Here is a 57,671-nt window from a genome sequence, read left to right as displayed (position 1 = left end):
GTGGGCGATAACCCGGCGCTGGCGGAACAGCTCGGCTTCCTGCAAAACGCGGTCGGCGGTATTCTCGATCCGTTCAGCAGCTTCCTGACGCTGCGCGGCATTCGTACCCTGGCGCTGCGCATGCAGCGCCACAGCGACAGCGCGCTGCGCATCGCTCAATGGCTAGAGAGCCAGCCGCAGGTGGAAAACGTCTACTATCCCGGCCTGCCGAGCCATCCGCAGCACGAGCTGGCGGCGCGCCAGATGACGCGCTTCGGCGGCATGATCTCGGTACGGTTGAAAGGCGACGACGCCTATGCGCGCCGGGTCATCAAGCGTTCGCGCCTGTTCACCCTGGCGGAAAGCCTGGGCGGCGTGGAAAGCCTGATCAGCCAGCCATTCAGCATGACGCACGCCTCCATTCCGCTGGAACAGCGCCTGCAAACCGGCATCACGCCACAGCTGGTACGCCTGTCGGTAGGGATTGAAGATGTGGAAGATCTGATCGCCGATCTGCAGCAAGCGCTGGCGGAATAACCGCTGCATCAGCGCACCTCTCAGCCCGGCCGCCACGCCGGGCTTTTTTATGCCTGATATTCAGAGGCCGATAACGTCCTGATAAAAGCGATGCGCTACATCGGGGTGGGAGCGGATGCGCCCTTTCAGGTAGTTGTAACCGACATCGCGCAGCAGCGGGTTGAGCGGATCGCTGGCCGGGCCGCGCGCCTGCGCCGCCAGCTGCGGCGGCAGTTGATACAGCGGCACCACCGCGTCCAGACGCGCGCCGAGGAAGAACGCGATCGATAATCTGTCACGCCCCGCCGGCGGCGTTTCCACCCGGTGCACCGTGGCGCGCAGATAACCGTTGGTCGCCAGTTCCAGCAGCTCGCCGATGTTCACCACGAAAGTGTCTTCACGCGGCTGTGCGTCTATCCATCGCCCCTCACTGACCTCCACCTGCAGCCCTTTTTGCGCATCCTGCAGCAAGAAGCTGAGAAAACCCGAGTCCTTGTGTGCGCCGACGCCCTGTGCGCTGCCGGTAGCGTCCCGCCCCGGGTAGCGAATCAGTTTGATGTGTTCGTTGGGCTTATCGCCGTACAAGCGATCGAAAGCCTGCTCCGGCAGCGACAGCGCCAGCGCGAAAGCGCGCAGCAGCCGCAACGACATGGCGGTCATCGCCTGCTGCCACTGCAGCAGCAGCGGTTTCAGCGCCGGTAGCGCCGCCGGCCACTGATTTGGCCCCTGCAGGCGCGCCCAACGCGGGGTGTCGTCAGCCAGCGTCAGCGCCGGACGTTCGGCGCCGATATCGAACTGCTCGCGCCAGTCCGGCTGGCCGCGCGTGAGCTCCGCCGCCGCCCGGTTATAACCGCGAAAATGCGGTGAGCGCACCATCTGCACCGCCAGCTTGTCGGCTTCCGGCAGGGCGAAAAATTGCCGCGCGGCGTGCTGCAACCGCGCATTCAACGCGCCGTCCACGCCGTGACCACGCAGATAGAAAAAACCGACGTCGCGCGCCGCCGCGCGCAAATCGTCAAGAAAGGCGCGCCGCTGGCGCGCATCGCCGTCAAGCTGCGAAAGATCCAGCAGCGGCAGCGTTTTCAGCGTCGTCAGGTGCGTCATCTTGCGGTTCCTCGTCTTCCCCGATCACGATCGGGCTGCCATACAGGCGAATAATCAACATGGTCACTCCCCCCAGCGGGTGGCTGCATTGGTCTTCTAGTTAGCACCGCGTTCGCCGGGGCGGCCAATATTGTTGCGTTCTAAGTTATGCAAACGTTCAACAAACTGTCGCAAAAGCGTCATCAATGTTTCTTATGCTCTGCGCAATTTCGCCGACGCCGCTGGCTGGCGACGTGCGCTATCCGCTATCCTGTAAACGACCTCATACCCTGCCTGCCGGAGAAATACTGATGGATTTAGCTTTATTCGACCTGGATGAAACCCTGATTGACGATGACAGCGCCAGCCTGTGGATCCGCTGGCTGGTCGGCCAGGGATTCGCGCCGGCGGAGCTTGAACTGCAGGAGCAGCAGCTGATGCAGCTCTATTATCAGGGCAAGCTGTCGATGGAGGACTATATGCAGGCTACGCTGGCGCCGTTGACCGGCCTGAGCGTGCAAACCGTGGCCGGCTGGGTGCAGCGTTACATCCGGCGCGACATCCTGCCGCGCGTCTACCCCGCCGCCCGTGAACGCCTGCAGTGGCACCGCGAGCGCGGCGACTGCATTCTGGTGATCTCCGCCACCGGCGAGCATCTGGTGGCGCCGATAGCCGAACAGCTCGGCGCCGACGATGCGCTGGCGATTGGCGTGGAAATCAGCGATGGCCGCTTTACCGGCAACACTTACGGCACCATGACCTATCAGCAGGGCAAGGTGATCCGCCTGCAGCACTGGCTGGCGCAGCATCCACATCTGAAATTCGAGCACAGCCACGGCTACAGCGACTCCCTCAACGACAAGGCGATGCTGCAATTCGTCGACAGCGCCACGGTGATCAACCCCGACAGCGAGTTGAACGCGCTGGCGGTGGAACGCGGCTGGGAAGTGTGCCGTTGGGAACGCTGAACGGCAGACAAAAAGTGCCCTGCGGTGTGACAAAAAGCGCGTTGTGGCGTAGGTATTAAGGGTCCTTAATCCGCTAACGGAGCTATCCAATGCTGACCATTTGGGGTCGTGAGAATTCGAACAACGTCAGGAAGGTGCTGTGGTGCGCCGCCGAACTGGAGCTGAGCTTCACCCACATCAACGCCGGCGGCGCGTTCGGCAAGGTAAACGAAGAGAGCTACCGCGCGCTGAACCCGAACGGCCTGGTGCCGCTGCTGCAGGACGATGACTTCGTACTGTGGGAATCCAACACCATCGTGCGCTACCTGGCGGCGAAATTCGGCGATGCGACGTTCTATCCGCAGGATCTGCAGGCGCGCGCCGCCGCCGAGAAATGGATGGACTGGACCACCGCAACCATCGTCCCGGCCTTCACCATCGTCTTTTGGGGCCTGGTGCGTACCGCGCCCGAGCTGCGCGACATGGCGAAAATCGATGCGGCGATCGCCACGCTGGAAAAACACTTCGACGTCATCGAACAGACGCTGGCGCGCCAGCCCTACCTCTCCGGCGAAGCGTTCGGCTTCGGCGATATTCCGCTCGGCAGCTTCGCCTACGCCTGGTTCGAAATGCCGATCGCCCGTCGCTCACGGCCGAACATGGAGCGCTGGTATCAGCAGCTGCGCGCTCGCCCAGCCTACCAGCGCGGCGTAATGAGCGCGCTCACCTAATCGATGCGGGGCGCTACGACGCCCCGACCTTCAGCAGCTTGCCATTCCGTTCGTCCGTCAGCAGATACAGGTAGCCATCCGGCCCGCTGCGCACCTCGCGGATGCGTTCGCCGCGATCGCCCAACAGCCGCTCTTCCGCCACCACCTGGTCGCCCTCCAGCGTCAGGCGAATCAGTTCCTTTTGCGCCAGCGCGCCGATGAACAGCGAGTGCCGCCAGGCGGGGAAGCGTTGGCCGTCATAAAACGCCATGCCGCTGAGGCCGGGCGAGACTCGCCAGTAGTGCAGCGGCTGTTCGGTGCCGGGCACCCGTTCCCCTTTGGCCTCCGGTATCGGTTGGCCGGAATAGTTGATGCCGTAGGTGGCCAGCGGCCAGCCGTAGTTTTTACCCGGCAGCGGGATATTGAGCTCATCGCCGCCGCGCGGGCCGTGCTCATGTTCCCAGATCGCGCCGCTCCACGGGTTCAACGCCAGCCCTTGCGGATTGCGGTGGCCGTAAGACCAAACCTCCGGCCGTTTGCCGGCCTGGCCGACCCAGGGGTTATCCGGCGGTACCGCGCCTTCGGCGGTCAGCCGCACCAGTTTGCCCTGCAGTTTGTCGGTCTCTTGCGCCGTCGGCCGCTGGTTGTTTTCACCCAGCGCGATGAACAGATAGCCCTGCCTGTCGAACGCCAGCTTGCCGCCAAAATGATTGCCGACCGACAGCTTGGGCTGCTGACGGAAGATCACCTTAAAGTTTTCCAGCCGCCGGCCATCGTCGCTTAGGCGGCCATAGCCGACCGCCGTACCGGCTTTGCCGCCCTCGCCCGGTTCGGCGAAGCTGAGATATACCCGGCGACTGGCGCTAAAGTCGGGGGCCGGCAACACCTCCAGCAGGCCGCCCTGCCCCTCGGCGTAGACCTGCGGCACGCCGGCGATCGGCGGCGACAGGCCCTTGCCCTGCTGCCACAGCCGCAGCCGGCCGGGCCGTTCGGTGATAAGCAGAGCTTGCTCCGCCGGCAAAAAGGCCAGCGACCACGGGTGTTCCAGGCCGTCCTGCAGTTGGCTGACCGTCGGCGCGGCGTGCAGCAGGCCGCTGCACAGCAGCAACCCGGCCAGCAGAGTCAATCGGGGCATGGCGTCCTCCTGAGGATAAAATGACCCGTTTAGTGTAGCTCACCCAGTCGGAATGGTCGTTTACATTACATTTCAACAGGTTGCCTTTTAGCCGTAGTGTGCTTAAGTTAACGCATCACCCAGGAGGAAAAATGGACATTACCGTTACCGACGCGATCGACGAACAAACCCTTGATGCGATCAGGCAAGGCCTGCGCGCTTACAACCTGCCGCATATCGATGCCCGTCACCGCAAGCCGCTCAGCGTCTATGCGCGCGACGAGTCCGGCACGGTGATCGGCGGGCTGACCGCCGAAACCTGGGGCAACTGGCTGAGCGTCGAGTGGCTGTGGGTGGCGGACTCCCAACGCGGCAGCGGCCTCGGCGGCCGATTGATGCGCGCTGCCGAACAAGAGGCGCAGGCGCGCGGCTGCCGCTACGCCCGTCTGGACACCTTCAGCTTCCAGGCACGACCGTTTTACGAAAAGCTCGGCTATCAACTGCAAATGACGTTGAAAGATTATCCGGTGGAACATGAGTGCTATTTTCTCACCAAAACCCTGACTGATTAATGGACGGACCGATGGACAGCAAAAGCATGGTGGTGAACTGCGTGGCGTACAAAGCCGGCCAACGTCTGGGCGAAGTGACCATCGACGATATCAGCGAGGTGGTCAAACAACCGGACACTTTCATCTGGCTGGGGCTCCGGCAGCCGGAGCCGGCGTTTATGCGCAAGGTGCAGGAAGAGTTCGGGCTGCATGACCTGGCGATCGAAGACGCGCTGTGCGCACACCAGCGGCCGAAGCTGGAGACCTATGGCGACTCGCTGTTCATCGTGGTGAAAACCGCGCAATGGGGCGAGAACGACGAAATCGAATACGGCGAGACGCACTTCTTCGTCGGCAAAAACTTTCTGGTGACGGTGCGCCACGGCGCTTCGCCCAGCTATGCGCCGATCCGCGCCAAGGCGGAAGAGAATCACAAGCAGATGTGCCGCGGGCCGGGCTTCGCGCTTTATTCGGTGCTGGACTTCGTGGTGGATAACTACCGCAGTGTGGTGGCGCGCTTCGAGAGCACCATCGAGAACATCGAAGCCAACATGTTCCAGTCGGAGTTCGATCAGGCGGCGATTGAGAACGTCTATACTCTGCGCCGCCACCTGCTGGCGCTGCGCAACGCCGCGCTGCCGATGGATGAAATCTGCAACCAGCTGATCCGTCTGCACGAAGAAGTGATCCCGAAAGAGCTGCGCGCCTACGTGCGCGACGTGCAGGATCATGCGCATCAGGTGGTCAGCAACATCGACGACATGCGCGAAATGCTGACCAACGCCATGCACGTCAATCTGGCGCTGGTGACGGTCAAACAGAACGAAGTGGTGAAACGGCTGGCGGGCTGGGGGGCGATTTTGGCTATCCCGACGGTGATCTTCAGCCTGTACGGGATGAACTTCGCCGACATGCCGGAACTGAAATTCCCGTGGGCCTATCACGCCACGCTGGGAGTGACCGCCGTCGGCTGCATTTTCCTGTATCAGAAGCTGAAGAAATCAGGCTGGCTGTAAGCGCCAAAACAGCGGCGGTTCCCGTCGGCCAAAAACCTCGGCGGGGCAGCCCGCCCCGCCGCTTCAATACAGTAGCGGCCGCCGATCGCAATGCACATGATTGTAGCGGCCGATGCGCTTGTCATCAGCCGTACTGATATCCATTTCCGCCAGCACCATGCCTTCGCCAGCCAGGCTCTGCGTCAACGGGTAACCGTCGGCGTCGACGATCGCCGAGCCGCCGATCCACTCGACGCCGCGTTCCGTTGCGCAGCGATCGCACACCGCGATGAACAGCCGATTGACGGCGGCGTTGGCCTGCGCCTTCACCATCTCCGCCGGCCGTTCGCCCTGTGGGCGCGGCGCCAGCGGCCAGTTGACCGGTGCGCACAGCAGCTGAGCACCGGCCAGCGCCGGCAGCCGCACCCACTCAGGGAATTCAAGATCGTAGCAGATCATCACCGCCAACCGGCCAAAGCGCGTCTCGACGACCGGCGGCGGCCGATCGCCGGGGGTAAAGATCGTGCTCTCCTCATGCCACAGGTGAACCTTGCGATAAATCGCCCTCACGCCTTGCGCATCGATCAACGCCGCGCTGTTGGCCACCCCGCCATCGGGCAGCCGCTCGCAGAAACCGGCGACGATCGCCACATCCCATTCGCACGCCAGGGCAACCCACAAGCTGACGCTTGGCCCGTCGTCGGCCTCGGCCAACGTCAGCGCCTCCGCCTTATCGCGAAACACATAACCGCTGTTCACCAACTCCGGCAGCACGATGACGTTGGCGCCGCGCTGCGTCGCATGACGGATCGCCTGAGCGGACAGCGCCCGATTATGCTCTGCTTCCCCTACCCGCAGCGCTAACTGGCAGCATGCGACGCTGATTTTACCCATGACTCACCTTCTCCTTACCCTCACCGTTATACCGACAGGGCGGCGATGCGCCCTGCTCTTCAGTAAATCAGTAAAGGCGCCGTGATAAAAGCCCGGATCGCGCCTCAGCGTTCAGTTTGAGCCTGCAGCTGCGGCGCAGGGCGGCTCAGCAGGCTGCCCAGCACGAAGGCGACGCCGCCGCCCAACAGGCCGCCGTAGATCGGGCTGTTGGCGTCGATGCCATGCCAGACCATCAGCCCCACCACACACAGGCTGCCGGTCAGCATGCTGGCGATGGCGCCGACGCTGGTGGCACGCGGCCAGAAGATCGCCCCCACCAGCGGGATCAGCATGCCGCCCACCAGCAGGTTATAAGCCAGCGTCAGCGCCGCCAGCACGTCGCGCACCACAAACGCCAGCCCCAGCATGACCGCACCCATGAAAAGCGTGGCAAAGCGCCCGGCGGCCAGCCCGCCGGACGGTTTGCGGCGAATGGCCGGCAGCACGTCTTCCAGCGCGATGGTGGAGGACGCCAGCAGGCAGGCGCTGGCGGTGGACATCAGCGCCGCCAGTGCCGCCGCGGCCACCAGCCCGCTGACGCCGACCGGCAACACCGCTTGCGCGATGGCGGCAAAGGCGCCATCGGTATTGCTGAGCGACGGCAGCACGATCTTGCCGGCCATGCCGATCAGCGCGCCGGTCACGCCGTACAGCACGCAGTAGACGCCCGCCCCCAGCCCGGCGAAGCGCGCCACGTTGGCGCTGCGGGCGGTGAACACCCGCTGCCAGATGTCCTGGCCGATCAGAATGCCGAAGAAGTAGATCAGGAAGAACACCAGAATGGTGTCCAGCCCAATCGACGACAGCTGATAGTAACCGGCGGGCAGTTGGCTGGCGAACGCTTCCCAGCCGCCGGCCTTGACGATGCTCATCGGCATCAGCACCAGCATCATGCCGACGGTCATGATGATGAACTGAATGATGTCGGTCAGCGTCAGCGACCACATACCGCCCAGCGTCGAATACAGCACCACCAGCCCGCCGCCGAGCAGAATCGACGCGGCGAACGACAGGCCGAACATCACCTGCATCACGCTGCCGATGGCGATGATCGAAGTCACCGCCACCATCAGGTCATATGCCAGCATGATCGCGCCGCTGGTGACGCGCGCCGCCGGATGATAGCGCCGCGACAGCACCTGGCTGACGGTATATAGCTTCAGCTTGAGCAGCGGCTTGGCCAGCACCAGGCTCAGCACCACGATGCCCAGCCCGAGCGCGCCGCACAGCCAGACGCCGGAGATGCCGTAGGTGTAGCCGAGTTTGACGCTGCCGATGGTCGACGCGCCGCCGAGCACCACCGCCGACAGCGTGCCCAGATACAGTCCTGGCCCCAGGTTGCGCCCGGCGACCAGATACGCCTCTTTGGAATTGGCGCGGCGAATGCCCATCCACCCCACCGCGCCTATCACCAGAAAGTAAAACACCACAACCAGCAGATCGAGATTCATGGGTACCTCCACACCGTTGTTATTGTTATCAGGGGGCCCGACGCAACCGCTCCGCCGGTAGGGTCAGTGCGCCGGCCTCAGCGGACCGGCAGCACGCACAGCATTTCAAACAGCAGGTTGGCCGCCAGCAGCGCGGTGTTGCCGGAGCGATCGTAAGGCGGCGACACCTCCACGACATCGCCGCCGATCAGGTTCAGCCCATGGCAGCCGCGCACGATCTCCAGCCCCTGCCAGACCGACAGCCCGCCGACCTCCGGCGTACCAGTGCCCGGTGCAAAGGCCGGATCCAGCCCGTCGATATCGAAGCTGAGGTAAACCGGCGCGTCGCCCATCTGTTCGCGGATCTCGGCCATCAGCGGCGTCAGCGACCGGTGCCAACAGGCTTCGGCCGGCACGACGCGGAAGCCCTGGCGACGCGACCAGTCGAAGTCGTCGGCCGCATAGCCGCTGCCGCGCAGACCGATCTGCACCACCTTTTCCGGCGCCAAGAGTCCTTCCTCAAACGCACGGCGGAAGGTGGTGCCGTGCGCCAGCCGCTCGCCGAACATCTCCTCGTTGGTGTCGGAATGCGCATCGACGTGGATCAGCCCCACCGGGCCATGCCGACGGGCAATGGCGCGCAGCACCGGCAGCGTCAGGGTGTGATCGCCGCCGAGCGTCAACGGCGTACAACCGTGCGCCAGGATCTCGTGATAAGCCGCCTCGATGCGCTGCACGCTGTCCGCCAGGCTGTAGGGGTTGATGGCGACATCCCCCAGATCGGCCACCTGCAGCCGTTCAAACGGGGCAGAGCCGGTGCCCATGTTGTAGGGGCGGATCATTACCGACTCCTGGCGGATCTGGCGCGGACCATAGCGGGTACCGCTGCGGTTGGAGGTGCCGATATCCAGCGGAATGCCGACAAAGGCGGCGTTCAGACCGCGCGCCTGTTCGGCGGCGGGCAGGCGCATCATGGTGGGGATACCGGCAAAGCGCGGCATGTCGTTGCCGCTTTGGGGTTGGTTCAGCATGGCGTTTCCTTGTCGTAGTCTGCGATAGATTGAAACATTTAAGCAACATTCGCAGACTACCCCGTTGGCCGCCTCGACTACCATTCCCGCTTTTGCATGTAAACATCGAAAAACGCGATGTAACTAACCTATTGAAGTATTGATTTTTATTTCAACTTCATGCCATAAGGAAGGCCATATCTTCAGCGCCGTACCCATTTTCGCAATGTTAAAAATGAGTTAACCGGCCGATGCTCTGCGGAGGGGCAGATGCTCACCAACCTAAGCGATATCGATCTGAAACTGCTGCGGGTGTTTGTTGCGGTGGCGGAATCCCAGGGCGTCAGCGCCGCGCAGGAAACGTTGATGATGAATCAGTCCACCATCAGCACTCACCTGGCTTCGTTGGAAACCCGGCTGGGTTTTCGCCTGTGCCAGCGCGGCCGCTCCGGCTTCCGGCTGACGCCTAAGGGTGAACGCATGCTGATCGCCTGCCGCTCGTTGTTCAACGCCGCCCGCGACTTCACCCGGGTCAGCCAGTCGCTGAACGGCCTGCTGACCGGCGATCTGCAGATTGGGCTGGTAGATAATCTGGTCTCGCTACCGCGCAATCCGTTCAGCCAGGCCATCAAACACTTTCAACGCCGGCATCAGGACGTGCAGCTGCAGTGCCGCATCTGTTCACCGAGCGAGATTGAACAGGGGCTGCTGCACCGGCAGCTCGATCTGGGCATCGGCTACTTCGGTCAGCAGTTGGAGGCGCTGCGCTATCAGCCGTGGCTGGAGGAGACGCAGGCGATCTATTGCAGCGCGGATCACCCGCTGTTCGCAGTGGAAACCCCCGAACGCGAGCAGATCGAAAACGCGCGCTGGGTTAAGCGTGGCTACCTGCTGGCGCAGCAGTTATGCCCGATCGCGCCGCCCCACCTGGCTGCGGTGGCTCATCATATGGAGAGCGTCGCCCATCTGGTGTTGAGCGGCACCTGTCTTGGCTATTTGCCCACCCACTACGCGGCGCGCTGGGTGGAACAGGGGCTGCTGCGGCAGCTGGGCGGCGCGGCGCTCTCATACCGCGCCGTACTCAGCCTGGTCAGCCGCCCCGTCGAGCCCGACGAGGCGCTGAACGCGCTGCTGGAGGATTTGGTGCGCGCTGGCGAAAAAAACCCCGCATTTGCGGGGCATGATGACGTTTAGCTGACCGGCATGCGCGCCGGGTCGGGATACTGGTACTCGAAGCCCAGCTCATTGCAGATGCGATTGCCGTCCACCAGCCGCTCATCCTGCTCCGCTTCATCGGCGAATTGCGGCGGCTCCAGGTGCAGCTGCTCGGCCAGCGCCGGATAGAACTCGCGTTTGGCCGGATGACGCGGTGCGCACAGGTTGTACACATGGCCGCCCTTCGGCAGCTTCAGCAGCAGTTGGATGGCGGCGATCACGTCGTCCTGATGCACCAGATTCACCCCCTGCGAACCGCCCTTCACGTCGAGTTTGCCCGCCAGGAAGCGGCCGGGGTGACGATCGGCGCCCACCAGCCCCGCCAGCCGCAGAATGTCCACCGAGGTGTTCGGCAACTCATGCAGCCAACGTTCCAATTCGGCCAAGACCCGGCCCGACGGCGAGACCGGCCGCAGCGGCGACTCTTCGCGCAGCGTGCCGGCCGTTTCGCCGTATACCGAGGTGGAACTGGTGAAGATTACCCGCGGCACGCCGAAGGCCATCGCGCTGTCCACCAGCATGCGCACCGCATTGAAATAGTTCTCGCTGCCTTCGACGGTGCGGCGCGCGGGCAGCGTCACCACCAGCGCATCCACGCGCAACAGCGATTCCAGATCGTCCGCATCGCAGACCAACTCCGGCGTCAGCTCCAACTGATAGCATTCGATACCGCTCATACGCGCGGCCTCGACGCCGTCCGGCGTGGTTTTGCTGCCGACCACATCGTACCCGCGGCCCATCAGCGACAACGCCAGCGGCATGCCCAACCAACCCAGGCCAATAATGGCTACCTTTTTCATCCTCTTCCTCTCCTGAAGAATGCAGCGCTCTACTTCTAAGGCTACGCCACTGCGCGCGGCGATACAATCTGCCCGGCTTAAGGTTAGGTAAAGCCGTCTATGGCTAATAACCCAACCTGTTTCAATAAATTAAATTTATGACGACAAAAAAGAGTTGCACGGCGGACAGCGGATAGTTTAGCTTAATTGGCATACGGTTTTTTACCGACTTTTGCTGAGAGAAAACACCATGACACGCGTTCAGTTCAACCACCATCATCACCATCACCCTGACTAGTCTTTCAGGCGATGAGTGCTGGAAGACGGTTTGTTAATCTTCCAGTGGCGCGCAGAACGCAAGAGAGAGCCCTCGGAAGATTTCTTCCGAGGGTTTTTTTTTGGCTCCGGACAGACAGAAAAGAATAGTTTTTACAATAAATTCATAAAATTACAGATTAAACAGAGGTTACCATGCTGGACAAGACACGTTTACGGATCGCAATGCAGAAGTCGGGCCGCCTGAGCGATGAATCCCAGGAGCTGCTGGCGCGCTGCGGCATCAAGATCAACCTGCAGCAGCAGCGTCTGATCGCCTTCGCCGAGAACATGCCGATCGACATCCTGCGCGTGCGCGACGACGACATTCCAGGCCTGGTGATGGACGGCGTGGTCGATCTGGGCATCATCGGCGAGAACGTGCTGGAAGAAGAGCTGCTCAGCCGCCGCGCCCAGGGTGAAGACCCGCGTTACTTCACCCTGCGCCGCCTCGATTTCGGCGGCTGCCGCCTGTCGCTGGCCACCCCGCTCGACGCCGAATACGCCGGCCCGCAAAGCCTGCAGGACGCCCGCATCGCCACCTCTTACCCGCACCTGCTGAAGCAATACCTCGACAAACAGGGCGTGCGCTTCAAATCCTGTCTGTTGAACGGCTCGGTAGAGGTGGCGCCGCGCGCCGGTCTGGCCGACGCCATCTGCGATCTGGTCTCTACCGGCGCCACGCTGGAAGCCAACGGCCTGCGCGAAGTGGAGGTGATCTACCGCTCCAAAGCTTGTCTTATCCAGCGCGACGGCGAAATGCCGGAAGCCAAACAGCAGCTGATCGACCGCCTGATGACCCGTATTCAGGGCGTGATCCAGGCGCGCGAATCCAAATACATCATGCTGCACGCGCCGAGCGAGAAGCTGGACGAGATCGTCGCGCTGCTGCCGGGTGCCGAACGCCCGACCATTCTGCCGCTGGCCGGTGCGCAGAACCGCGTGGCGATGCACATGGTCAGCAGCGAAACCCTGTTCTGGGAAACCATGGAAAAACTGAAAGCGCTCGGCGCCAGCTCGATTCTGGTGCTGCCGATTGAAAAGATGATGGAGTAACGCCATGTCGACCTTCAACACGCCGATCGATTGGGCAACGTGCAGTGCCGAACGCCAGGCCGAGCTGCTGATGCGCCCGGCCATCGCCGCTTCCGACAGCATCACCCGCACGGTGAGTGAGATCCTCGACAACGTGAAGGCCAACGGCGATCGGGCGCTGCGCGACTACAGCGCCCGTTTCGACAAGGCGCAGGTCGCCGCGCTGCGCGTCAGCGACGAGCAGATCGCCGCCGCCTGCGCCCGACTGGGCGATGACATCAAACAGGCGATGGCAGTGGCCGTCGCCAACGTGGAAACCTTCCACAACGCGCAACGGTTGCCGCCGGTAGACGTCGAAACGCAGCCTGGCGTGCGCTGCCAACAGGTGACCCGCCCCATCGACTCGGTCGGCCTGTATATTCCCGGCGGATCGGCGCCGCTGTTCTCCACCGTGCTGATGCTGGCGACGCCGGCGCGCATCGCCGGTTGCCGCCGGGTGGTGCTGTGTTCGCCGCCGCCGATCGCCGATGAGATCCTGTATGCGGCACAGCTGTGCGGCGTGCAGGAAGTGTTTCAGGTCGGGGGCGCGCAGGCGATCGCCGCCCTGGCGTTCGGCACCGAAAGCGTGCCGCGCGTGGCGAAGATCTTCGGACCGGGCAACGCCTTCGTGACCGAAGCCAAGCGGCAGATCAGCCAACGCCTCGACGGCGCGGCCATCGATATGCCGGCCGGCCCTTCGGAAGTGCTGGTGATCGCCGACGCCGGCGCCACCCCGGCGTTCGTCGCTTCGGATCTGCTGTCGCAGGCCGAACACGGCCCGGATTCTCAGGTGATCCTGCTGACGCCGGACGCGGCGATGGCGCAGGCGGTGGCCGAAGCGGTGGAAAGCCAGTTGGCCGAGCTGCCGCGCGCCGACACCGCCCGCCAGGCGCTGGCAAGCAGCCGCCTGATCGTGGCACGCGATCTGGCAGAGTGCGTGACAATCAGCAATCGCTACGGCCCGGAGCACCTGATCATTCAGACCCGCAATGCACGCGAGTTGGTGGACGGCATCACCAGCGCCGGTTCGGTGTTCCTCGGCGACTGGTCGCCGGAGTCCGCCGGCGATTACGCCTCCGGCACCAACCACGTGCTGCCGACCTACGGCTACACCGCCACCTGCTCCAGCCTGGGGCTGGCCGACTTCCAAAAACGCATGACGGTGCAGGAGCTGACGCCGCAGGGTTTCAGCAACCTGGCCGCCACCATCGAGACGCTGGCTGCCGCCGAGCAGCTGATCGCCCACAAAAACGCCGTGACCCTGCGCGTCGCCGCCCTGAAGGAGCAAGCATGAGCATCGAAAAACTGGCGCGCGCCAACGTTCGCGAGCTGACCCCTTATCAATCGGCGCGCCGCCTCGGCGGTAAGGGCGATGTGTGGCTCAACGCCAACGAATACCCGATCGCGCCGGAATTCCAGCTGACCTCGCAAACCTTCAACCGCTATCCGGAGTGCCAGCCGGCGCAGGTGATCGAACGTTATGCCGCCTACGCCGGGGTGAAGAAAGAACAGGTGCTGGTCAGCCGCGGCGCCGACGAGGGCATTGAGCTGCTGATCCGCGCCTTCTGCGAGCCGGGTAAAGACGCCATTCTGTTCTGCCCACCGACCTACGGCATGTACGCCGTCAGCGCCGAAACCTTTGGCGTGGAGCGCCGTACCGTGGCCGCCAAAGAGGACTGGCAGCTGGATCTGCCGGCCATCGCAGACAGCCTGGACAACGTGAAGTTGATCTACGTCTGCAGCCCGAACAACCCGACCGGCAACCTGATCGACCCGGACTCTCTGCGCAGCCTGCTGGAGCTGGCCAAAGGCAAGGCGATCGTCGCGGTGGACGAAGCCTATATCGAGTTTTGTCCGCAGGCTTCAGTGGCCGGCTGGCTGAGCGACTATCCGCACCTGGCGATCCTGCGCACGCTGTCGAAAGCCTTTGCGCTGGCCGGCCTGCGCTGCGGCTTTACGCTCGCCAACGAAGATCTGATCGCCCTGCTGCTGAAGGTGATCGCGCCTTACCCGCTTTCGACGCCGGTGGCGGATATCGCCGCACAGGCGCTGAGCGAAGAGGGCATCCGCACCATGCGCCAGCGCGTCACCGACATCGCAGCCACCCGCAGCTGGCTGCAGCAACAGCTGGAAAAATGCGCCTGCGTCGAGCAGGTTTTCGCCAGCGACAGCAATTACCTGCTGGCCCGCTTCACCGCCTCAAGTAATGTGTTTAAAAGCTTGTGGGATCAGGGCATTATCTTACGAGACCAAAACAAACAGCCCGGGTTGTCCGGCTGCCTGCGCATCACCATAGGCACCCGCGACGAATGTCAACGCGTGGTGGACGCCTTGTCCGCCCTGCCCGGCGCCAACCAGACTCGCCAGGAGCCAATGTGAGCCAAAAAATCCTCTTTATCGATCGTGACGGCACGCTGATCGCCGAGCCACCGGAAGATTTCCAGGTTGACCGCCTGGACAAACTGGCGCTCGAGCCGGACGTGATCCCTTCTCTGCTGGCGCTACAGCAGGCGGGGTATCAGCTGGTGATGATCACCAATCAGGATGGGCTCGGCACCGCCAGTTTCCCGCAGGAAACCTTCGATCCGCCGCACAACCTGATGATGCAGATCCTCAGCTCGCAGGGCATTCAGTTCGCCGATGTGCTGATCTGCCCGCACCTGCCGGCGGACAACTGCGACTGCCGCAAGCCGAAAACCGCGCTGGTGAAGGGATATCTCGAACCCGGCGTGTTGGATGCCGCCCACAGCTACGTGATCGGCGATCGGCCGACCGACGTGCAGCTGGCGGAAAACATGGGCATTCAGGGGCTGCGCTACCAGCGCGGCGTGCTGGGCTGGAAAGAGATCGTGCGCCAGCTGACCCTGCGCGACCGTCACGCGCGGGTTAACCGCGTAACCAAAGAGACGCAAATCGACGTCAACGTCTGGCTGGATCGCGAAGGCGGCAGCAAGATCAAAACCGGCGTCGGCTTCTTCGACCACATGCTGGATCAGATCGCCACCCACGGCGGCTTTCGCATGGAGATCGACGTCAAAGGCGACCTGTATATCGACGATCACCACACGGTAGAGGACACCGGTCTGGCGCTGGGTGAAGCGCTGAACAAGGCGCTGGGCGACAAGCGCGGCATCGCCCGCTTCGGCTTCGTGCTGCCGATGGACGAATGCCTGGCGCGCTGCGCGCTGGATATCTCCGGCCGCCCGCACCTGGAGTACAAGGCCGAGTTCAACTATCAGCGCGTCGGCGATCTCAGCACTGAAATGGTCGAGCACTTCTTCCGTTCGCTCTCCTATACCATGGGCTGTACTTTGCACCTGAAGACCAAGGGCAAAAACGACCACCACCGGGTCGAGAGCCTGTTCAAAGTGTTTGGCCGCACGCTGCGCCAAGCGATCCGCGTCGAAGGCAATACCCTGCCGAGCTCGAAAGGAGTGCTGTGATGAACGTGGTGATTTTGGATACCGGCTGCGCCAACCTGGCCTCCGTCACCTACGCGGTGCGGCGCCTGGGTTATCAGCCGGAGGTGAGCCGCGATCCGGAGATCGTGCTGCGCGCCGACAAGCTGTTCCTGCCGGGCGTCGGCACCGCGCAGGCGGCGATGGATCAGCTGCGCGAGCGCGATCTGATCGAGTTGATCAAGGCCTGCACGCAGCCGGTGCTGGGCATTTGTCTCGGCATGCAGCTGCTGGCGACCAGCAGCGAGGAGAACGGCGGCGTAACCACGCTCGGCCTCATCGATACGCCGGTGAAGCAGATGACCGACTTCGGCCTGCCGCTGCCGCACATGGGCTGGAACCAGGTGTCTGCGCAGGCGGGCCACCATCTGTTCCGCGGCATCGATGACGGTGCCTACTTCTATTTCGTTCACAGCTATGCGATGCCGATATGCTCCAGCACCATCGCTCAGGCGAACTACGGCGAGCCCTTCACCGCCGCCGTGCAAAAAGACAACTTCTTCGGCGTGCAGTTTCATCCAGAACGTTCTGGAGCGGCCGGTGCGCAACTGTTGAAAAACTTTCTGGAGATGTAGGCAGCATGATTATTCCGGCTTTGGATTTGATCGACGGCAACGTGGTGCGTTTGCACCAGGGCGATTACGGCCAACAGCGCGACTACGGCAACGATCCGCTGCTGCGCCTGCAGGACTATCAACAACAGGGCGCGCAGGTGCTGCACCTGGTCGATCTGACCGGTGCCAAGGATCCGGCCGCGCGCCAGATCCCGCTGCTGCGCAAACTGCTGGCGGGGGTTGACGTGCCGGTGCAGGTCGGCGGCGGCATCCGCAACGAGCAGGACGTCAGCGCTCTGCTGGAGGCCGGCGCCACGCGCGTGGTGATCGGCTCCACCGCGGTGAAACAGCCGCAGTTGGTGCAAAGCTGGTTCGAGCGCTATGGCGCCGACGCACTGGTGCTGGCGCTGGACGTGCGCATCGATGCGCAGGGCGTAAAACGCGTGGCCATCAGCGGCTGGCAGGAAGATTCCGACGCCACGCTGGAACAGGTGGTGGAGCAGTTCCTGCCCTACGGCCTGAAGCACGTGCTGTGCACCGACATTTCGCGCGATGGCACGCTGGCCGGCTCCAACGTGGCGCTGTATCAGGAGATTAGCCGCCGCTATCCGCAGGTGGCCTTTCAGGCTTCGGGCGGCATCGGCAATCTGGACGACATCGCCCAGCTGCGCGGCAGCGGCGTTGCCGGCGTGATCGTGGGGCGCGCCCTGCTGGAAGGTAAATTTAGCGTTGAGGAGGCGATCGCATGCTGGCAAAACGGATAATCCCGTGCCTGGATGTTAAAGACGGGCAAGTGGTGAAAGGCGTGCAGTTCCGCAACCACGAAATCATCGGCGACATCGTGCCGCTGGCGCAGCGCTATGCGCAAGAAGGTGCGGACGAGCTGGTATTTTACGATATCACCGCCTCGAGCGACGGCCGGGTGGTGGACAAAAGCTGGGTATCGCGCGTGGCGGAGGTGATTGATATTCCGTTCTGCGTCGCCGGCGGCATTAAAAGCGCCGAGGATGCCAGCCAGATCCTGTCTTTCGGCGCCGACAAGATTTCCATCAACTCCCCGGCACTGGCCGACCCCGACCTGATTAGCCGCCTGGCGGATCGCTTCGGCGTACAGTGCATCGTGGTGGGCATCGATACCTGGTTTGACAGTGAAACCAGCAAGTATCACGTCAACCAATATACCGGCGATGAGAGCCGCACCCGCATCACCCAGTGGGAAACCCTCGACTGGGTGCAGGAAGTGCAGCGCCGCGGCGCCGGCGAGATCGTGCTGAACATGATGAACCAGGACGGCGTGCGCAACGGTTACGATCTGCAGCAACTGCGCCTGGTGCGCGAAGTCTGCAAGGTGCCGCTGATCGCCTCCGGCGGCGCGGGCACCATGGAACACTTCCTGGAGGCGTTCCGCGATGCGGACGTCGACGGCGCACTGGCGGCGTCGGTGTTCCACAAACAAATCATCAATATCGGCGAACTGAAAAGGTTCCTGGTTGAACAAGGCGTGGAGATTCGCGTGTGCTGACAGAACAACAGAGAAACCAGCTGGACTGGGAAAAAACCGACGGCCTGATGCCCGCCATCGTGCAACACGCCGTTTCCGGCGAAGTGCTGATGCTGGGCTACATGACGCCGGAAGCGCTGGCGACCACCGAGCAGAGCGGCAACGTCACCTTCTTCTCACGCACCAAGCAGCGCCTGTGGACCAAGGGTGAAAGCTCCGGCCACTTCCTCAAGGTGGTCAGCATCACGCCGGACTGCGATAACGACACGCTGCTGGTATTGGCCAACCCGATCGGCCCGACCTGCCACCTGGGCAACAGCAGCTGCTTCCACCCGGCCACCAGCGACTGGACGTTCCTCTATCAGCTGGAACAGCTACTGGCGGAGCGCAAGCACGCCAGCCCGGACAGCTCGTACACCGCCAGCCTGTACGCCAGCGGCACCAAGCGCATCGCGCAGAAGGTCGGGGAGGAAGGCGTGGAAACCGCGCTGGCCGCCACGGTCAACGATCGCGAAGAGCTGACCAACGAAGCCTCGGACCTGATCTATCACCTGCTGGTGCTGCTGCAGGACCAGGATCTGGATCTGAGCGCGGTGATCGGCCGGCTGCGCGAGCGGCATCAGAAAAAAGCGTGACGCTAAATTACGCGCAATAAAAAAGCCGCCGGGCGTTAACCTCGGCGGCTTTTTTTATCGCTCAACGAGCGGGCTTATTCCATCCATTCGGTGTGGAATACGCCTTCCTTGTCGATACGTTTGTAGGTATGCGCACCGAAGTAGTCGCGCTGCGCCTGGATCAGGTTCGCCGGCAGCACTGCGGAGCGGTAGCTGTCGTAGTAGGCGATCGCGGCGGAGAAGGTCGGCGTAGGGATACCGTTCTGTACGGCGTAGGCCACCACGTCACGCAGCGCCTGCTGGTACTCGTCGGCGATTTGCTTGAAGTATGGTGCCAGCAACAGGTTGGCGATATCGGCGTCCGCCGCATAGGCGTCGGTGATCTTCTGCAGGAACTGGGCGCGAATGATGCAGCCGGCGCGGAAGATCTTGGCGATTTCGCCGTAGTGCAGATCCCAGTTGTTTTCTTTAGACGCGGCTTTCAGCTGAGAGAAGCCCTGCGCGTAGGACACGATCTTGCCCAGATACAGCGCGCGACGCACTTTCTCGATGAACTCGGCCTTGTCGCCGGTGAACGGCGCCACTTTCGGGCCGGTCAGCACTTTAGAGGCAGCAACGCGCTGGTCTTTCAGCGAGGACAGGTAGCGTGCGAACACCGACTCGGTGATCAGCGACAGCGGTTCGCCCAGATCCAGCGAGCTCTGGCTGGTCCACTTGCCGGTGCCTTTGTTGGCAGCTTCGTCCAGGATCACATCGACCAGGTATTTACCCTCTTCGTCTTTCTTGGTGAAGATGTCTTTGGTGATGTCGATCAGGTAGCTGTTCAGCTCGCCCTTGTTCCACTCGGCGAAGGTTTCGGCCAGCTGTTCGTTGCTCAGATTCAGCGCCTGCTTCAGCAGAGAATAGGCTTCAGCAATCAGCTGCATGTCGCCGTATTCGATGCCGTTGTGCACCATCTTCACATAGTGGCCGGCACCGTCTGCGCCGATGTAGGTTACGCAAGGCTCGCCTTCCGCGACCGCCGCGATTTTCTCCAGGATTGGCGCCACCAGCTCGTACGCTTCTTTCTGGCCGCCAGGCATGATGGAAGGCCCTTTCAGCGCGCCCTCTTCACCGCCGGAAACACCGGTGCCGATGAAGTTGAAGCCCTGGTCGGACAGTTCGCGGTTACGACGGATGGTGTCCTGATAGTAGGTGTTGCCGCCGTCGATCAGGATATCGCCCTTGTCCAGGTGCGGAGTCAGCGAGGCAATGGTTTTATCCGTTGCTTCGCCCGCTTTCACCATCAGCAGGATGCGGCGCGGTTTTTCCAGCGATTCAACAAACTCTTCAACGGTGTAATACGGCGCCAGATTCTTGCCCGGGTTCTCAGCGATCACTTCGTCAGTTTTGTCGCCAGAACGGTTGAAAATGGAAACGGTGTAACCACGGCTCTCGATGTTCAGCGCGAGGTTGCGGCCCATTACCGCCATGCCGACAACGCCGATTTGTTGCTTGGACATTTAGGAACTCCTGTCTGAGGATGACCCTGCCGGCAACGTCGGCCAGCAGGTTTTGTGATGTGGCACACATGTTAACTCAGGATTGAGCCGGGTGGGTAGTGATTGGTGCGATAGGTCACATCACAGCACAAATTCATAGCACGCGAGTTCACATTTTGTTACACACACTGACAAAAAGGGAAGTCAATGAGGGGAAAAACTTTAAACTTGAAGTGAGATGAACTAAAATCCAGCAACCCATTTTTTGTGTAAAAAAAGAAAATGAAGCCTCTCTATTCTCATCAAAAAAACTGTTTTGATGTTATTCGTATTTTTGCAGCATTCCTTGTCCTTTATTCGCATCATTTTGCTTTGAGTGGCAAAGCCGAGCCCTCTTTTCTGGGCTTTGAAAGCTTTGGCGGATTAGCCGTTGTCATATTCTTTGGCGTTTCCGGGTATCTGATCGCTCAGTCAGGGATGAGAAGCGGGAGCTTTGTCTCGTTTATGGAAAAGAGAATAAAGCGAATATTCCCAGCACTTGTCGTATGCAGCCTCGTTTTATACGTCGCCTTAGGCTTAGCATTACAACCTGAAAGTGTCTTCACTAAAAGATCGTTGATTGCAGCGATTAACCTGGTCGCCTTGCGCGGTGCTGACCCAATCACTATGGCCCAGCATTACATTTATCCTAACGCGATAAATGGCAGTCTCTGGACGCTGCCATTAGAGTTCGCTTGTTATCTTATTCTTGCCGTCGCTTTTTGCTTCGCAAAAAATATCAAGCCAATACTCGTCGTCCTGCTCTCCATGGTGGCGCTAACTATTTATTTCCTGTCAAATCCAACGACACTTGGTTTTTATTCAATTTCGCTGCAACTATTTACACCACGTGCCGTCGCCTTCTTCTGCGGTGCATTAATGGCATTAACAGAAAGCAGTTGGAATAATAGAAACGCCAAGAAATCCCTCTTCATTTCAGGTATCGTTTTACTTTATGTACTGAAAGGGAGTTATGAGTTGCGGGTTTTAGGCTACCTCATTATCCCTACATTGGTCATTATCATTGGTGTCTCGCTGACGGACAAACTTATCTATGGTCGGTTTGACTACTCTTATGGCGTATATATTTATGCGTTCCCCGTGCAGCAAATCGTTATAAACCATACATCGTTAGGTTTTTACAGCAGCATGTTGTTCAGCGCTTTAATGACCCTGCTCCTCGGCGCTTTATCCTGGCACCTAGTGGAAAGACGCTTCCTGCGCAAGAAAGCGATACCGTCGGCCACATCTGCTATTAATACGGATGAACTGGCCATTAAGTAGTGCCAGTCGCGCCGTTGAAGCGTCCTCTCGCTCTCTTTGCTATAAAAAAACCGGCGCTATAGCGCCGGTTTTTTATGCAAGAGACTTACTCTCTGTCTCGTTAGCCGATGATCTCATGGATCGCTCTGCGCGACAGAATTCGCTTCACATAACGCTGCAAACGGTAAGGCACTAATTTTACGCCCCAGGCCAACGCCGGGTGCTTGCTTAGCCGCCACAGAATGGCCAGTAATTTCTCCTTACGGCCTTGCGGTGCGGCTGGTGTTACGGCAACAACTTCTACATAAGCAGAGGCGTAAACAGATGCCAGCAGGGCTTTATAATCGATACGCCCCAACTCGCTTTCCCGCAACCAATCAGTCTGCAGATAACCGTCCCGATAGAAGTCCCCTACGCGTTCTGCGTGAGAAAGATCCAGCACTGCCGACGCATCAGCAGCCGCAAAGAAAGCTTGCGGATCGGTACGCAAAGAACGCCAGAGCTCGCACATTTTCTTGGCGGAAGTATCCCATGCTATCACCCGGCTATCACGACGGCCGACAACACGCTCGCCGAAAGCGCCAATGTTCGGAACGACAACGGGAATACCATATTCGAGCGCGATACTGAGCGTATAGCTATAAGTTTCAGGCCATTGAGCCGGGTACCAAATGACGTCCGGCTTGATCTCATCCAGTTTCTGCTGCAGATCGCGGCTTGAATAAGCGCCATGGCCTTTGACGGCATCGCACAAGGGACGGAAAGCGTAGCCTAATAGATGAAACTCGATATCTTCGTGTTTCAAGTCATTAGCGACTTCATCCAGCATCAATGCGCCTTTTTCACGGCTGATCGCACCCAACACAAGCACCTTCAGCTTCTGCCCCGCCTGGTAGGTGGACTTAACTTCAGGATAAGGAACGGCAACTTCGTAATCCGGATGCCAGGCAATCACACTCTTTTGTGCGCAACTCGGAAAATCGCGCATAAAGCGGACTTGCGTATCGGCAGAAGGGAAAATAACTCGCTCGGCGTTTTCGATCCATGGCAGCAGTTTAGCCCGCCATTGTTCCGCTGACATCCCCCCCGGAATCGGGTAGTGTTCACTGCAAAGTTTATCGCGGATAGCGATAACATCACCGGCAAAGATGCCGTTTTTATCGGTCAACGTCGGGTTCGCGTTCACGAAATAATAGTCGTGAATCGTAATGTCATAGGTGCATGACAAGCTATTTTTCAACTCGCCAATTTTATCGGCAACGCCGATCATATGATGGAAATGAATGTGCCCAACGCCAATAAAGCGCAGCAAGTTAACCAGCGTGTCATAACCATGAGCGACATCAATAATGAACTTCTCGCGGTACACTGCCTCGTTCGTATTTAACGACAACGCAACGCTGCGCCCTTCCTCTTCCGGAGTTAACAGCAGGAAATGCGCCTTATCTTTATAAAACTTGACCAACTCATGTAAATGTTGGGTAACTCCCCCGCCCATCTTATGAGAGACCAGCAAGACTTTGCTGACGTCTTTCTTGGCCAAAATACGCAGCAGCATCTGTTGACGCGCTTTTTTTGCCGGATCGTGTGCAATGAAGTCCATCACATCTTTCGTGTAGTTCGGATGGAGTTCGTTCAACAGCTCCAGCGCTCGCATTTTGCGCGGGTTCTGTTCACCGGCAAAGCTAACGCCGCCTTTGTGGTAGACAAAGACGTTGAGCTGATGGAAGTTAGGCCATCCGGCTTTTGCCGCACGCTGACACCAGTCGTTTTCCTCGCCGTAACCACGGCCAAAGGTTTCGACGTCGAAATACCCCACTTCATTCAAACAATCCCGACGGATATACATGCAGAAGCCTACACCGGTCGGCACTTCCACCAGGTTGTTTTCTCTACCATAAGTCGAGAACTGATCGTCCAGTTGCTGTACGTTCATTCCCATAAAGAGTTCATTGTCTTCACAGAAATTAGGGAAGCTGCAAATGGTCGCATTGTTTGAGAATGGAGTAATACTACCGACTCGGCTACGTGAATAAGCCGCTTCGCGAATACGCTCCAGCCAATCATTAGCGACTTCAACATCGCTGTTGAGTAACAAGACATCCCGCTTTGGATTGAGCTTCATGCCACGGTTCACCGTTGCTACAAAACCCAGGTTTTGCTCGTTTTCAAGTAGTTTGAAACGCGCCGTCTCGGCCCGATCCCGTAGCCACTGAGTCAGTTCAGGCTCCGGGGAAGCATCGTTGATAACCACCAGCTGAGCCCAGTGCGGCAAAGTCGCCAGGGCGGACTCAATACATTCCTGAGTCTCTTCCAACCCACCATAAACAGGGACTACGACGTCGACGATGATCTCTTCGGATTGCTCACTGACCGTAGCCTCCAACTCACCGACTTTTTCTTCCAGAACGCCGATCTCAGCCTGTTTGGCTGCCAATGCCGAGTTCAAATCTTCAATTGTATTCATTAAGGTACAAACAGTCCTTTCAACACTTCCATCTTCGATAATGGAAGAGGCCTTTTTTTCCATTTCCGCATCACGCATGCCATCACCACGGGTAATATAATAATTGACGTGTTTCGTTATTATTTCCGCTTCATCAGGAGAGGAAAGCCGGAAACGAATATAGTTGATATCAAACAATAATTCAAAAGGCACCAAATAGGAGAACAGGTAGAAGGCAAGGCGCTTTACCTTCTCTGTCTGATTGGCGACATTACAGAACGCGTATGAACAATCACCCAACACGGTCACGGGGACGTCCAACAACATCGCCTCCAGACCCACACTTGAGTTAATCGTCAGAATATGTTTGCAACGATGGATAAAGCCGATGCTGTTTGCCGAATGGTCGATAACATCGTGTCCTGCCTGCAAGGTGAAGCGACTGCCAGGGTGGCTACGAACCAGGCGTCTCCCAGGGAAAGTGAACTCGGCATAGTCCAGCAATGACTGATTATTGAAAGAGTTGCTGAACGCGATGATATTGGAATCATTTTCAACCTGCAGCGCAATACCGACATCAAACTTGTCTTCCGCTCGGTCTTCATCATCTTGAAGCACACTTGGCATCGCCGGGGGCGAATCTGCAAAAAACTCGCGGAGTTGCGCCACTTGAGCGTTCATATTGAAACGGTAATCGCTACTCAAGTAGCGTCTTTCCGCCTCCGTATTGCCGTTTACCCCGCTAAAGTCAAAATAAGCGGTCGACAAATACTCTGGCGAACGCAATGGCCCTAACTCAAGGTTGACGACTTTAATATTTCTTCTTTTCGCTGCCGCATTTAAGGAGGGGCAATTACACCATGTCAATACGCACTCGATGTGGCTTTCCTGGCTTAGCGCAGCAAACAGGACCGCCTCAAGCTCAGGAATCACTTCAGTGATGAACTTCTTAAAGAGCGCATCGGGGTTGTTAAAGCATTTTTCCATGTAGTGACTGAAAAAAGACTCATCAATCACACTGACCTTATGTTTATCACTCAGCAGGTTCAGGTCTGGCAATTGGAAGCCCAGACGCTTTTGCGAGTCGTCCTCAAGCTCCCAACGATTCTCACTTTCCCATTGCTCAAGAGAACACAGGTAATCGTTGCCCATCATGAAATAAACGGGCTCTTTCATCGAGCTCAAAACGCGATAGAAAAACCACAAATAGGGCGCTTTGACGCCTCTAAAGGGGTAAGCCGGCAAGAAAACGCTGATCATTATGACACCCCGTCGGCAACGATTTGGATTGGAGCATGGATCACTCCGCCGAGCTCTCGTGAGGACCAGTACTTAATTTTCCCGATCGGCCTACGCTGATCGAGCTCTTCCCTCTCGCCATTATTAAAACAAGCCAGACCGCAGTGGATCAGATAATCGCCGGCGTTGATTGGCAACTTGACTTTGTATTTCAACGTTTGTACACCCGGTTGCAGTGTCAGAGGGTGCCCGGCGCCGATATTGTTATCCCCCCAAATGTCCCCCCCCTGAGCACGAGAAATCGAGATCCCCAAAACAACATCACTGATCGTCTCTGAAGCCGCCAGAGTAAAGTTAAAGTACAACTCTTCACCTGATTTGACTAAAGGCTTGTCAGCCAGCGGCGTGCCATCGCCTTTGATGACCGAGAACGACTCGATAATCGCCCGTGCGCTACCAAAGCGTTTTTCATCCACTTCTGTATTGACCGACGCTTGTTGCAGTGCGCGGAGATCTTCAATTCCATACCTGGCGGAAGAATCAACAGAGGAAGAGACAACTGGCTCCTGTTTTTTTTCGGAAAGCAGCATGCCCTTTTCATAGGCCAACACCGCAGCCAGAACGTCCGTCGTATCGCCGATCAATTGGCCATCGCTCATAACCAGACAGCGATCGGCATATTCCAGAATGCTGCCTGTTGAATGAGTCACCATAATAATGGTAGTGCCCTGCTTTTTCAGCGCCTCCATCCTTTTAAAGCATTTATACTGGAAGCCGATGTCCCCTACCGCCAGCGCTTCATCGACGATCAAAATCTCCGGATCAATACAGGCTTGCACTGCAAACGCTAACCGCACATACATCCCGCTGGAGTAGGTTTTTACCGGCTGATCGATAAACTCGCCAATATCCGCGAAATCGAGAATGCTTTGAAACTTGCAGTCGATCTCAGCCTTGCTTAATCCCAAGACGCTACCGTTAAGGTAGACATTGTCTCGCCCGGTAAACTCAGGATTAAACCCCGCCCCCAGCTCCAGCAAGGCAGCGATTCGACCGTTGACGCTAATGTCACCGGTCGTCGGTGTCAGCGTACCGCATATCATCTGAAGCAGCGTGGACTTGCCCGCCCCATTTCTGCCGATAATGCCGACGGTCTCGCCGCGGTTTATCGTGAAGGACACATCTCTGAGGGCCCAAAACTCACGGAAATACGTACGGCTCTCTTTCCTCGCTACGCGCTGCAGTTTAGGGGCGAAGAACTGCTTCAGACGGTCGCGCGGACGAGAGTAGATTTGGTAGCACTTGCTTAAATTGCTAACCTGAATCGCAACATCGTTAGAGGACATCTGCAAACCCCTTTCTGGTTTTCTGGAAGAAGGCATAACCCAGCCAAGCTACTAACATCGCGGCCAGCGTGTAAACTGCCAGCCCGTTCCAGTTAGGCATCTGACCCCAGATCAAAATATTACGCGCCTGCTCGATAATGAATGTTAGAGGATTGAGCATAATCCAAATCCGATACTTCTCCGGCAACGCAGTGATTGGGAAGAAGACCGGGGACAAAAACATCATTACGGTGGTAATGATCACCGTAGTTTGGCCGACATCGCGGATAAAGACCCCAAGGGAGGCCAGGATCCATCCCAAACCGAGGCAAAAAATAACCAACGGCAAGAAAACCAGCGGGGTAAATACCAACGTCCAGTGCAAATAGCCGTTGAACAGGAAAAAGGCACAGAGCAAAACCAGCAGGCTGATCAAGGTGTGGAACAGGGCAGCGCACAGGCTGATCACCGGCAGGGTTTCCAAAGGAAACACCACTTTCTTCACGTAGTTGGTATTTCCTAAAATGATCTGCGGCGCACGGTTCACCACTTCAGCAAAAAAGCCATGCACAATCATGCCGACAAAGAGGATCACGGCAAACTGAGTGCGGCTTTCGTCCCCGCCGACGGACCAGCGAGCTTTAAAGACGACTGAAAAGACGAAAGTATAGACAACGAGCATAAACAAAGGGTTTAAAAATGACCAGGCTAGCCCCATCGCAGAACCTTTGTAGCGACCAATCACTTCGCGTTTGGTCATCTGCAGAATCAGCTGCTTGTAACCCCATATGTTACGCACCAAGGAGAGTGGCGATATTGGTTGATTTTTATGCGGATTGTTCATTCCCCTACCCCCGGTGTGATCACGACAGCATGCGTCACCGCCATAAACTCATTAAAAATATTCATAATCAATACCTTAATACTTTTGACATACCGTCTTTACACTTCTTCTCGCGGCGTATGCTACCGCTTGCGACCGTTTTCTTTCATAGGAATGCTCTTTAAGCATTGCTGGTTATACTGCCGGCGCTGACGATCAAAAAACCATCCCCACTTGCAAAAGTAGGCGACAGCAGAGCGCACATGATGACCCAGCAACACCAGATTTTTATAGGACCCTTTGCCAAAGACATGCGTGATCAGCGCCCCCGAAAAGTAGATGATATCGCTGTGCGATAAAGCCCTGCGACAGAGATCGACATCTTCCATGTACATGAAAAAGCGTTCGTCAAACCCTTCCAGCTTTTTCAACAACGGGGACGCAATCAACATGAAGCACCCCGACACGGTCGGCACGGCAAACGTTGAATCATAATCCGCAGCCTGCAGCTCATAAGCCGCATCCATCTTAGCGCCTAAACGGGGAATAAAGCGGCGCAACAGCAAATTCGCCGGCGTCGGCAGCAATCGGCAACTGTATTGAAAACGGCCGTCGCTATAATGTATCCGTGGAGAGACAAACTGATGTTTCCCTTCGCTGGCGAACTGATACAAACTCGCCAATGCCCCCATCTCAAAACTGATATCCGGGTTACAGATCAAAAAATACTCACAGGAGTCCAGGTAGCGGCTCATTGCCAGGTTATGTCCGTGGCCAAATCCGCCATTTCCCTCAGCAGAGATGTAGCTGATACGGTCATTATCCAAAGCATCGGCCCAATCGGCACCGCCGTTATTGACCAAAACAATCTTATCAACGCAGCGCTCGGCCAAAAGAGACGTCAAAGTGCACGCCACCTGCTCATAGCTGTGGTTGAATAAAACGATAGATGCAACGATCTGAAATTGAGATTTTTCTTGGTCTACAGCCATGCTGTATCTAGTTCCTAAACCCGTAATTTACCGCAGTCACAAAGTCATGCCATTAGGGTGGTTGAAAGACTGAACGTCAGGCCCATAAGCGATGATAACGTTTCATCACCATGCAAAAACGTCAAAGGGGATAGCATTATCCCCTTTAATCTTATCCATTTGAAGGATCATCACTGAGATAATATCTTCTGGAGCACACTTTTAAGTTGCTGTTCCCATGGGCTAGGCTTCAGATCCAGCGCACAAATCTTGCTGGTGCTCAGAATCGAATAAGCAGGCCTGGATGCAGGCGTTGGATATTCATGGGTTGCGATAGGTTTGACACTCACCTTATGCGGATAACATGCTGATCTCTCCGCCTCCCGGAAGATAGCGCAAGCAAAATCGAACCATGAAACCGCATTATCGCCGCAGTAATGATAGATACCGTAAGGTAATCGAGGATGGGACAGCATAGCGATAGCCGTCGCTGCAATGTCTCCCGCATAGGTAGGGCAACCGAACTGGTCGCTCACCACACCCAATTCCCCTCTCTGTGCACCGACTCGCAGCATGGTTTTCACGAAGTTGTTGCCGTACTCGCTGAAAACCCAGGCCGTTCTGATCACGACGGTTTTGGGGTTTGCCAGCAAAGCCGCACGCTCACCTTCGAGTTTCGTTTGCCCGTAAACGCTCTTGGGTGAACATGGCGTCTCTTCACAATACGGTTTCGATGAAGTACCGTCAAAGACGTAATCGGTCGAGATATGTATGAAAGGAATGTCTAACTTTGCCGCTGCCGCAGCCAGGAATCCTGGGCCGAGCGCATTGATCGCCCTAGCCTTTTCAGGCTCCGATTCCGCTTTATCCACCGCAGTATAAGCTGCAGCATTGATAATGGCATCCGGCGCTAGCTGTTCAACCGCTGCCGAAACGGCGGCGGAGTCCGCGATATCCAATTGCTGGCTGTCCATCGCCATCAGGGTCCAATTGGCAGGGAAACGATCGATAATACAGCGTCCCAACTGCCCCGCAGCACCAGTCAAAAGTACACGCATTAAAAAAGCTCTCTAAACAGTTTTCCCTGCAGATCCTTTGGCGACAACAGCGGCTCGCTGATTGGCCATTCGACACCTACTTCCGGATCGTTCCACAGCAGGCAACCTTCATTACTTGGATCATAGTAATCAGTGCATTTATATTCAAAATCAGCCGAGTCCGAAACTACGACAAAACCATGGGCGAGACCAGGCGGTACCCAAAGCTGGTTTTTGTTCTCTTCAGACAAGTAGACGCCAACCCATTTTTTGAACGTCGGAGAATCAGAACGAATATCGACGACCACATCGTAGACCTCGCCGCGAACTACCCTCACCAACTTACCTTGCGGTTTTGCCGTTTGAAAATGCAATCCCCGCAAGACGCCACGTGCTGAACGGGAGTGGTTATCCTGTACGAATTCCGCATCAATGCCGAGCAACTCCTGGTATCGACTTTTTTGGAACGTTTCCAAGAAAAAACCACGCTGGTCGCCAAACACTTTGGGTTCGATCAGCTTTACACCTTCAACCTGCGTCTCTATCACTTTCATTAGAAATTTACTCACAAAAAACGTTACCAGAGACCTCGAATTATGCTTATAAACACGCGTCGCCACCGAGTTTACACTTCACGTTTGAGGTCTTTTTGAACGAACCTTAAACAAACTCGCGTGCATATGACAGAAATAATATAGGGTCCGCGAAGGTCTGAGAGACTAGCACAATTTGCCAAAACATCCGACACCGTAACGTAAAAAAATACGCTGAATCTGTGTGGATCTTGTTCAAAGATTAAATTTAACTCAATGGTTTTAAAATGAAATATAGGAAATTTAGCAGGAAGTCTTGCCGTGTTTTCTAAGTGGCTGGTTACAATTTATCAAGTATTACTTACTGATTGCCCAATGGACGTTTAGACCGCCGCCCTTTATCCTTTCTGACAAAGGGCGGGGCTCAATTGCAGGATCAGTGCTGGAAACCCTTAGGATTCTTCTTCTGCCAGTTCCAGGTGTCGCGCATCATGTCATCGATACTGCGGCGAACCTTCCACCCCAATTCCTGATAGGCCAGATCGGCGTTCGCCCAAAACGCAGGCAGATCGCCTTCACGGCGCGGCAAGATTTGATAGGGGATCGTTACGCCTGACGCTTTCTCAAACGCCTGAACCATCGCCAGTACCGAGTGCCCTACGCCAGCCCCCAGGTTATAGGCCTTGAAACCGTTGATCTTCGCCAGATGATCCATCGCTTTAAGATGCCCTTCAGCCAGATCCATGACATGAATGTAGTCACGCTCACCCGTGCCGTCTTTCGTCGGGTAATCGCCACCGAAAATCCCCAGTTTATCCAGCTTACCGATCGCCACCTGTGAGATGTAAGGCAGCAGGTTATTGGGAATGCCGTTCGGATCTTCGCCTATCAGACCGGACTCATGCGCCCCTACCGGATTGAAATAACGCAACGCGATAATCGAAAACTCCGATTCAGCCTTGGCGAAATCCTGCAGGATCTGCTCCACCATCAGCTTAGACGTGCCATAAGGACTGGTCGTGCCGCCGATCGGCGTGGTCTCTACATAAGGCACCGGCGAATTGGCGCCATACACGGTGGCGGAGGAACTGAAGATAAAATCATGTACGCCGGCACGGCGCATGGCATCCAACAGCACCAGCGTGCCGGTGACGTTATTTTGATAATACTCGAGCGGTTTGCGCGTTGACTCTCCGACAGCCTTGAGGCCGGCGAAGTGGATCACGGCAGTGATCTCATGCGCACCAAAGATGCGATGCAGGCATTCGGCATCCTGAACATCTCCCTGATAGAACACCGCTGCTTTCCCCGCTAGTTTCTCCACCCGCTGCAATGACTCCGCAGATGCGTTGGACAAATTATCCAACACCACAACGTCTTCGCCACGTTCCAACAGAGATAAAACGGTGTGGGATCCGATGTAACCGGCACCACCGGTAACTAGAATTGTCATATCAACCCCTTATACTTCGGTAACACCCTTGGTTAGACAGAAACACCCCCATTGATAATGGATGCATCATACAACCTTCTGAGCGCACCATGAAGAGAGAGCGGCAAAAGCCGCCCTCATCCTAGACTCTTCAATATGCTAAGCGTTAAATCTTTGCAGCAAGCAGCGAAAGAATTTCGTCGGTTTTCTCTTTCATCAGCGCAATATCGGCACGCGACTCGACATTAAGACGCACCACCGGCTCCGTATTGGAGGAACGCAGATTGAAACGCCAGTCTGCGAATGCCATGCTGATGCCATCGGTGTAGTCCACCTCGCCAGCCTGCGACAAATAGTGTTGTTTGACGCTTTCAATGGACACTACCGGCTGGGCCAATTTGATATTGATCTCACCGGAGGACGGGTAAGCAGCAATGCGGTCCTGTACCAACTGCCCCAGAGTTTGTCCCTTCACGCTGACCAACTCAGCGACCAGCAACCACGGAATCATGCCGCTGTCACAATAAGCAAAATCACGGAAATAGTGGTGAGCGCTCATCTCTCCGCCATAAATGGCGTCTTCCGCACGCATGCGTTCCTTAATGAAAGCATGGCCGGTTTTTGACATCACAGGCACGCCCCCGGCCTCGGTGACCACATCGATGGTGTTCCAGCTCAGACGCGGATCGTGGATGATCTTCGCCCCTGGCTGCTTCTGTAGGAAGGCTTCCGCCAGCAGGCCGACGATGTAATAGCCCTCGATGAAATCGCCTTTTTCATCGAACAGGAAGCAGCGATCGAAATCACCGTCGAACGCAATGCCCATATCAGCGCCATGCTCACGCACCGCATCCGCGGTATCCGCGCGACATTCAGGCAGCAACGGATTGGGAATGCCGTTAGGGAAAGTGCCGTCCGGCTGGTGATGCACCTTGATGAACTCCAGCGGGATGCCCTGCGCCTTCAGTGTTGCTTCAATGGCATCGATCACATGCCCCGCCGCCCCGTTGCCCGAGTTGATCACCAACTTTAACGGTTTGAAGTTTTTTACATCGACATAGGAGAGAATATGTTCAACGTAAGCCCCCAGCACATCCTGGCGGGCATAGCTGCCGCGCGTTGCTGCCGGCGCATCAAATTGGTTGTTCTCCGCCAGTTCTTGAATAGCCCGTAATCCGGTATCGCCGCTAATCGGGCGAGAGCCCTCACGCACCAGTTTCATGCCATTGTAATCGATCGGGTTATGGCTGGCGGTCACCTCCACGCCACCATCCGCTTTCAAATAAGTCGTAGCGAAATAGATTTCTTCGGTACCGGTTAAGCCGATGTCGATCACGTCGGTGCCCGCATCCTGCAAGCCTCTCGCCAACGCCAGCTTCAAACTTTCGCTGGTTAACCGCACGTCGCTGCCCAATACGATGGTTTTAGGCTGCAAAAACTCACCGTAGGCGCGCCCAATACGGTACGCGATGTCCTCGTTCAGCTCTTCGCCCAATTTCCCCCGGATGTCGTACGCCTTAAAACACGTCAACTTTTGCATTGCCAAACCCTTTTTTAAACTCTGCCATAGCGATCTTGTAAGCGTTCAATATCATCTTCTTCCAAATAGCGGCCCGATCTGACCTCAATCATTTCCAAATCGATTTTTCCGGGGTTTTCCAACGTATGGACACTGCCCGCAGGAATAAAAGTGGACTGATTTTCCGATAAGAAGAACTCTTTATCATCAACGTTAACTTTTGCTGTCCCGCTCACGACCACCCAATGTTCAGCACGGTGGAGATGACGTTGTACTGACAAACCTTCACCTGGTCGAACAATGATCTTTTTCACTTGGAAATGCGGGCCGCTGTCGATGTCGCAAATTTTTCCCCAGGGGCGATAAGAAGCTGAATGCTGGCGGAAATGATGAAGATTACGCTTTTTAAGCTCATCAACGACTTTCTTAACATCCTGCACTTTGTCTTTGTGAGCGATCAGCAGAGCATCACTGGTGTTGACCACAACAAGGTTTTCCAACCCGATGGTCGCCACCAGCGCGGACTCAGAGGAAATGTAGTTATCATTGGAATCGATCGAGATAATTTCACCCACGTTGACATTACCCAAATGATCCTTCTTTGACACCTCCCACAACGAGGACCAGGAGCCGACGTCGCTCCAGCCCGCATCGATAGGAATCACCACCGCATCATGCGTCTTTTCCATCACCGCATAGTCGATGGAGTCACTCGGACAATGTTTGAAGATGTCTTGCTCAACCCGGATAAAATTCATGTCGCGCTGACTGTTGATCACAGACTGCTGCGTTGTGCTGAAAATTTCGGGGCTGAACTGCCGCAGTTCCTGCAGAAACTTGGCTGTCTTGAACATAAACATGCCGCTGTTCCAGCTGTAATCACCGCTGGCGAGATATTCGATTGCTTTCTCCAAACGAGGCTTTTCAACGAACGAATCAACTTTGAAACACGCATCGGAAAGGTGTTCGCCACGCTTAATGTAGCCGTAGCCTGTTTCAGGATGCTCAGGAATAATGCCAAACGTGACCAGTTGATTGTTGTCTGCAAACGAGATAGCTGTCTGGATAGCCGCGTGAAAATTATCTACTTTGGTGATCAGATGGTCTGCTGCCAACACCAGAAGCATACTGCCTTCGTCTTCCTCAGCAGCAAGATGAGCGGCTAACGCCACTGCCGGTGCGGTATTACGCCCTACGGGCTCTAAAATAATATTGGTCGCTAATTGTCCAATTTCACGTAATTGCTCGGCAACTAAAAAACGATGTTCCTCGTTGCAGATGACCAAAGGGGCGGCAACTTCAATACCTGCCAGGCCCGATAAACGCTGTAACGTCTGTTGCAGCAGGCTTACGCCACTGTCATCAATAGACAAAAACTGTTTAGGAAACGATTCTCGCGACATCGGCCATAGACGACTCCCAGTACCGCCGGCCATAACCACAGGAATTAGTTTGGACATTATCTACCCTTTACTCAGCCATCGTTCTTATAAGGACAACACCACACATCAGCAGCATCATTCTAAAGTTCGTGCGTTAATTAACCAGTTATTGCATTTTACGCAAAGTATGCATCCCCCTAACTTACCGTTCCTTAAAAGAAATTTATGTATAGAAATAAATCAGGCAAATATAAATACTAGAGGAAGCACCGGTCGATAACATAACGTATTAACGCAAAAAAGAGCAGCACAGTGCTGCTCTTTCAGATTAATGCTCATAGTGAATATGTTGTTAGCGACTGCGGGCGAAATACTGCGCCACACGCAGCACATCCTTCTCGTCCAGCGTACCGGAGTCGCTCAGCAGGGTAATCCAGGACTTGATGTAGGTGTACTTGGCAGAAGCCAGATCGCGCTGGGCGCTATAGAGCTGCTGTTCGGCGTTGAGCACATCGACGTTGACGCGCTGCCCCGCCAATACGCTCTGCCGGGTCGCCGTCACCTGGGTGGTCGCCGACTTCACCGCCAGCTCGTAGGCCGCCAGCTTGGCGCGGCTACTGATGCACAGGTTGAACTGCTTGCGCAGATCGTTCAGCGTCGAACCCACTTGCGTGTCCATTTCGGCCATCGCCTGGCCGTAGCGTGCCGCCGCCTGCCGCGTTGAGGCCGCCACGCCGCCGCCGGAGTAAATCGGCAGACTCACCTGTACCCCGATGCTGTCGGTGCGGTATTTCTGGTTAACCGTGTTGTCGCTGCTGGAATCGTTCTCCGAATGCGACGCATAGAGTTGCACATTCGGCATAAAGCCAGCGCGGTTTCTCTCTACTTCGTATTTCGCCGCATCGACGCCGTGGCGCGAGGCGGCCAATAGTGGGTTATTCTCCAGAGCTATCTTTTGCCACTCATCGAACTTCGACGGGATCAGCGGCGCCACCTGGAATTTGCCCGGCCGCAAGACCTGCAGCTCATCCAGTTGATTCAGCGGTACCCCGATGATGACTTCCAACTCACGCTGCGCGGCATCCAACGCGTCGCGCGCTTCGATCACCTGCGCTTCAGCCAGGCTGTAGCGCGCCTGCGTTTCGGAAACGTCGGTCAACGTCCCCTCACCCGCGCTCATCAGCCGATCGTTCAACGCCAGCTGCTCTTTATAGGCCGCTTTTTGCGCCTCGGCCAAGGCAATCTGATCTTTGGAATAGGCCACTTCGACATAGGCATTGACCACCCTCACTGCCAGATCGAGCAGTTTGCCGCGATAGCGTTCGTCCGACATCAGCGTCTGCGCCACGCCGCCTTTATAGCGCGCATAGGCTTCGTAATCGAACAGCGGCTGCGTCAACGTCACCGAGCTGGAATAGCTGCGGTACTGCTGACGCCGCGTCGCTTCCGTAATGTTGCCAAAGAAGTCGCTCTGCGGGTACTTCTGCGTTTGCCAGTTGCGCGGCGAATTCTGGTAGTTCAGCGATACCTTCGGCAGCAACCCGGCCCTGCCGATATTTTCGTTTTCATCTCCCGCTTCTTTCTCTTTTATAGCCGCCCGGAAGGTCGGGTCCTTTTCTAATGCCAGCGAATATGCGTCTAAAATCCCTATCGAATAAACCGGCGCAGACATCGCAAACAATAGGGTGCCGATAACCAGACCGGCAGCCTGTCGTTTTGATTGAATCAAAATTATTCCTCGGTTAATGAAGTATGAGCGCGATCCAAAATAGGTTTAAACAGATAGCTCAGCAGCGAGCGCGACCCCGTTTTCACGAACACCTCCACCGGCATCCCCGGCTTGATGTCCTCACCGCTGAGCATTTTCATGCCCTCCGGCGAGACCGTGACCTGCATCTGGTAGTAAGGTTCACCATTGGTTTTGTCGACCAGACGGTCGGCGGAAACCAAGGTGACCGTTCCCGGAATTTTCGGGGTTTTATTTTGGTTGAAGGCGGTAAACATCAGATCCACCGGCAACCCGTTGTACACCTTGTCGATCAGGTCGACTTTCAGGCGAGAATCCACCACCAATGTCGCCTGACTGGGTACCACGTCCATCAGGTGGTCCCCCGCTCCCACGACGCCCCCCTGAGTGAAGATATTCAATCCGACCACGGTGCCGTCCACCGGTGAGGTGATGGCGGTGTTGCCCAGATCGAAATCGGCCATTTGCAGCTTGTTACGGAACTCGCTGGCGTCCATTTGGGTTTGCGCCAGCTGCGTTCTGACCTCGCGCTGATAGTCGGCGAAACGCTGATCGATACGCTGTTGAGATTCCTGCAGCTGCTTTTGCAATTGGCCAATTCGTCCGACGGTTTCATCGATGCTGCTGTTCACCTCGGCGAACTGGCGCTGAATTTCCAGATAGCGGTTACGCGGCAGGTAACCGTCCGCCGCCAGTTGTTTCATGCTGTTCATCTGCTCACGCAGGCTGGAGAGTTGGATCTGCTTGTTGGCGCGCGAATCCTGCAGGCCTTTCAACTGGAAACGGATCCCGTCCATCGACTGCTTGTAACCGTCAATTTCACTCTGCAGCCCCTGGCGGCGGGAGGCGAACAGCTGCGTCTGCAGCGCGATGATCTCCGCGACGCGTGGCTGATCCTTGATCTTGGTGAAGATGGGGGAGAAAGTGACCGTGCTCAGACCATCCCGTTCAGCGAGCAAACGCCCTTCGGTCGCCAGCGTGGTGTAGTACTGATCGCGCAGGGAATCGACCTGCGCCTGCGCCTGAACCTGGCTCAACTGCACCAGGACTTCGCCGGCTTTCACCTTATCGCCATCTTTCACCACGATATTTTTGATGATGCCACTGGCCGGTGCCTGCACCGTTTTACGGTTGCCGGAAACGGTTACCGATCCCGGCGAAGCGACCCCTTTATCCAGAGGCGCAAACGCCGCCCAGGCTAAGAAGCCGAACACGCCCACTCCCAGCGCCAACCACCCGAGGCGGGTATAACGACGCTCATCCAGCGGGATCTGTTCTGAGTACGAGTCATTCGGCTCGCCAATATGCGTAGACATACCAACTCCTTTGACTGTCGGCGACGCAACGGCGCCGCCAGACAAGTTCACGGCTTAATTAATTTGAGTTTTAGGAATATCGCCTTCATCCGGCTCGGAGTTCACCGCGCGCACCGCCTGCGGAGGCACCTGCGCTTTTTGCGCATTTGCCAACGCCTGCAGTACTTGCTGCGTAGGGCCAAACGCATTGACGTTCCCGTTAACCAACAGCAACAGCTTATTGGTCATCGCCAGCAGATTGGTACGGTGAGTAATCAGAATCACCGTCTTATTCCGCTGTTTAAGGAACGTAATGGCCTGGTTCAACGCCCGCTCGCCGGCATCGTCCAGATTGGAGTTGGGTTCATCCAGCACGATAAGAGAAGGATCGCCATACAGCGCGCGCGCCAAACCGATACGCTGTTTCTGACCACCGGAAAGCCCGGCACCACCGCTGCCGATCACCGAATCATAGCCATTAGGGAAGCGCAGAATCAGCTCATGCACCCCGGCCAACTTGGCGGCCTCGATCACTTTCTCCGAGTCCAGTTCGTTGAAGCGGGCGATGTTCTCTGCGATGCTGCCGGCGAACAGTTCAATATCCTGCGGCAGATAACCGATGAAAGGCCCCAGTTCGTCCTTGTTCCACTGATAGATATCGGCGTTGTCGAGCCGCACAATGCCTTCGCTGACTGGCCAGATACCGACCAACAGGCGCGCCAGCGTTGACTTGCCTGAGGCGCTTGGCCCAATAATCCCCAGCACGTCTCCCGGCTGAATGGCAAAGCTGACGTTATGCAACACCGCGCTTCCCTTCGAACCGGGCGGCGTCGCAGTCACCCCTTCAACAGAGATCACCCCTTCCGGACGCGGCAACGACATGCCGGTACCGCGCGGAGGATGCTGATCCAGCAAGCGTACCAGGCGCTGGTATGCCAGCTTGGCGGAACTCCAACTTTTCCAAACGTTGATCACCTGCTCGATCGGCGCCAGCGTGCGTCCCATCAAAATGGAACCGGCGATCATCATGCCCGGCGTAATGTGCCCATCGATCGCCAGCCAGCCCCCAAGCCCCAAAACCAACGACTGGAGCGACAGACGCACAAACTTGGTGATCGACGTCACCCGCGACGCCCGCTCGCTGGCGATGCGTTGGCTGTTCAGGAAGCGCTGATGCAGACCGAACCAGCGTCCTTTCAGATTAGGCAACATGCCCAGCGCTTCGATCACTTCGGCATTGCGCAGGTTGGTGCTGGCCAGACTGCTGGACATAATAGAAAGGCGGCTGGCATCCGCCAACGGCTTCTTCGACACCACTTCGTTGATCACCGCCAGGGCGATCAACAGCAAGGAACCCACCAGGGCGAACAACCCCAGCCAAGGGTTAAACAGGAAAATCACCAGCAGATAGATCGGGAACCAGGGCGCATCGAAGAAGGCAAATAGCGCGCTTCCGGTCAAAAACTGGCGCACGTTGGTCAGATCGCTCAACATCTGGCCGGCATCGGAAGAGCCGTTCTTTAGATTCGCCTCGTAAGCCGCCGTATAGATGCGCGTATTGAGGCGCATATCCAGCTGGCTGCCGATGCGGATCACCACCATGCTGCGCACGTATTCAAGCAAGGACATCATGCCAAACATACCCAGCATGATCAGCGTCAGCATTAACAGCGTGATTTCATTACGCGAAGGGAGCACCCGGTCATAAACCTGGAGCATGTAAATGGAAGGAACCAGCATTAACAGGTTAATAAACGCCGTGAAAATACCAACGGTCCAGAAGACTTTACTGCGCGTCCGTATAACATCCGCAATTTCGTTGCGCGGGATAAATTGATTCACGTTCTGCCCTTACATCATGTGCACTGTCAGTCCAATCCGCATTGACCCCTCCCCTAAAGAAATTCCTAAAAAAGAATTTACCCCGGAAAGACTCACCCCAAAAAAATGCCCGAGACTGCAGATACTTTCGTTAACTATAGGTTGAGAAAGTGAAAATCGGCAAGGTTGGCCATAAAAAAAAAGACGGTCACAAAGATGAAATAAACCATGACAAAACAATGAGATACAGGAGAGCAAAAATAAGAGAGGAAGATAACGAAATGGAATAACTTAGAGAGGATGATGCCGCTCACAAAATTAAACATGCGGGGGGTTACGCCCCCGCATTATTTAATTCCCAATAGTCCCATGGGGAATTATTGGTTATTGCAACTTTACCCTTAGGCGTAGTGCAGAGTATCCACCAATTGCTGGTGGTTCTGGCCAGTCAGGTAAATAACCGTGTCGTTGGCATCCAGCGTGTGGTTATTGTTGTTATCAATAATCACATAGGAGTCAGCATTGTTACCGGTACCGCTGAACACCACCGAAGCCACGCCCACCTTCGCCGTCAGCGAGTTTGGATTGCTCAGGCCCAGGATGCCGCCCAACAGGCCGACAACGCCGGTGGTCAGACCGCCAACCAACGAGCCCAACAGTGCATCCAACGTATCTGAAGCGCGAGTACCGTAATCCGCCACCGCAGTACCGGTATTGGACAGGGTCAGCCCGGAAGCAGCATCAACGATCTTGTCCTTCGCGGTGCTGAAGTCGGTGATGGTGACCCCCGCCTGCGTGTTACTGGATTTCAGATCGTAGATATTCGCCCCGGCACCGCCGGTCAACGTGGTGTTGCCCAGTACGTTGAAGCTGTCGGCTGTCGACGTCCCTTCAACCGTCAGTTGATAACCGTTCAGGCCCAAGGTGTTCAACAACGGGGTCAGCAACGCGGTGGTAACCGCGCTCAATGGCAAGGCGTTCAACAGCTGCACGATGATACCGTCACCAGTACCCGCATGGCTTGAATCCAGGTTCAAACCGCCGGTATTGGTCGAAGCGTTAACATCACGCACGTTACTGAAACCGCTGCCCAGCGTCAGATTCAACGCATGATCGCCGGTCACATTAACAGTCTGAACCTGCGCATTGGTGCCGGCCAGAGACAGAATGTTGTTGAACGAACCCGTACCGCCGGAAGCCACGTTCACCGTTGTCAGCGCAGTGCCCAACAGGGCGCTGCTGCTGCTGTTCAGGCTGATGGCGCCGGCATTCACGTTGGCCGAACTCACCGCATCGAAGTTGATGTTGAAGTGATCCGTGGCGTTCTGCACGAAGGTGAAGTTCAGCGTACTGGCGGAGGTCGCGTCCCCTTTCACTTCCAGCTGCGCGGCGTTGCCGCCGGCGGCGTTGATGACGTTGACGTTAGCCAGCCCGGAAATCACGAAGCCTTGCGCCCCCAGGTTGGTCGCTGCCGCGTTTTGGGTAACCGTACCGCCGGTAGTGCCTTCCACCGTGGACGTGCCGTTGGTCAGGCCGAAGTCGAAGGTGTTGGTTGGCGTAGTGACGGTAGTGGTAGTCGGCGAACCAATCAGCGGTGTCGTAATCAGCGTACCGACAGACTTACCGATGTAGCCGGTCAGATCAATCTGCTCGAAGTTCGAGAAGTTGTTGGCGTTGCTGGTCACCGTACTGGTGCGCACGCCCAGGGCGTTCTGGTTGGTTACTACGGTCTTGGTGATGAAGTTGGCAGAGATAGAATCGGTGCCGGTACCGCCGTCTGCCTTGACGGTATTGGCAACGGTGTTCGCCCCGCCGGCAACCCCATTACCCGCCCAGTGCAAGCTGTCGTTGCCGGCGCCGAGGTTAAACTGTGCGGTACCGGTCGCGATGTTAGCCGTCGAAGTCACGACCACGTTATCTGCACCCGAACTGGCGTTCAGAATGACGTTGCCGTTGTTGACGGTGACAGCAACCCCAGGGTTGACGCCGTTGTCAGACAGGTTGACCGTTGCAGCGCTGGTGCCGTTAATGGTCAGGTTAGCCAGATGATCGGCGAACTTCAGGTTGACCAGGCTGGCGGCGTTGGCGTTCAATACCGCATTAGCAAGTACAGCTGTTTCTGCATTGCTCAGGGTATGACTAGCCCCCGTATTTACAGTACCAGTAGCATTCCCGCCCCCAGATGTGACAGAAAGCGTGGCCGCTGTTTTGTAGAGTAAGCTGCTACCAATATCATATTCGAAAGCATGCTGCTGAGTAACAGTCGCATTATCGGTTGCTACAGATGTGCGGAGATCATTAATAATTGCACTGACGATTAAAGATTTGTTTGCCAGTCCGCTGTATTGAGCCAACTGAGCTGCGGTCGCAGCCGTGCCATGAACAGCTGTATATACATGTTGAACAAAGTCGTTACCGGTGAGCTGGGCTCCCTTACGCTGAAACTCGGAAGAGGCTAAAAGCGTACTGATTAAACTATTAAAGGTTTGGCCCGCTGCAAGGCTTTTCGAATAAGGATCAACACCAGATGCATCAATATTTCTACCTGGAACAGCTAAGTAAATCGAAGAAACTTGTTCCTGATAAGACAATCCAGCAAGTTGCCCAGGGTTATATACTGTCAGCGCACCATTAAAGTGGGCCTGAGCAGCCGCGTCGGAAGAAGCAACGGTCCCTTTCAATGAAGCAATCACCTCCAGGGCAACCTGAGCTCTTGTTGTACCTGAAGATAACTCACTCAAATACTGATTTAATTCAGTCTGAGTCGGCGAGCGCTGATAACCATTAGTGAAAAGGCGTGCAACAAAGTCACTATTGCTGATTCCGGACAGATACGTTCTTGAACTTATTATTGCAGCAGCTACATCAGAAACAGTTTGAGCGCCAGAAGCAATAGCCGCACCATATGTATTTAAAGCATCGGTGGTTGTTCCCATGCCAAAAACGTAGAAAAGCCCTTGAACATCAGCAGCCCCAGGAGCCGCGGCAGCATTTACAGAAGGATAAAGAATAGTATTAATGGTATTCGTAAAAGAATCTTGCGCGGCAAGTTGAGTAGCATCAAAACCACTGTAGTTCAAAACATTATTAATAACAGAAGACAAGATAACAGGGAGAGAACCTAGCGAAAGGAGGCTTGATAATTCAGCGGCAGAAGGCGCCTGCCCATAAACAGTAGTATAGATAGCCTGAACAACGTCTGACGTTGATTTACCTTGATATAAGGCTACTCCTTGTGAAGAAGAAAGCAGATTCTGAACATATGCGCTGCTAGAAAGAGTACCACTCTCAAACTGCGCCCCAACTTGATCAAAAGCAGAAATAGTCGCTTTAGTTCCCAATACGGCATAAAGAATAGCTGCGGCTTGTTGCTGATAAGCTAACCCCGACATAGAATCCCCCTGCGAGATATAGGTAAAACTGTTAAGAAGCCATAAAATAAACAAAAAGAGGTGCCACAAAAGATGAAATGGCAACCAAAGTCAGTACAGTTCATAGTTTTAGCATTGTCAATGCGAGCAAAAAGAAATTAAAATACCTATAACATACAACAAGTTAAGCGCAGCCCGAGAAAATAAAAATCAAAATAATTTCTATTGAAAAAGTTTAATTAGCAACAGTATCAAGGAGGAAAAAGCAAAAAAACAATTTGATTCAAAGAGATAGACGGGTAGTGTTTTTAAAAAACATGAGGAAAACGCGGGGATATTGAGGCGTATAGGATTTTTCACCTAAATACAACTTTTTCGAGGAGATGAAGATATGATACCGGATATAACAGAGTGACTAAAGCAGGAATGAAAAGTGGTGTTTATAATAAACTTTTATGTAAAAATACAAACACCACGGTATCCCTTACAAAAAACCGAAAGATTACAATTAGTTAAGAATTTTCATCTTCCTGGTTTTGTACCAATTTGACACAAGCTTCCATTCAAAAATAAGAATTGAAACACAGTAAAGCAGCATACCTAAAACCACTTTGAGAATTAGTCCGGCTATACCTTCCATGGAAAAAGCGTCAATATAATCAGATATAATCAGCAAAAGTATTGCCATCACCGCAGCAGCCAACAGAGGACGAATGATCACGGAAAGAAAAGAAATAAAGCCTCCTCCAATTTCCTTTACCGCCAAATACATATTCGGCACAAACATAAAAACGTTTGCGATAAGATAAAGTTTTATGAGGAAAGCAATACTAAATAGACCACCTACAACGAATGCCCCGACCTGCAGAATAGAGTTATACAAGGAAATCTTTAGAAGGAGATCCGTCCTCGCTCGAGACATGAAGACCGATCCCGTAGTACTTACCATAGACTGCATTATAGCGACCGGAGCCAACCAAATTAACATATCAGCTACCATGGTCCATTGTGCCCCAAAAACAACGAGCACAAAGTCATGGCTTACTACTGCCATCCCCAGCATCAATGGCGGAATAACAATAGCTATCGTTTTAATTACTTTAAAATAAGTTGCAACGGCCTCAGTATTATTTCCCTGTAGCCGGCTTAATACAGGATAAAGAGAACGCGTTAATACAAACGTTATATTCTGTATTGGAAATAGCATTATCCTATATGCAAGAGAATACTGACCTAACACAGCTGAACTGAAGGAACGACCGATAATTATTTGATCTGAGTTTCGTGAAAAATAATTAATAAAATTAAAACCCACCAAATTAGAACTAAATCTGAAAATTGACCGAACATCATCAAATTTGAATCTAAGCTTAGGCAACCATCCAGAATAGAACCAAAAGCCTAACGCACTTATTATCGCATACAAGATAGTTTGAATAACTAAGCTGTAAACTCCAGCTCCATATATCACAAAGAAAACAGCCATAACAAGGGCTAATATCGAGGCAGTAATTTCAACCACTGCTGTCTTATTAAATTTTGATTCTCTCTCAAGTAAAGCAAGATGTACTGCTGTCATGCTATTAATAGGGAATGCAATTGCCACTATTTTCACTGTATTTGCCAGTTCCGGCTCTTTGAAGAAATTGGCTATAACACCAGAGAGTGAAAAAGCCACAATAAATAAAAAAACGCCTAGGAATAAGTTGAGGAAAAAGACACTACATTTAAGGCTATCGGTAAGCTCATCTCTTTGTATTATAGCCGCCGATGAACCCATATCCCGTAGAACATTTACGAAGTTGACAACAATCAGCGTCATCGACATCACGCCGATCTCGCCAGGGGTCAAAAACCTAGAGAAGATAACCATGCCTAAAAGCTGGCAAACGACTTTTATCAATTGAGAAATGGTAACCCATTTGACGTTATTAAATAACCCCATAAGGCCCTCTTGGATTACGAAAAAACCTATCAATGATGACAGGAATGAACTATAAAGATGATGAATTAATCAATCTTTCCTTTCATGGAAAAATAAGTATCAATCTTACGCATAACCTGATCATTGTTAGAGAGAGAAACGCCAAAATAACCAAAAATCAAGTTCTTAACCTTCACCATAAGTTTAGATAACCCTTTGGTTTTAAAAATGATATTATTTGTTTGGCTCAATGCATCACTAGAGTGCTGAATTTCCATGACATGTGCGAGGGCTTTAGGACAAGTAACAACCTTACTTCCCGAGAGTTCAAGTAATTTGCTAATCCAAAGATCATCAGTTCGTGGAGCGATATTAATAAATTCGCGATTATTTATGAAAGATTCATGTACATGTTCCTTTTTAAGAACACACCCTCCAACACCGGTAATAATAAAATCATTGGACAGCTCTCTTTCGGAAAGAGAGACTGCATATCGATTATAACTCTGGTATCGCCCAAAAAAATTCTTATTTTTAATTCTGACTCTGGCCGCAACAACAGCCTCACCGTTAAATTTGTTAAAAGCAGAAACTAATGTCTCTAGCCAATATCTACCATATACAACATCGTCATCAGCATAAACCAATATGTCATCTTGAGCACATTCTGCCAATGCAGGAAAAATCTTCCGATAGGGACCAGTATTTTCGACGTACTTAATATGAATAATTTTCTTTATATTGTTTAATTTGTCATACCATTCAGGGAGATTATCTATTCCACTATCAGCCATGTAGGCATCATTAGATATGTACAAATCAATTCGGTCGGGCAGCAACTCTTGATGAATGAGGGACCAAAGAGTAACCGCACATAAATCTAACCGTCCAGATGTTGTCGTTAAATTAACAACTAGCATAAAACCCTCAACTTAACATTCCGTGATAATTAATAAACGATTGTTTTTTCGTCTTTGAATAACTCATATTTTTCGTTTATATACTGCGCCATTTCTTGCTTGAACCTGGCTGAAGAAAATCTCATCGCATTGTTTCTGCAAGCGTCAGGAGAAACAGCATCAACATGATTTTCAAATTGCGAGACGGCATCTACAATCGCAGCAATAGTTTGCTCTCTAAAGAAGAAACCTGTGGCATTATCAATGCCATAAGGTCGTACTGTCTCTAGCGAACCACCTTTCCCAAAAGCGATCACAGGCGTACCACATGCCTGTGCCTCAACAGGCGTGATACCGAAATCTTCTTCAGCGGCGAACACAAATGCCTTCGCATTTTGCATATGTTCTTTCATAACATCGTTACTTTGATAACCAAGAATTTCGATGTTCCCACTCGCCTTAGACTTTATCTTTCTCATCTCTGAACCATCGCCAATGACAACTAATTTTTTGTCTGGCATATGACTAAAAGCCTCAACAATGAGATCCATTCTCTTATATGGCACCATACGAGAGGCTGTGAAATAATAGTTATCTTTTTTAGATACCAAAGAAAAACGCTCCACATCTACCGGCGGATATATTACATCAGCCTGACGGCCATAGACTTTTTTTACTCTTCTTGCAATAAATTGAGAATTAGCAACAAAATGGTCAACTCCGTTTGCAGTTCGATAGTCCCACATTCTAATTTTGTGAAGTAAGAAACGGGCCACCATGCTCTTAAGCCCTTTCCTCATACCTGACTCGTTCAAATATTGATGCTGCAGATCCCAAGCATAACGAATTGGAGAATGCACATAGCTAATATGCAATTGATCAGGACCAGTAAGCACTCCCTTTGAGACTGCATGGCTGCTAGACAGTATTACATCATGCTTAGAAACATCTAACTGCTCAATAGCAAGTGGCATAAGTGGAAGATAGGTTTGATACTTTTTCTGCGCGAACGGTAAGTTTTGGATAAACGTAGTTATGGCTTTTTTATTCTTAAAAAGCTCTCGTGATTTATCAGAGAGAAAATCAACAACAGAATAGAGCTCTGATTCAGGAAAAATATCAATAAACTCTGAAATAACCTTCTCAGCACCGGCATAACTGACCAACCAATCAGCAACAATACCGACATTTAAATCCTTTGACATAACAAACCCTTAAACCCAGTAATTAAACTTCAATTAAAAAACAGTATTAATAAATTTCTTCAATATTATTCACAAGATCAATAACTTTACGAGCAGATTGTTCCCAAGAAAATCTACGTACATTCTCAAGGCCTAGTGAAATCAATGAACTACGTAAATCCGGATTTTCAATAATTCTCACCATTGCATCACTAATATCCACACAGCTGTCGGGATTAAAATATAATACGCTGTTACCAAGAACCTCAGGGATAGCAGCCTTGTTTGATGCGATAACAGGACAGCCAGACGCTTGAGCTTCTAGAGGTGGAATGCCAAACCCTTCATAAAAAGAAGGAAAAATAAAAGCCAGAGCATTCTGATAGAGTCCTGCGAGCTTCTTATCATCGACCCTACCAATAAACTCTACATTATTAGAGTATTTGTTCCGTTGGTACTTTGGTTTTGAAAAAACAGAGGAAGAGGCGCCGATAATTTTAAGCTTTATCATACTGCTGCAACTTACTCTCTCCATTGCACTCAAGAATGCGTCCAACATCCCATGGAAATTCTTATGATAATTAGGGGAAGAGACTGCCAATAAATATACTTCCTGATTATCATCACGCTCTAAACTTTGTTTTGGCTCAAACAAAGCATTGGCTGAATTATAGATAACAGATATTTTATTTAGCTCGGTTTTATATGCTTGATTTATTTCAGTCTTTGAAAACTCACTAACAGTAATAAGATGCCTTGACCTTTTCACCATTAAAGGAATTATCGATTTATAAAAAAAAACGAACGATTTTGAGTAGCTTCTAGGATACCTAAGATATGAAACATCATGATGAGTGACTATTTTATTTTCATAGAAAACAGGCCCAGTACTTCCTAAATTTAACAAAAGAGGGTTATCACGTTTTTTAAGGAAATTAGGTAACTCAATCTGCTCCCACAAGGGTCCCGAGAAACGGCCGATAATCTTAACATTCAATTTTTCTGCTGTGCCAAGCCTCAAAATCCCAGGAGGACATAAGAAACATATATCTTTCTTTAAACGAGAAAGTTCTAGAGAAATCATCTCTGCGAAACGCTGCACGCCAGTAACTTCTTGTGTTAAAAACCGAGCATTAACATATAGCATCGAACGGCCTCTGAAGCTTGGTAAGATTTACTATTGCCAACATCAATCAAAAAAAATCTTGACACATAAAGATAGCATTTTTACACGCAAATTGCTCTAACGCCAGGCGGAACATTAAATAACTAGAGAAAGTAATAATTTGTATTCGCTATTAATATTTACTTTGAAAATACTCTTCAGTGTCATTTGCCATGTTAGAGAGTGAATCATATACTCGTATTGCTATAACTAAATAGTAACACAATTGGAGCTAGTCATGAGAAAATCGTTGCTTCATGTAAACATCTTAACTGTGCTGGGATTAAGCCTTGCATGCAGTACTGCATACGCCTTCGAATTGGGTATCGGCGTCCATCCAGCAGGATTCAGTGCACCTACGGAAAACTATGTAAATCTAGCAAAACAGTATGGGTTTAACTCATTTAGAACCGACTTTAGCTGGAACAGCACCGAAAAAGAAAAAGGAATGTACTCAGTTCAGGGCCCACTTGAAAAAAGTAATGAGCTATTACAAATAATCAGCAAGGACAAGTCAACGACCGCGCTGCTTGTGCTGGATTACGGCAATGAGCTATATACTCCATCAGGCTATCCATCTTCTCAAGATCAGATCAATGCCTTCGCAAATTATGCTAACTGGGTTTCTCATCATTATAGAGGTAAAGTGAGATACTATGAAATATGGAATGAATGGCTGCAAGGAACAGGTGTAAAGAAAAATTCAATCCCACCAGAAGATCCTTTAGTCTACACGGCATTAGTTCGAGAAAGCTATAAAAGAATAAAGCAAAACGATCCTAACGCAATAGTCATGGTTGGCTCAATAAACCCTACCATACCAAAATATATGACATGGCTTGATGGACTAATTGACAATGGCATCTTGGATTATTCTGATGCGATCTCAGTCCATGCTTACTCAACAAGAATTTCGACCCCTGGAACTAAACCTCCGGAAAGAGGAATCGAAGAAATAGAAAAAGTTGAAAAACTTATTGTTAACAAAACTGGCAAGCCTAAAGATATATATATTAGTGAGAATGGCTACCCTACAATGTACAATGTCAAGGACTTATCTCAAGATGGTGTTGCGCAGAATATAATAAAATTCACAATGTTAGCCAGAAGTAAGCCTTATATAAAGGGACTTTGGTGGTATGATCTCATTGACGATGGCAGTAATAAGGATGAGCCAGAAAATAACTATGGCTTCTTCAGTACCACGAACACACCGAAAAAATCTGCTGTTTCAGTAAAAGAACTCGCAAGAGTTGTTAAAGATGATTCCTATCGCTTTACAGAAAGTGAAAGCAGCAAAGGAATTATAACCATATCAATAGTTTCACCTTCAAGCAAGCAAGCACAAATCTCTTGGAGAAAATATCATCCAATAGATGTTAACGAGTTCAATGATTTTTTGACAAACCTGAGCTCAATGTAAGTCAATATTCAAAGGGCCCTGCCTAAGCAGGGCCTTAATTTATTCTTCTCTAACTAAAGACGATTAATTGCATTCTCTATAATGCCACGCGTTTCTGACCATTGAAATTTCGCAGCCTGTTTATATCCTTTTTCCACCATTGAATCGCGAATGTCTGCATTATTGACAATTTTTTCAATTGCGCCAGTTATCTCATTTAAATCATTAGGATTAACTAACAAGGCGGCATCTTCTGAAACTTCTGGTAAAGAAGTCGTATTAGAAGTAATAACTGGTGTTCCACAAGCCATGGACTCAATAACAGGCAGCCCAAACCCCTCGTATAGAGAAGGAAAAAGTAAGCAAGTCGCCCCTTTGTACAAGGACGCTAATTCTTTATTTGTTACCTTACCAAGAAATTTTACTCTATCAGAAGCATTATTCTTGGCCAAAATATCAATCAACTTTGGTGATGAATCACCAGTCAGCAATAATTGATAATCAGAAGATATTTTTGCTTTTAAAAAAGCAAGTAATGCCATATCTTCATTCTTATGCTCCTTTCTATTCCCAACCATAAGAATATAAGGTGACGCATTTTTATACGCGACTGCATCTTTATTGAACTCATCTGATACGCCATTGCCAACGACAATAACTTTTTCTTCGCTGGTACCTGACCATTCAACAATTCTTTTCTTAGAAAACTTTGACACAGTAAAAACTATAAGTGCATTTTTACAAGCTCTTTTTAAAACGTAGTTATAGTAAACTCTTTTCAAAAAAGAACTGTTTGAATCTATATCAATATGATTCAGATCATGCACAGTAATAATAGAGCGACTTGCACATAAAATAGGTGCATTATATCCAGGCGAAAAATAATATTTATTTTTATTAATAAGTAAAAAAAACGTTAACTTCAGTACATCCAGTTTCCCTGCTGGATTTCCAGCCAGTTTTATTTCTTCCAATTTTAAATTACTTTTTTGCACTTCTTTAGCAAAACGGCCTATCCCATGTTCTCCGATCCATCTATTGTCAAAGATAAACTCTTTTTCTATCATATAATTTCACTCGCTAGTAACCAATACATTTTTAATACTCTACATTCTTTCAGCACTGTTTGATTTAATTGCATCATCATAGATCTTTACATATTCTCTCATAACATTTTCACTCGAAAACTTTTGTGAAAATAAAAATGAGTTTTCTGATAGCATGCTATATTCATGGTCACCCAGCATTAAAACATTCTGCAACAATGTAACTAGTGAGTGCTGATCATCGGCATCAAATACAAACCCAGTTTCGTTCTCAACAATGATTTCAGGAATCCCACCTCGACTACTACCTAAAACAGGAATGCCAAATGAATTAGCCTCAACAACCACTCGACCAAATGGTTCATGCCACAATGATGGAGTGATCAGATAGTCTATTTGAGGGAAAAAATCATTAATCTTGACTGTACCTATAAATTTAAAATTAACTTTTGAATATTTTTTTTCCAAAAATCTTAGGTATTCGTCATCACCCTTTCCGGCCACTAATAAATTTAGACCATCCCTGTCAAGTTTATCTAGTGCATTAAGTAGAAACTCAATTCCTTTATTTTCCTCTATTCTACCTAAATACCCGAAAGTGACCATGCCGCCGTCTTTATATTTTCTTTTATCCGGCCCTAAAGCTCTTGTTATGTCAATACTGTTATAGATAACTTCGGATATATCATTCCTGAAAAAATCGTTTTGAACATGTAGTTTTTTAATATACTGACTAATTCCCACAAACTTAGTAACTTTTCGAGATTCTCTTTTCTTGATGAAAGAAAAGGCCAATGAATCAATTGTTTTCGGTGAGTGATTTTCCCCTTTGCGAAATAATTTCGCATTCGGGTTCATCAGATAGTAATCTCTTGCGGTATGTACAATAGGAAAATTTCTTTCTTTTGCCCATTCCCACACAGCCACAGAAAATCCACAAAGATTATTGGTATGTACGACATCATAGGTTTCGTTGGCAAACCTATTTGTGATTACCTCCAACATTTTATTGTTATAGATGTCACGTATATGCCAAAACAGCTTAGTTAATCTTCCCTGTACGTCCCCCCACGGCCAATAAGAGTTCAGCAATGGCAACTTTACTACATCCACACCATTATAATTGACCTGTTCCACATCGTTGCCATCATGTAAGGTAACAACGGTAACTTCATCTCCATTGTTACTCAAACTCTCGGCGAGGAGCTGTACTGAGCGCTCTGCGCCACCAATTTGGTATGGGTAATAGAGCGTGTTAAATATGATAATTTTCATGTAAGCTAAATCCAGAACATCGTTTTATATTACAATTACAGCCACATTACTTCAGATAATATAAGAATGTATCGCCAACCCAAGGATAGCTAAACCAGAGGTTCATGAAGCTTCCATCGCCACTTTCAGGTGAGAAGTAAGGTCCAATCTTAAATATCCTATAAATACAATAGCCTATAAGAATAATTCTATAAATGCCCAATATTCTGTAGAAAGCCAAGAACATTAAATAGCCATTCATAAACGCTACCATCAATAACAATAACCTATGAGATATCACTGGAATAGGTGACAATACGAAATAAATAAACGTCCCATAGAAAAGCAGGCTTTTATATCTTTGATGCCCTGGAGCGAAATAGAAAAAACCGACAGAGCATGTTATGAACAGGTATTTTAAATACCCAAGCGTCATGTCACCAGAGTCTACATCCGAGTAAAAAAGTAATTTGTATGTTGCAGCACCTAACAATCCCTTAGCAATTATAATCCCTATTACAATGTTAAAGAATAACGAAATACATAATGCCGCACCAGCAATTAACCTCTTTCTCCTTGTATTCTCCCCCATTAACATAACAAACAAAGGAAATATAAATAGCGCTGTAATATGTGATATTGTAGCTAAAAATAGAAATACTGAAAGTAATAACCACTTTCTATCAAAGTAAAACGTTATTACGTAGAGCAAAAACACGCATGATATTGCCTGTCTCATGTTTTGCGTTGTTACCGCGAACACTAACAGAGCCAATGAAGAAGCTACGCACAAGGAGCGCTTATCTTCGCTAATACTTTTCAAGCCATACTTTTCAAGCCAGATGTAAAACATACCTAAACATAGTGCAGTAACTGCAGCCATAATTGGTACTGGCTGTGAAATCCCAAATACGTTATAAAGTATTTTAAAATACAAAGGCAAAAAAAACTCAATGCCGTTTGTAAATTGGTAATAGAATATAGTACTGCCGTGAGTAAGCATATTAAATACTGGGAAGTATATATTTGCAAAATCATCACGAATGGAGCCACTCGCAATATTCCGAGAGGCAAATACAAACATACTGCTATATAGTATTATGATTGAAATTAAAACCCTAAATGTCTTGTTACTCCCGAAGTTCAATGCCAAAAATATTATTGGGACGTAAAAGCCGAGTATAGGAGAGATAGCTGCAAGGAGTGAGAAAGAGACCAAGAAAAAGGCATAAAATAAGAATTCGAATCGTTTAAGATAACTTTCATTCATCATGCAGCCTTAAATTATTATTGCACATCATAGCAAAAATGAAAACACAACCTTATGGAGTAGTAATTAAGCGCTGTTTACAACTTATGGCGTACTGAAAATCAATAAGCCACACTAATAAGCACCATCTCTCTTGACCACAACCCCAATAGTTTTAAACAAAATCGCAATATCATTCCACATTGACCAATTTTTCACATACCACGCATCAAAGTATACTCGTGTTTCATAGTCAACGTCATTGCGGCCACTCACCTGCCATAAGCCCGTCATGCCTGGTTTTGCCATAAGATAATAATCTACATCGCCGGCATAGCGCTCCAGCTCTTTTTCAATAATAGGTCGAGGTCCAACCAAGCTCATCTCGCCTTTTATTACATTAAAGAGTTGAGGTAATTCATCAAGACTCGTCTTACGGATGAATTTACCCACGGCAGTTATTCTTGGATCATCTTTCAGCTTGAAATCCTTGGCCCATTCTGCTCGGGCTTCGGCATTGCTCTCTAAAAGTCCTTGCAATACTTCCTGCGAGTTTACAACCATCGAACGGAACTTCAAACATTTAAATTTTTTACCATTGTGCCCAACTCTTTCATGCCCATAAATAGCAGCACCTCCATCTTTTGAAACGAGATAAGCTAAAATGGCCAGAACTGGTGAGAGCAAAACAATTATACTCGCTGCTCCAATAATATCGAAAACGCGTTTGCAAAAGCGTGAAGTCCTTTTCGCCAAATTATTGTTTACTCTTAATATCATCACTTCATGGCTAAAGATGAACGACATATCAGTGCCATACAGCGGAACACCACGAAGTGTTGGAATGACGGAAACGGAGCGACAATTATGCGTTGTTAATCTTTTTAACCATTCGTCACGAATTATATTTTCCTCAAACTCTAATGCCACTATAAATTGAGTCGTCGCCGGGTCGCACTGTGCCCATAGCTTATTCTCATCATATACGATAGGAATACCCAATAGTTCTTTTTTTGAATCCGGTGTCGGTGAGAAAAAGCTCGTAATGGCAAATCCCATGACCTCTTCACTTTGCAAAGCTGCATATGCATCCCGTGCATTCTTCCCTGCACCGATAATGACGGTATGCTTTTTCCACAGCCCAATTTTGTTGAGGAAGTGTTTTGTACATGCCCTTGCAAAAGGAACCATCAGCAAAGCAAGAGTCCACGTACAAACCCACACATAACGGGAAAATTGCCATTTTGAAAAAGCGACGAGAGCCAGGTCACAGACGGAAAAAATAAGAAGCGTTCTTAGAATTTCTTTGAGTTCAAACCAGAATGGTTTTCTATATGTATAATGGCGTAACCGCACCCAAAACCATGTCACACACAATAGCGAAAGCATTATATGGGTGAAAAGCCTTGCTGGCATTTCTGTTTCAGGTAAAAAATTACCTATGTCACCGCCAAAAAATTCAACGATAAATACACCGACAAACAATGAAAAATTAAAAAATAAAAAGTCTGATAATGCCAAAGAAATTTTAACTAAATTAGTCTTTTTTGAGTAACTCATGGCACTCATAAGCTTTCCCATCCCTAAATGCTAGATAAGCAGAGACCCTAACCAATCTCTCTTGTTATCTTCAATATATACCTAACTTAAAAATCACAGGGAAATCAAGTGACTACTCTGTATATAGTCGAAGACGGCATTAAATTCATCTAATGCCGTCTTCCGTTTTACGCCAATTAACTCCGGCTTTTCTTATCTTCATAACTATAGTCGTAATAATCATAACCATAGTTATAGTAGTTTATCGCTTTTCTTATTACAGCGTTCAAGATCACGCCTTTTATTTCGATGCCATTTTGCTCGAAGCGACGGATACTGATATCAATCTCTTTCGGAGTATTGACTTCGAACCTGGCAACAACGAGCGACGTGCCGGCATGCTTACCTATAATGGCTGCATCCGTTACAGCAAGAATAGGTGGTGTATCGACCAATACTAAATCATAGTCTTTTGATACCTCACTCAAAAGCGTCGAAAAACGCGAGTGCATTAAAAGCTCAGAAGGATTCGGTGGTATCTGGCCTCTAGAGATAAAGTCAAAACCACCTTCCCCGACTGACTTAATTGCAGATTTATAATCAAGCTTTCCAGATAAAATATCTGATAGCCCATTATTTCCCGCAAGCCCTACTAGCTCATGAGCATAGCCTTTACGCATATCACTATCGATAAACAATACACGTTGACCAGATTTCGCAACAACTGCAGCCAAGTTCGCACTGATAAATGTCTTACCGATCCCAGGACTCGCCCCTGATATCATTAAGACATTATTCTTCGCTTCCATCATGGCAAAATGCAAACTGGTTCGCAGGCTGCGAATAGCCTCAATGGCCAGATCAGCCGGATTACCAAATGCTAGCAAGGTATTCGCATCTGTATTTTTCTTTTTACCCTTTATCTTATTAGCAAAATCGAGATCTTTTTTACGTTGCCATTCAGAAAGCGGCACACTTGCATATACATTTATGCCAAGCTCTTCCAGTTGTTCTGGGCTTTCAATGCCACGATGAAGGAACGAACGTAATAATACATATGCAAAGGAGATGAAAGTTCCAAGAATCATACTTACTAGTATGATCACAATTTTCTTTGGTTCTACTGGTTTTGGCTGCACCATCGCTTGGTCAATAATGCGTACATTGCCGACAGTGCTGGCTTTTGAAATGCGCAACTCTTGATCTTTATTTAACAACTGCATGTATACGGCTTGCCCGGACTGAACGTCACGGCTCAATCGCAAGATTTCTTGCTGTGTTTCAGGCATTGCGTTTACACGCTTATTCAATCTATCTCTTTCTTTCTCCAGTGTATTACGCTTCTCTAAAAGAGCTTTGTATGATGGATGCTCTTTAGTATACAACTTAGAGATTTCCGCCTCTTTGAACGTCAACTCGTTCAATTGAGAATCGACAGATACGATAGTATCTAGTACCGACTTTGCTTCAAGTGAAAGGTCAACAGAGTCTTTTTTCTGTCTGTATTGGTTTAGTTTCTCTTCAGCCCCATCCAAGCCAGCTCGAATTTTCGGCAGCTGTTCTTTCAAAAAATCTAAACTTCTCGCATCCTCTTCAGACTTTCGTGCAACATTCTGTTCTAAATAGTTTTGCGTAATAGATTGAAGAGTCTCTCTTATTAAAACAGGGTTTTCACCCGTCATTGACAAAGCGAGAATCCCTGTATCCTTTCCTTTATCAGCTACATCAAGTTGCTCTAGTAAATTATTGACCGCTTCAAGTTCGCTAATCTTATACACTTTAAATTTCGTGCCTACATCAGCACGAATATCATCTATTTGTATAGAGAAATCATCAGATTTAGTGACAAGCTGGCCAACTTTACCTTTAGCAAACTCATCGCCATCTTTACTAAGAGTAAAAGTAGAGTTATCCCCCACTGTCAGCGTAATATAGTCACTATCTTCCCAAGATGAGGGAACAGTAAGCTTAGAAATAGCCAACTCACCTGGCTTCTCGCCACTTAATCGCGCAAATCCCTTGCCAAATATCGGAAAGTACTTTTCCTTGACGACTATTTGTAAGTTTAATTCATTGACTGTTTTTCCCAGAATCATTCGCGACTTTAGAAGTTCGATTTCTGGAGCCGACTCAGGTTGACTTGTTGGCAACATTTGACTGATGTTATTCAGCAACGAGTTACCTACACTTTGCTCAACCTGAACCAAAGCATCAGCTTTATAAATTGGTGTAGCGAAAATGCTATATAGTATGCCTAATGTTAAGAAAATTGCCGTTGTCCCAATAATAAGCCAACGGTTATCTATTGCCTCACCTACAATGCGAGTTAAATCTACCCCATCGGACTTATCGTTACTCGCATTACTTACTTTTGTTTTTTCTGACATTGGATATCCTGAATGACTATCGGCTTAATGCGTTGGCCCACTTTCTAGCAGACTCATCAAGAAGCTGGTAAACAAATTCAAAGGCTTCACGGCTTTGGCGATATGGATCAGCAATTTCACGCTGCATCAGCCAATGGCCAAACAACATCGTTTTTCCTCTAACTTCCGGAGCTATACGGCAGACCGCGTCAATATGGCCTTTCTCCATAACAAGTATGAGATCATATTCACGACACATAGATGCTGTTAGTTGCTGTGCAACATGACCCTCAAGAGAAGTGCCATTCTTTAACGCAACATCAACCGCTGATGGATCTGCGGGTTTTCCAACTAATGCACCAAGTCCTGCAGAAGCAATGTTCTTCATAGGTAATAAGTTTTTCAACAAATATTCCCCTGTAGGGGAACGGCAAATATTACCTACGCAAACCACCAAGATTGAATCAAACATTTGTCAATTCCACTGTTTGATAAACCGTACCGTTTCGGTCATATCGTGTACACCGGTAATGGTTGGTACCAACTGGGTAATTACACGATTCCAACGAACTACAGGCGCGGTTGTCACATAGACAATATCGTAAGGCTGCAATTGGAATTCTGTGCCCATAACAAGCGCAGAAGCATCGGCGGCGTTTAACTGATAAATGTTGGCAATCTTCTTCCCTTCACTTCCACGCAGAGGCCGAATAACGAAGACACCCGTTGCATCAGACATTGCCTGATCCATCCCCTCCGCGTTACCCAAGGCTTCGGTTAAGGTCATCCCACTCCGATCCATACGCAAGGTAGACTGCTTTTTCACTTCTCCCATCACAAATACTTTCAGATCGTCATTGCGTGGGATGTACAGAATGTCACCAGGATAAAGCAGGTGATTCTGTGTGAGGTCACCCTTCTGCATCAATGCTTGCAGGGATATACGGTGTTCTTTGCCATTGTGCGTTAATACCACATTTCGCCAGTCAGCATTTGCGCTCAGCCCACCCGCAGCGTTCACAGCGTCCATAATCGTCAAAGGGACGTTCGTGATAGGTTGCTGACCTGATTTCTCCACCTCACCGGTCACATAAACTTTCTGCGAACGGAAAGCGGCGATGCTGACGTCAACTTGCGGGCT

The 57,671-nt window shown here is 51.8% G+C and carries 48 protein-coding genes and 1 other annotated feature (2 of these 49 only partly in view); of the genes, 17 read left to right on the top strand and 31 right to left on the bottom strand.

Features of this window, described 5'->3' with window-relative positions; translation table 11 throughout:
• Positions 1–516, top strand: the 3' portion of a protein-coding gene (locus tag GKN89_RS09290; protein ID WP_019454612.1) for a PLP-dependent aspartate aminotransferase family protein. The gene continues 630 nt to the left of window position 1, outside the view; the window shows 516 of its 1,146 coding nt (coding positions 631–1,146); its start codon lies off the left edge, out of view; it ends in the stop codon at positions 514–516.
• A gap of 60 nt (positions 517–576) precedes the next feature.
• On the opposite strand, the gene GKN89_RS09285 is transcribed toward GKN89_RS09290, so the two are convergent.
• A complete protein-coding gene (locus GKN89_RS09285) occupies positions 577–1,599 on the bottom strand; it encodes an isopenicillin N synthase family oxygenase (protein ID WP_154746845.1) in 1,023 nt (340 codons plus the stop codon).
• 290 nt (positions 1,600–1,889) lie between these two features.
• Between GKN89_RS09285 and GKN89_RS09280 the strand changes: the two genes are divergently transcribed.
• Both GKN89_RS09280 and GKN89_RS09275 read left to right on the top strand, forming a co-directional pair.
• Positions 1,890–2,546 (top strand): HAD family phosphatase, encoded by a 657-nt coding sequence (locus GKN89_RS09280; RefSeq protein WP_019454614.1) that lies wholly within the window; start codon positions 1,890–1,892, stop codon positions 2,544–2,546.
• Between the two features lie 89 nt (positions 2,547–2,635).
• The gene (locus GKN89_RS09275) at positions 2,636–3,256 is read left to right on the top strand and encodes a glutathione S-transferase family protein (protein WP_154746844.1); all 621 of its coding nucleotides are present in this window, start codon (positions 2,636–2,638) and stop codon (positions 3,254–3,256) included.
• A 13-nt stretch (positions 3,257–3,269) separates the two neighbouring features.
• Here GKN89_RS09275 and GKN89_RS09270 read toward each other — a convergent pair whose 3' ends face one another.
• On the bottom strand, positions 3,270–4,370 hold the full coding sequence (locus GKN89_RS09270) for a PQQ-dependent sugar dehydrogenase (RefSeq protein ID WP_154746843.1): 1,101 nt from the start codon (positions 4,368–4,370) through the stop codon (positions 3,270–3,272).
• Between the two features lie 131 nt (positions 4,371–4,501).
• Here GKN89_RS09270 and GKN89_RS09265 point away from each other — a divergent pair, with 131 nt between their 5' ends.
• Both GKN89_RS09265 and corA read left to right on the top strand, forming a co-directional pair.
• Positions 4,502–4,921: a GNAT family N-acetyltransferase gene (locus GKN89_RS09265; protein WP_063919087.1), complete on the top strand. Its 420-nt coding sequence runs from the start codon at positions 4,502–4,504 to the stop codon at positions 4,919–4,921.
• Positions 4,922–4,932: 11 nt separating this feature from the next.
• Complete coding sequence (gene corA / locus GKN89_RS09260) at positions 4,933–5,916, top strand: magnesium/cobalt transporter CorA (RefSeq protein WP_025920995.1); 984 nt, start codon at positions 4,933–4,935, stop codon at positions 5,914–5,916.
• A 63-nt stretch (positions 5,917–5,979) separates the two neighbouring features.
• On the opposite strand, the gene GKN89_RS09255 is transcribed toward corA, so the two are convergent.
• From GKN89_RS09255 to speB, 3 genes are all read right to left on the bottom strand, one after another.
• The gene (locus tag GKN89_RS09255; protein ID WP_154746842.1) at positions 5,980–6,789 is read right to left on the bottom strand and encodes a nitrilase-related carbon-nitrogen hydrolase; all 810 of its coding nucleotides are present in this window, start codon (positions 6,787–6,789) and stop codon (positions 5,980–5,982) included.
• 104 nt (positions 6,790–6,893) lie between these two features.
• Positions 6,894–8,279, bottom strand: coding sequence for a sodium:solute symporter (locus GKN89_RS09250; protein ID WP_154746841.1), 1,386 nt, complete (start codon positions 8,277–8,279; stop codon positions 6,894–6,896).
• A gap of 77 nt (positions 8,280–8,356) precedes the next feature.
• Positions 8,357–9,289 (bottom strand): agmatinase, encoded by a 933-nt coding sequence (gene speB, locus GKN89_RS09245; protein WP_019454363.1) that lies wholly within the window; start codon positions 9,287–9,289, stop codon positions 8,357–8,359.
• A 249-nt stretch (positions 9,290–9,538) separates the two neighbouring features.
• On the opposite strand from speB, the gene GKN89_RS09240 reads away from it, so the two are divergent.
• On the top strand, positions 9,539–10,462 hold the full coding sequence (locus tag GKN89_RS09240) for a LysR family transcriptional regulator (RefSeq protein WP_154746840.1): 924 nt from the start codon (positions 9,539–9,541) through the stop codon (positions 10,460–10,462).
• Here GKN89_RS09240 and GKN89_RS09235 read toward each other — a convergent pair.
• Positions 10,459–11,283, bottom strand: coding sequence for an SDR family oxidoreductase (locus tag GKN89_RS09235; RefSeq protein WP_019454365.1), 825 nt, complete (start codon positions 11,281–11,283; stop codon positions 10,459–10,461). The two genes, GKN89_RS09240 and GKN89_RS09235, sit on opposite strands and share 4 nt — an antisense overlap.
• Before the next feature lie 229 nt (positions 11,284–11,512).
• On the opposite strand from GKN89_RS09235, the gene hisL reads away from it, so the two are divergent.
• The 9 genes from hisL (at position 11,513) to hisIE (ending at position 18,799) form a co-directional block, all read left to right on the top strand.
• A complete protein-coding gene (hisL, locus tag GKN89_RS09230; RefSeq protein WP_100396937.1) occupies positions 11,513–11,560 on the top strand; it encodes a his operon leader peptide in 48 nt (15 codons plus the stop codon).
• Positions 11,536–11,662: a sequence feature (His leader region), on the top strand. Its footprint overlaps the gene before it by 25 nt.
• Positions 11,663–11,733: 71 nt before the next feature.
• The gene (hisG, locus tag GKN89_RS09225) at positions 11,734–12,633 is read left to right on the top strand and encodes an ATP phosphoribosyltransferase (protein WP_015377256.1); all 900 of its coding nucleotides are present in this window, start codon (positions 11,734–11,736) and stop codon (positions 12,631–12,633) included.
• Between the two features lie 4 nt (positions 12,634–12,637).
• Entirely contained in the window at positions 12,638–13,945 is a 1,308-nt protein-coding gene (gene hisD, locus GKN89_RS09220) for a histidinol dehydrogenase (RefSeq protein WP_063919083.1), read from the top strand.
• Positions 13,942–15,030, top strand: a complete 1,089-nt coding sequence (hisC, locus tag GKN89_RS09215; RefSeq protein ID WP_154746839.1) for a histidinol-phosphate transaminase — start codon at positions 13,942–13,944, stop codon at positions 15,028–15,030. Before hisD ends, hisC begins: the two co-directional genes overlap by 4 nt.
• Positions 15,027–16,094, top strand: a complete 1,068-nt coding sequence (hisB, locus tag GKN89_RS09210; RefSeq protein WP_198635507.1) for a bifunctional histidinol-phosphatase/imidazoleglycerol-phosphate dehydratase HisB — start codon at positions 15,027–15,029, stop codon at positions 16,092–16,094. Before hisC ends, hisB begins: the two co-directional genes overlap by 4 nt.
• Complete coding sequence (gene hisH, locus GKN89_RS09205; protein WP_063919082.1) at positions 16,094–16,684, top strand: imidazole glycerol phosphate synthase subunit HisH; 591 nt, start codon at positions 16,094–16,096, stop codon at positions 16,682–16,684. The genes hisB and hisH overlap by 1 nt, the downstream gene beginning before the upstream one ends.
• Before the next feature lie 5 nt (positions 16,685–16,689).
• Positions 16,690–17,427 (top strand): 1-(5-phosphoribosyl)-5-[(5-phosphoribosylamino)methylideneamino]imidazole-4-carboxamide isomerase, encoded by a 738-nt coding sequence (gene hisA / locus GKN89_RS09200; protein WP_004938806.1) that lies wholly within the window; start codon positions 16,690–16,692, stop codon positions 17,425–17,427.
• Positions 17,409–18,185 carry an imidazole glycerol phosphate synthase subunit HisF gene (hisF, locus tag GKN89_RS09195; RefSeq protein ID WP_154746838.1) on the top strand — a complete coding sequence of 259 codons (777 nt, stop codon included), beginning with the start codon at positions 17,409–17,411 and terminating at the stop codon, positions 18,183–18,185. The genes hisA and hisF overlap by 19 nt, the downstream gene beginning before the upstream one ends.
• Positions 18,179–18,799: a bifunctional phosphoribosyl-AMP cyclohydrolase/phosphoribosyl-ATP diphosphatase HisIE gene (hisIE, locus tag GKN89_RS09190; protein ID WP_370520188.1), complete on the top strand. Its 621-nt coding sequence runs from the start codon at positions 18,179–18,181 to the stop codon at positions 18,797–18,799. The genes hisF and hisIE overlap by 7 nt, the downstream gene beginning before the upstream one ends.
• Positions 18,800–18,873: 74 nt before the next feature.
• Here hisIE and gndA read toward each other — a convergent pair whose 3' ends face one another.
• Positions 18,874–20,280 carry an NADP-dependent phosphogluconate dehydrogenase gene (gene gndA, locus GKN89_RS09185; RefSeq protein WP_004938815.1) on the bottom strand — a complete coding sequence of 469 codons (1,407 nt, stop codon included), beginning with the start codon at positions 20,278–20,280 and terminating at the stop codon, positions 18,874–18,876.
• A gap of 261 nt (positions 20,281–20,541) precedes the next feature.
• Here gndA and GKN89_RS09180 point away from each other — a divergent pair, with 261 nt between their 5' ends.
• Positions 20,542–21,582, top strand: a complete 1,041-nt coding sequence (locus GKN89_RS09180; RefSeq protein WP_154746837.1) for an acyltransferase — start codon at positions 20,542–20,544, stop codon at positions 21,580–21,582.
• Positions 21,583–21,682: 100 nt separating this feature from the next.
• On the opposite strand, the gene GKN89_RS09175 is transcribed toward GKN89_RS09180, so the two are convergent.
• The 17 genes from GKN89_RS09175 to GKN89_RS09095 all read right to left on the bottom strand — a co-directional run bounded on the left by GKN89_RS09175 (position 21,683) and on the right by GKN89_RS09095 (position 47,611).
• Positions 21,683–25,267 (bottom strand): glycosyltransferase, encoded by a 3,585-nt coding sequence (locus GKN89_RS09175; protein ID WP_154746836.1) that lies wholly within the window; start codon positions 25,265–25,267, stop codon positions 21,683–21,685.
• Positions 25,267–26,592, bottom strand: coding sequence for an ABC transporter ATP-binding protein (locus GKN89_RS09170; RefSeq protein ID WP_154746835.1), 1,326 nt, complete (start codon positions 26,590–26,592; stop codon positions 25,267–25,269). Before GKN89_RS09170 ends, GKN89_RS09175 begins: the two co-directional genes overlap by 1 nt.
• Positions 26,582–27,415, bottom strand: a complete 834-nt coding sequence (locus GKN89_RS09165) for an ABC transporter permease (RefSeq protein WP_154746834.1) — start codon at positions 27,413–27,415, stop codon at positions 26,582–26,584. The genes GKN89_RS09170 and GKN89_RS09165 overlap by 11 nt, the downstream gene beginning before the upstream one ends.
• A gap of 122 nt (positions 27,416–27,537) precedes the next feature.
• Complete coding sequence (locus GKN89_RS09160) at positions 27,538–28,386, bottom strand: glycosyltransferase (RefSeq protein WP_154746833.1); 849 nt, start codon at positions 28,384–28,386, stop codon at positions 27,538–27,540.
• A 170-nt stretch (positions 28,387–28,556) separates the two neighbouring features.
• Positions 28,557–29,423 (bottom strand): dTDP-4-dehydrorhamnose reductase, encoded by an 867-nt coding sequence (gene rfbD, locus GKN89_RS09155; RefSeq protein ID WP_154746832.1) that lies wholly within the window; start codon positions 29,421–29,423, stop codon positions 28,557–28,559.
• Positions 29,423–29,956, bottom strand: coding sequence for a dTDP-4-dehydrorhamnose 3,5-epimerase (rfbC, locus tag GKN89_RS09150; protein ID WP_154746831.1), 534 nt, complete (start codon positions 29,954–29,956; stop codon positions 29,423–29,425). The genes rfbD and rfbC overlap by 1 nt, the downstream gene beginning before the upstream one ends.
• A gap of 415 nt (positions 29,957–30,371) precedes the next feature.
• Positions 30,372–31,388: a UDP-glucose 4-epimerase GalE gene (gene galE, locus GKN89_RS09145; protein ID WP_154746830.1), complete on the bottom strand. Its 1,017-nt coding sequence runs from the start codon at positions 31,386–31,388 to the stop codon at positions 30,372–30,374.
• Between the two features lie 145 nt (positions 31,389–31,533).
• Positions 31,534–32,907, bottom strand: a complete 1,374-nt coding sequence (gene cpsG / locus GKN89_RS09140) for a phosphomannomutase CpsG (RefSeq protein ID WP_154746829.1) — start codon at positions 32,905–32,907, stop codon at positions 31,534–31,536.
• A gap of 14 nt (positions 32,908–32,921) precedes the next feature.
• Positions 32,922–34,346 carry a mannose-1-phosphate guanylyltransferase/mannose-6-phosphate isomerase gene (locus tag GKN89_RS09135; protein ID WP_154746828.1) on the bottom strand — a complete coding sequence of 475 codons (1,425 nt, stop codon included), beginning with the start codon at positions 34,344–34,346 and terminating at the stop codon, positions 32,922–32,924.
• A 274-nt stretch (positions 34,347–34,620) separates the two neighbouring features.
• A complete protein-coding gene (locus tag GKN89_RS09130; RefSeq protein WP_154746827.1) occupies positions 34,621–35,997 on the bottom strand; it encodes a TolC family outer membrane protein in 1,377 nt (458 codons plus the stop codon).
• Positions 35,998–35,999: 2 nt separating this feature from the next.
• Complete coding sequence (locus tag GKN89_RS09125) at positions 36,000–37,331, bottom strand: HlyD family type I secretion periplasmic adaptor subunit (protein WP_154746826.1); 1,332 nt, start codon at positions 37,329–37,331, stop codon at positions 36,000–36,002.
• A gap of 54 nt (positions 37,332–37,385) precedes the next feature.
• On the bottom strand, positions 37,386–39,152 hold the full coding sequence (locus GKN89_RS09120) for a type I secretion system permease/ATPase (RefSeq protein WP_063919074.1): 1,767 nt from the start codon (positions 39,150–39,152) through the stop codon (positions 37,386–37,388).
• Between the two features lie 380 nt (positions 39,153–39,532).
• On the bottom strand, positions 39,533–42,523 hold the full coding sequence (locus GKN89_RS09115) for a DUF4214 domain-containing protein (RefSeq protein ID WP_154746825.1): 2,991 nt from the start codon (positions 42,521–42,523) through the stop codon (positions 39,533–39,535).
• A 487-nt stretch (positions 42,524–43,010) separates the two neighbouring features.
• Entirely contained in the window at positions 43,011–44,447 is a 1,437-nt protein-coding gene (locus tag GKN89_RS09110) for an MOP flippase family protein (protein WP_019454393.1), read from the bottom strand.
• A gap of 65 nt (positions 44,448–44,512) precedes the next feature.
• Positions 44,513–45,346, bottom strand: coding sequence for a glycosyltransferase (locus GKN89_RS09105; RefSeq protein WP_154746824.1), 834 nt, complete (start codon positions 45,344–45,346; stop codon positions 44,513–44,515).
• Between the two features lie 29 nt (positions 45,347–45,375).
• On the bottom strand, positions 45,376–46,530 hold the full coding sequence (locus GKN89_RS09100) for a glycosyltransferase family 4 protein (RefSeq protein ID WP_019454395.1): 1,155 nt from the start codon (positions 46,528–46,530) through the stop codon (positions 45,376–45,378).
• 46 nt (positions 46,531–46,576) lie between these two features.
• A complete protein-coding gene (locus GKN89_RS09095) occupies positions 46,577–47,611 on the bottom strand; it encodes a glycosyltransferase family 4 protein (RefSeq protein WP_370520186.1) in 1,035 nt (344 codons plus the stop codon).
• Positions 47,612–47,912: 301 nt separating this feature from the next.
• Here GKN89_RS09095 and GKN89_RS09090 point away from each other — a divergent pair, with 301 nt between their 5' ends.
• Complete coding sequence (locus GKN89_RS09090) at positions 47,913–49,097, top strand: cellulase family glycosylhydrolase (RefSeq protein ID WP_071532832.1); 1,185 nt, start codon at positions 47,913–47,915, stop codon at positions 49,095–49,097.
• Between the two features lie 53 nt (positions 49,098–49,150).
• Here the strand turns inward: GKN89_RS09090 and GKN89_RS09085 are convergent, their stop codons facing one another.
• The 7 genes from GKN89_RS09085 to GKN89_RS09055 all read right to left on the bottom strand — a co-directional run.
• Entirely contained in the window at positions 49,151–50,143 is a 993-nt protein-coding gene (locus GKN89_RS09085) for a glycosyltransferase family 1 protein (RefSeq protein ID WP_154746822.1), read from the bottom strand.
• A 39-nt stretch (positions 50,144–50,182) separates the two neighbouring features.
• Positions 50,183–51,397: a glycosyltransferase family 4 protein gene (locus tag GKN89_RS09080; RefSeq protein ID WP_154746821.1), complete on the bottom strand. Its 1,215-nt coding sequence runs from the start codon at positions 51,395–51,397 to the stop codon at positions 50,183–50,185.
• Positions 51,398–51,443: 46 nt separating this feature from the next.
• Entirely contained in the window at positions 51,444–52,646 is a 1,203-nt protein-coding gene (locus GKN89_RS09075; RefSeq protein WP_019454398.1) for an EpsG family protein, read from the bottom strand.
• Positions 52,647–52,760: 114 nt separating this feature from the next.
• Complete coding sequence (gene wbaP / locus GKN89_RS09070) at positions 52,761–54,194, bottom strand: undecaprenyl-phosphate galactose phosphotransferase WbaP (protein ID WP_154746820.1); 1,434 nt, start codon at positions 54,192–54,194, stop codon at positions 52,761–52,763.
• Between the two features lie 167 nt (positions 54,195–54,361).
• Positions 54,362–56,551 carry a tyrosine-protein kinase Wzc gene (wzc, locus tag GKN89_RS09065; RefSeq protein ID WP_019454400.1) on the bottom strand — a complete coding sequence of 730 codons (2,190 nt, stop codon included), beginning with the start codon at positions 56,549–56,551 and terminating at the stop codon, positions 54,362–54,364.
• A 16-nt stretch (positions 56,552–56,567) separates the two neighbouring features.
• Positions 56,568–57,002 carry a protein tyrosine phosphatase gene (locus tag GKN89_RS09060; protein ID WP_071532834.1) on the bottom strand — a complete coding sequence of 145 codons (435 nt, stop codon included), beginning with the start codon at positions 57,000–57,002 and terminating at the stop codon, positions 56,568–56,570.
• A gap of 3 nt (positions 57,003–57,005) precedes the next feature.
• Positions 57,006–57,671, bottom strand: partial view of a polysaccharide export protein gene (locus GKN89_RS09055; RefSeq protein ID WP_025159972.1) — the 3' portion only. 471 nt of this gene lie beyond the right edge of the window; the window shows 666 of its 1,137 coding nt (coding positions 472–1,137); the start codon falls outside the window, past its right edge; its stop codon occupies positions 57,006–57,008.

This window comes from Serratia sp. YC16 (assembly GCF_009707615.1).
Classification (GTDB): Bacteria; Pseudomonadota; Gammaproteobacteria; order Enterobacterales; family Enterobacteriaceae; genus Serratia; species Serratia surfactantfaciens.
The sequence above is the reverse complement of the archived record's forward strand: the minus strand, read 5'-3'. Positions and strand labels throughout refer to the sequence as shown.

Bases quoted from the DNA above. Each gene is read 5' to 3' on its own strand.
- cpsG (WP_154746829.1), bottom strand. From the start codon at position 32,907: ATGCAAAAGTTGACGTGTTTTAAGGCGTACGACATCCGGGGGAAATTG.
- GKN89_RS09255 (WP_154746842.1), bottom strand. From the start codon at position 6,789: ATGGGTAAAATCAGCGTCGCATGCTGCCAGTTAGCGCTGCGGGTAGGG.
- hisC (WP_154746839.1), top strand. From the start codon at position 13,942: ATGAGCATCGAAAAACTGGCGCGCGCCAACGTTCGCGAGCTGACCCCT.
- GKN89_RS09080 (WP_154746821.1), bottom strand. From the start codon at position 51,397: ATGAAAATTATCATATTTAACACGCTCTATTACCCATACCAAATTGGT.
- wbaP (WP_154746820.1), bottom strand. From the start codon at position 54,194: ATGAGTGCCATGAGTTACTCAAAAAAGACTAATTTAGTTAAAATTTCT.
- GKN89_RS09105 (WP_154746824.1), bottom strand. From the start codon at position 45,346: ATGCTAGTTGTTAATTTAACGACAACATCTGGACGGTTAGATTTATGT.
- corA (WP_025920995.1), top strand. From the start codon at position 4,933: ATGGACAGCAAAAGCATGGTGGTGAACTGCGTGGCGTACAAAGCCGGC.
- galE (WP_154746830.1), bottom strand. From the start codon at position 31,388: ATGACAATTCTAGTTACCGGTGGTGCCGGTTACATCGGATCCCACACC.
- GKN89_RS09280 (WP_019454614.1), top strand. From the start codon at position 1,890: ATGGATTTAGCTTTATTCGACCTGGATGAAACCCTGATTGACGATGAC.
- rfbD (WP_154746832.1), bottom strand. From the start codon at position 29,423: ATGCGTGTACTTTTGACTGGTGCTGCGGGGCAGTTGGGACGCTGTATT.
- hisG (WP_015377256.1), top strand. From the start codon at position 11,734: ATGCTGGACAAGACACGTTTACGGATCGCAATGCAGAAGTCGGGCCGC.
- GKN89_RS09160 (WP_154746833.1), bottom strand. From the start codon at position 28,386: ATGGCTGTAGACCAAGAAAAATCTCAATTTCAGATCGTTGCATCTATC.
- GKN89_RS09115 (WP_154746825.1), bottom strand. From the start codon at position 42,523: ATGTCGGGGTTAGCTTATCAGCAACAAGCCGCAGCTATTCTTTATGCC.
- GKN89_RS09075 (WP_019454398.1), bottom strand. From the start codon at position 52,646: ATGAATGAAAGTTATCTTAAACGATTCGAATTCTTATTTTATGCCTTT.
- GKN89_RS09240 (WP_154746840.1), top strand. From the start codon at position 9,539: ATGCTCACCAACCTAAGCGATATCGATCTGAAACTGCTGCGGGTGTTT.
- hisH (WP_063919082.1), top strand. From the start codon at position 16,094: ATGAACGTGGTGATTTTGGATACCGGCTGCGCCAACCTGGCCTCCGTC.
- GKN89_RS09235 (WP_019454365.1), bottom strand. From the start codon at position 11,283: ATGAAAAAGGTAGCCATTATTGGCCTGGGTTGGTTGGGCATGCCGCTG.
- GKN89_RS09270 (WP_154746843.1), bottom strand. From the start codon at position 4,370: ATGCCCCGATTGACTCTGCTGGCCGGGTTGCTGCTGTGCAGCGGCCTG.
- GKN89_RS09125 (WP_154746826.1), bottom strand. From the start codon at position 37,331: ATGTCTACGCATATTGGCGAGCCGAATGACTCGTACTCAGAACAGATC.
- GKN89_RS09110 (WP_019454393.1), bottom strand. From the start codon at position 44,447: ATGGGGTTATTTAATAACGTCAAATGGGTTACCATTTCTCAATTGATA.
- rfbC (WP_154746831.1), bottom strand. From the start codon at position 29,956: ATGAAAGTGATAGAGACGCAGGTTGAAGGTGTAAAGCTGATCGAACCC.
- gndA (WP_004938815.1), bottom strand. From the start codon at position 20,280: ATGTCCAAGCAACAAATCGGCGTTGTCGGCATGGCGGTAATGGGCCGC.
- hisD (WP_063919083.1), top strand. From the start codon at position 12,638: ATGTCGACCTTCAACACGCCGATCGATTGGGCAACGTGCAGTGCCGAA.
- GKN89_RS09285 (WP_154746845.1), bottom strand. From the start codon at position 1,599: ATGACGCACCTGACGACGCTGAAAACGCTGCCGCTGCTGGATCTTTCG.
- wzc (WP_019454400.1), bottom strand. From the start codon at position 56,551: ATGTCAGAAAAAACAAAAGTAAGTAATGCGAGTAACGATAAGTCCGAT.
- GKN89_RS09085 (WP_154746822.1), bottom strand. From the start codon at position 50,143: ATGATAGAAAAAGAGTTTATCTTTGACAATAGATGGATCGGAGAACAT.
- hisF (WP_154746838.1), top strand. From the start codon at position 17,409: ATGCTGGCAAAACGGATAATCCCGTGCCTGGATGTTAAAGACGGGCAA.
- hisA (WP_004938806.1), top strand. From the start codon at position 16,690: ATGATTATTCCGGCTTTGGATTTGATCGACGGCAACGTGGTGCGTTTG.
- GKN89_RS09170 (WP_154746835.1), bottom strand. From the start codon at position 26,592: ATGTCCTCTAACGATGTTGCGATTCAGGTTAGCAATTTAAGCAAGTGC.
- GKN89_RS09100 (WP_019454395.1), bottom strand. From the start codon at position 46,530: ATGTCAAAGGATTTAAATGTCGGTATTGTTGCTGATTGGTTGGTCAGT.
- speB (WP_019454363.1), bottom strand. From the start codon at position 9,289: ATGCTGAACCAACCCCAAAGCGGCAACGACATGCCGCGCTTTGCCGGT.
- GKN89_RS09180 (WP_154746837.1), top strand. From the start codon at position 20,542: ATGAAGCCTCTCTATTCTCATCAAAAAAACTGTTTTGATGTTATTCGT.
- GKN89_RS09135 (WP_154746828.1), bottom strand. From the start codon at position 34,346: ATGTCCAAACTAATTCCTGTGGTTATGGCCGGCGGTACTGGGAGTCGT.
- GKN89_RS09250 (WP_154746841.1), bottom strand. From the start codon at position 8,279: ATGAATCTCGATCTGCTGGTTGTGGTGTTTTACTTTCTGGTGATAGGC.
- GKN89_RS09165 (WP_154746834.1), bottom strand. From the start codon at position 27,415: ATGAACAATCCGCATAAAAATCAACCAATATCGCCACTCTCCTTGGTG.
- GKN89_RS09060 (WP_071532834.1), bottom strand. From the start codon at position 57,002: ATGTTTGATTCAATCTTGGTGGTTTGCGTAGGTAATATTTGCCGTTCC.
- GKN89_RS09175 (WP_154746836.1), bottom strand. From the start codon at position 25,267: ATGATCAGCGTTTTCTTGCCGGCTTACCCCTTTAGAGGCGTCAAAGCG.
- GKN89_RS09090 (WP_071532832.1), top strand. From the start codon at position 47,913: ATGAGAAAATCGTTGCTTCATGTAAACATCTTAACTGTGCTGGGATTA.
- GKN89_RS09265 (WP_063919087.1), top strand. From the start codon at position 4,502: ATGGACATTACCGTTACCGACGCGATCGACGAACAAACCCTTGATGCG.
- GKN89_RS09275 (WP_154746844.1), top strand. From the start codon at position 2,636: ATGCTGACCATTTGGGGTCGTGAGAATTCGAACAACGTCAGGAAGGTG.